The organism is Pandoraea sp. LA3 (assembly GCF_022696215.1).
GTDB lineage: Bacteria > Pseudomonadota > Gammaproteobacteria > Burkholderiales > Burkholderiaceae > Pandoraea > Pandoraea capi.
On the sequence record NZ_PTPY01000024.1, the window covers coordinates 115,344 to 160,727 of the forward strand.

The 45,384-nt window shown below is 64.1% G+C and carries 45 protein-coding genes (1 of these 45 cut by a window edge); 18 read left to right on the forward strand and 27 right to left on the reverse strand.

What is annotated here, in order from left to right; all coding sequences use genetic code 11:
• Both C5N93_RS05975 and ubiD read right to left on the reverse strand, forming a co-directional pair.
• Positions 1-77, reverse strand: the start of a protein-coding gene (locus tag C5N93_RS05975) for an NAD-dependent succinate-semialdehyde dehydrogenase (RefSeq protein WP_242558650.1). The gene continues 1,375 nt to the left of window position 1, outside the view; the window shows 77 of its 1,452 coding nt (coding positions 1-77); its start codon is at positions 75-77; its stop codon lies beyond the left edge, outside the window.
• A gap of 467 nt (positions 78-544) precedes the next feature.
• Positions 545-2,095, reverse strand: a complete 1,551-nt coding sequence (ubiD, locus tag C5N93_RS05980; RefSeq protein WP_242558617.1) for a 4-hydroxy-3-polyprenylbenzoate decarboxylase — start codon at positions 2,093-2,095, stop codon at positions 545-547.
• 568 nt (positions 2,096-2,663) lie between these two features.
• Here ubiD and C5N93_RS05985 point away from each other — a divergent pair.
• A complete protein-coding gene (locus tag C5N93_RS05985; RefSeq protein WP_242558618.1) occupies positions 2,664-3,722 on the forward strand; it encodes a lytic transglycosylase domain-containing protein in 1,059 nt (352 codons plus the stop codon).
• A gap of 204 nt (positions 3,723-3,926) precedes the next feature.
• On the opposite strand, the gene C5N93_RS05990 is transcribed toward C5N93_RS05985, so the two are convergent.
• The 4 genes from C5N93_RS05990 to ribBA form a co-directional block, all read right to left on the reverse strand.
• Positions 3,927-5,129, reverse strand: coding sequence for a pyridoxal phosphate-dependent aminotransferase (locus C5N93_RS05990; protein WP_242558619.1), 1,203 nt, complete (start codon positions 5,127-5,129; stop codon positions 3,927-3,929).
• Between the two features lie 41 nt (positions 5,130-5,170).
• Positions 5,171-5,623: a transcription antitermination factor NusB gene (nusB, locus tag C5N93_RS05995; RefSeq protein WP_069340618.1), complete on the reverse strand. Its 453-nt coding sequence runs from the start codon at positions 5,621-5,623 to the stop codon at positions 5,171-5,173.
• Positions 5,623-6,138: a 6,7-dimethyl-8-ribityllumazine synthase gene (gene ribH, locus C5N93_RS06000; RefSeq protein ID WP_069340619.1), complete on the reverse strand. Its 516-nt coding sequence runs from the start codon at positions 6,136-6,138 to the stop codon at positions 5,623-5,625. The genes nusB and ribH overlap by 1 nt, the downstream gene beginning before the upstream one ends.
• A 129-nt stretch (positions 6,139-6,267) precedes the next feature.
• Positions 6,268-7,389: a bifunctional 3,4-dihydroxy-2-butanone-4-phosphate synthase/GTP cyclohydrolase II gene (ribBA, locus tag C5N93_RS06005; RefSeq protein ID WP_069340620.1), complete on the reverse strand. Its 1,122-nt coding sequence runs from the start codon at positions 7,387-7,389 to the stop codon at positions 6,268-6,270.
• 145 nt (positions 7,390-7,534) lie between these two features.
• On the opposite strand from ribBA, the gene C5N93_RS06010 reads away from it, so the two are divergent.
• Together C5N93_RS06010 and C5N93_RS06015 are read left to right on the forward strand one after the other, a co-directional pair.
• Entirely contained in the window at positions 7,535-7,867 is a 333-nt protein-coding gene (locus tag C5N93_RS06010; protein ID WP_242558620.1) for a metalloregulator ArsR/SmtB family transcription factor, read from the forward strand.
• Positions 7,868-7,869: 2 nt separating this feature from the next.
• Positions 7,870-8,376, forward strand: coding sequence for an SRPBCC family protein (locus C5N93_RS06015; RefSeq protein WP_242558621.1), 507 nt, complete (start codon positions 7,870-7,872; stop codon positions 8,374-8,376).
• Positions 8,377-8,580: 204 nt separating this feature from the next.
• On the opposite strand, the gene C5N93_RS06020 is transcribed toward C5N93_RS06015, so the two are convergent.
• The 6 genes from C5N93_RS06020 to C5N93_RS06045 form a co-directional block, all read right to left on the reverse strand.
• On the reverse strand, positions 8,581-9,282 hold the full coding sequence (locus tag C5N93_RS06020; protein ID WP_069340623.1) for an ABC transporter ATP-binding protein: 702 nt from the start codon (positions 9,280-9,282) through the stop codon (positions 8,581-8,583).
• Entirely contained in the window at positions 9,282-10,049 is a 768-nt protein-coding gene (livG, locus tag C5N93_RS06025; protein ID WP_069340624.1) for a high-affinity branched-chain amino acid ABC transporter ATP-binding protein LivG, read from the reverse strand. The genes C5N93_RS06020 and livG overlap by 1 nt, the downstream gene beginning before the upstream one ends.
• Positions 10,046-11,320 (reverse strand): high-affinity branched-chain amino acid ABC transporter permease LivM, encoded by a 1,275-nt coding sequence (locus C5N93_RS06030; protein WP_242558622.1) that lies wholly within the window; start codon positions 11,318-11,320, stop codon positions 10,046-10,048. Before C5N93_RS06030 ends, livG begins: the two co-directional genes overlap by 4 nt.
• 8 nt (positions 11,321-11,328) lie before the next feature.
• Positions 11,329-12,252 (reverse strand): high-affinity branched-chain amino acid ABC transporter permease LivH, encoded by a 924-nt coding sequence (livH, locus tag C5N93_RS06035; RefSeq protein WP_042114893.1) that lies wholly within the window; start codon positions 12,250-12,252, stop codon positions 11,329-11,331.
• A 104-nt stretch (positions 12,253-12,356) separates the two neighbouring features.
• Positions 12,357-13,469 carry a branched-chain amino acid ABC transporter substrate-binding protein gene (locus tag C5N93_RS06040; RefSeq protein ID WP_242558623.1) on the reverse strand — a complete coding sequence of 371 codons (1,113 nt, stop codon included), beginning with the start codon at positions 13,467-13,469 and terminating at the stop codon, positions 12,357-12,359.
• A gap of 430 nt (positions 13,470-13,899) precedes the next feature.
• Complete coding sequence (locus tag C5N93_RS06045; protein ID WP_242558624.1) at positions 13,900-14,805, reverse strand: LysR substrate-binding domain-containing protein; 906 nt, start codon at positions 14,803-14,805, stop codon at positions 13,900-13,902.
• 139 nt (positions 14,806-14,944) lie between these two features.
• On the opposite strand from C5N93_RS06045, the gene C5N93_RS06050 reads away from it, so the two are divergent.
• The 3 genes from C5N93_RS06050 to C5N93_RS06060 are packed head-to-tail and all read left to right on the forward strand — an operon-like array spanning position 14,945 to position 16,751.
• Positions 14,945-15,154, forward strand: coding sequence for a tautomerase family protein (locus tag C5N93_RS06050; RefSeq protein WP_042114897.1), 210 nt, complete (start codon positions 14,945-14,947; stop codon positions 15,152-15,154).
• A complete protein-coding gene (locus C5N93_RS06055; RefSeq protein WP_150722618.1) occupies positions 15,154-15,993 on the forward strand; it encodes a fumarylacetoacetate hydrolase family protein in 840 nt (279 codons plus the stop codon). The genes C5N93_RS06050 and C5N93_RS06055 overlap by 1 nt, the downstream gene beginning before the upstream one ends.
• Entirely contained in the window at positions 15,990-16,751 is a 762-nt protein-coding gene (locus C5N93_RS06060) for a fumarylacetoacetate hydrolase family protein (protein ID WP_242558625.1), read from the forward strand. The genes C5N93_RS06055 and C5N93_RS06060 overlap by 4 nt, the downstream gene beginning before the upstream one ends.
• Positions 16,752-16,893: 142 nt before the next feature.
• Here the strand turns inward: C5N93_RS06060 and ribD are convergent, their stop codons facing one another.
• The 5 genes from ribD to hemL all read right to left on the reverse strand — a co-directional run bounded on the left by ribD (position 16,894) and on the right by hemL (position 21,482).
• Entirely contained in the window at positions 16,894-17,988 is a 1,095-nt protein-coding gene (gene ribD / locus C5N93_RS06065) for a bifunctional diaminohydroxyphosphoribosylaminopyrimidine deaminase/5-amino-6-(5-phosphoribosylamino)uracil reductase RibD (protein WP_242558626.1), read from the reverse strand.
• A gap of 14 nt (positions 17,989-18,002) precedes the next feature.
• Positions 18,003-18,551 (reverse strand): TPM domain-containing protein, encoded by a 549-nt coding sequence (locus C5N93_RS06070; protein WP_242558627.1) that lies wholly within the window; start codon positions 18,549-18,551, stop codon positions 18,003-18,005.
• Between the two features lie 5 nt (positions 18,552-18,556).
• Positions 18,557-19,453, reverse strand: coding sequence for a TPM domain-containing protein (locus tag C5N93_RS06075; protein WP_242558628.1), 897 nt, complete (start codon positions 19,451-19,453; stop codon positions 18,557-18,559).
• A 13-nt stretch (positions 19,454-19,466) separates the two neighbouring features.
• The gene (locus C5N93_RS06080) at positions 19,467-20,081 is read right to left on the reverse strand and encodes a LemA family protein (RefSeq protein WP_150722613.1); all 615 of its coding nucleotides are present in this window, start codon (positions 20,079-20,081) and stop codon (positions 19,467-19,469) included.
• A 96-nt stretch (positions 20,082-20,177) separates the two neighbouring features.
• Positions 20,178-21,482, reverse strand: coding sequence for a glutamate-1-semialdehyde 2,1-aminomutase (hemL, locus tag C5N93_RS06085; protein WP_150722612.1), 1,305 nt, complete (start codon positions 21,480-21,482; stop codon positions 20,178-20,180).
• Positions 21,483-21,632: 150 nt separating this feature from the next.
• Between hemL and rnk the strand changes: the two genes are divergently transcribed.
• The gene (gene rnk / locus C5N93_RS06090; RefSeq protein ID WP_069340634.1) at positions 21,633-22,058 is read left to right on the forward strand and encodes a nucleoside diphosphate kinase regulator; all 426 of its coding nucleotides are present in this window, start codon (positions 21,633-21,635) and stop codon (positions 22,056-22,058) included.
• Positions 22,059-22,217: 159 nt separating this feature from the next.
• On the opposite strand, the gene C5N93_RS06095 is transcribed toward rnk, so the two are convergent.
• Positions 22,218-22,820: a phosphatase PAP2 family protein gene (locus C5N93_RS06095; RefSeq protein WP_242558629.1), complete on the reverse strand. Its 603-nt coding sequence runs from the start codon at positions 22,818-22,820 to the stop codon at positions 22,218-22,220.
• Between the two features lie 594 nt (positions 22,821-23,414).
• Here C5N93_RS06095 and C5N93_RS06100 point away from each other — a divergent pair.
• Both C5N93_RS06100 and mgtA read left to right on the forward strand, forming a co-directional pair.
• Positions 23,415-23,618 carry a hypothetical protein gene (locus C5N93_RS06100; RefSeq protein ID WP_242558630.1) on the forward strand — a complete coding sequence of 68 codons (204 nt, stop codon included), beginning with the start codon at positions 23,415-23,417 and terminating at the stop codon, positions 23,616-23,618.
• A gap of 73 nt (positions 23,619-23,691) precedes the next feature.
• Positions 23,692-26,451, forward strand: coding sequence for a magnesium-translocating P-type ATPase (mgtA, locus tag C5N93_RS06105; protein WP_242558631.1), 2,760 nt, complete (start codon positions 23,692-23,694; stop codon positions 26,449-26,451).
• Between the two features lie 108 nt (positions 26,452-26,559).
• On the opposite strand, the gene C5N93_RS06110 is transcribed toward mgtA, so the two are convergent.
• From C5N93_RS06110 to edd, 5 genes are all read right to left on the reverse strand, one after another.
• On the reverse strand, positions 26,560-27,063 hold the full coding sequence (locus tag C5N93_RS06110) for a hypothetical protein (RefSeq protein ID WP_242558632.1): 504 nt from the start codon (positions 27,061-27,063) through the stop codon (positions 26,560-26,562).
• 149 nt (positions 27,064-27,212) lie between these two features.
• A complete protein-coding gene (locus C5N93_RS06115; protein WP_069340639.1) occupies positions 27,213-27,767 on the reverse strand; it encodes a hypothetical protein in 555 nt (184 codons plus the stop codon).
• Positions 27,768-27,840: 73 nt separating this feature from the next.
• The gene (gene dapA, locus C5N93_RS06120; RefSeq protein WP_242558633.1) at positions 27,841-28,722 is read right to left on the reverse strand and encodes a 4-hydroxy-tetrahydrodipicolinate synthase; all 882 of its coding nucleotides are present in this window, start codon (positions 28,720-28,722) and stop codon (positions 27,841-27,843) included.
• 96 nt (positions 28,723-28,818) lie between these two features.
• On the reverse strand, positions 28,819-29,307 hold the full coding sequence (locus C5N93_RS06125) for a hypothetical protein (protein ID WP_242558634.1): 489 nt from the start codon (positions 29,305-29,307) through the stop codon (positions 28,819-28,821).
• 236 nt (positions 29,308-29,543) lie between these two features.
• Positions 29,544-31,391, reverse strand: coding sequence for a phosphogluconate dehydratase (gene edd, locus C5N93_RS06130; RefSeq protein ID WP_242558635.1), 1,848 nt, complete (start codon positions 31,389-31,391; stop codon positions 29,544-29,546).
• A gap of 144 nt (positions 31,392-31,535) precedes the next feature.
• On the opposite strand from edd, the gene zwf reads away from it, so the two are divergent.
• The 7 genes from zwf (at position 31,536) to C5N93_RS06165 (ending at position 39,932) form a co-directional block, all read left to right on the forward strand.
• A complete protein-coding gene (zwf, locus tag C5N93_RS06135) occupies positions 31,536-33,023 on the forward strand; it encodes a glucose-6-phosphate dehydrogenase (protein WP_242558636.1) in 1,488 nt (495 codons plus the stop codon).
• 35 nt (positions 33,024-33,058) lie between these two features.
• Positions 33,059-33,736, forward strand: a complete 678-nt coding sequence (gene pgl, locus C5N93_RS06140) for a 6-phosphogluconolactonase (protein WP_242558637.1) — start codon at positions 33,059-33,061, stop codon at positions 33,734-33,736.
• Positions 33,714-35,585 carry a bifunctional transcriptional regulator/glucokinase gene (locus C5N93_RS06145; protein WP_242558638.1) on the forward strand — a complete coding sequence of 624 codons (1,872 nt, stop codon included), beginning with the start codon at positions 33,714-33,716 and terminating at the stop codon, positions 35,583-35,585. Before pgl ends, C5N93_RS06145 begins: the two co-directional genes overlap by 23 nt.
• Positions 35,586-35,747: 162 nt before the next feature.
• The gene (locus C5N93_RS06150; protein WP_242558639.1) at positions 35,748-36,347 is read left to right on the forward strand and encodes a MarR family winged helix-turn-helix transcriptional regulator; all 600 of its coding nucleotides are present in this window, start codon (positions 35,748-35,750) and stop codon (positions 36,345-36,347) included.
• A 46-nt stretch (positions 36,348-36,393) separates the two neighbouring features.
• Positions 36,394-36,603, forward strand: a complete 210-nt coding sequence (locus C5N93_RS06155) for a dodecin (protein ID WP_150722601.1) — start codon at positions 36,394-36,396, stop codon at positions 36,601-36,603.
• A 273-nt stretch (positions 36,604-36,876) separates the two neighbouring features.
• Positions 36,877-38,376 carry an AMP nucleosidase gene (locus tag C5N93_RS06160; protein WP_069340646.1) on the forward strand — a complete coding sequence of 500 codons (1,500 nt, stop codon included), beginning with the start codon at positions 36,877-36,879 and terminating at the stop codon, positions 38,374-38,376.
• Positions 38,377-38,555: 179 nt separating this feature from the next.
• Entirely contained in the window at positions 38,556-39,932 is a 1,377-nt protein-coding gene (locus C5N93_RS06165) for a gluconate:H+ symporter (RefSeq protein ID WP_083253593.1), read from the forward strand.
• Positions 39,933-40,043: 111 nt separating this feature from the next.
• Here C5N93_RS06165 and C5N93_RS06170 read toward each other — a convergent pair whose 3' ends face one another.
• The 3 genes from C5N93_RS06170 to C5N93_RS06180 form a co-directional block, all read right to left on the reverse strand.
• Positions 40,044-41,297: an Hsp70 family protein gene (locus C5N93_RS06170; protein ID WP_242558640.1), complete on the reverse strand. Its 1,254-nt coding sequence runs from the start codon at positions 41,295-41,297 to the stop codon at positions 40,044-40,046.
• A 78-nt stretch (positions 41,298-41,375) separates the two neighbouring features.
• A complete protein-coding gene (locus tag C5N93_RS06175; protein WP_242558641.1) occupies positions 41,376-42,761 on the reverse strand; it encodes an MFS transporter in 1,386 nt (461 codons plus the stop codon).
• A gap of 238 nt (positions 42,762-42,999) precedes the next feature.
• A complete protein-coding gene (locus tag C5N93_RS06180; RefSeq protein ID WP_242558642.1) occupies positions 43,000-44,241 on the reverse strand; it encodes a cytochrome P450 in 1,242 nt (413 codons plus the stop codon).
• Positions 44,242-44,334: 93 nt separating this feature from the next.
• Between C5N93_RS06180 and C5N93_RS06185 the strand changes: the two genes are divergently transcribed.
• Positions 44,335-44,631 carry a hypothetical protein gene (locus tag C5N93_RS06185; protein WP_242558643.1) on the forward strand — a complete coding sequence of 99 codons (297 nt, stop codon included), beginning with the start codon at positions 44,335-44,337 and terminating at the stop codon, positions 44,629-44,631.
• Between the two features lie 63 nt (positions 44,632-44,694).
• The gene (locus C5N93_RS06190) at positions 44,695-45,165 is read left to right on the forward strand and encodes a hypothetical protein (protein ID WP_242558644.1); all 471 of its coding nucleotides are present in this window, start codon (positions 44,695-44,697) and stop codon (positions 45,163-45,165) included.
• 29 nt (positions 45,166-45,194) lie between these two features.
• Here C5N93_RS06190 and C5N93_RS06195 read toward each other — a convergent pair.
• The coding region (locus C5N93_RS06195) for a transposase (protein ID WP_242558645.1) at positions 45,195-45,384 on the reverse strand (190 nt) is incomplete at its 5' end.

The following is a 45,384-nucleotide window of genomic DNA, read 5'->3' on the forward strand; positions in this document are numbered from 1 at the left end:
TGGGAGTCGGCGGGTGTCCAGTCGCCATCGATGTAGGCGTCGGACTTGAGCAGTTCGGGGTCTTTCAGGCGGGCCAGGGCAGGATGCGCTTTGGACGCAGCGCTGGATTGCCGGGAGGCGTGGGGCGGGCGGGATGATGACACGATCGGCTCCTTTCGATAGCCGTGCGGCGCGCTCTGGGGAGGCAGCGCCACGCGGAGGACGGAAATAGCAACGAAAGCGGTAATGAAAGCGGTAATGACAGCGGTAATGACAGCGGTAACGGACGCGGTAAAGGATGCGGTAAAGCGCGCAGGGATAGAAGCCGCGGGTAACGAGACGAATGACCCGAAGAATCACGAGACGAATGCGGGATTACGGCCTGCACGACTGACCTGTCCGTAGACTGCCAGCTTACTCCAGCCGTGCGAGGCGTTCGTGACGGCCGCTGCGAACCCCATCCATCAAGGGCTCGGGGGACTGCGTCAGCGGGCGGCACCCATGAAAACGCCGGCAACCCGACGGGCGCCGGCGTTCGGCATGGCAGAGGATCGCGATGCCTGTTTTACAGACCGAGATCCTTATATAGCGCTGCCATGCGTGCATCCACGTCGGCGGTCATTTCAATCGGACGCCCCCATTCGCGCGAAGTTTCCCCCGGCCACTTGTTGGTCGCGTCGATCCCCATCTTCGAGCCAAGCCCCGCCTTGGGCGAGGCGAAATCGAGATAGTCGATCGGGGTCTGGTCGACGAGGGTCGTATCGCGCGTCGGATCCACCCGCGTGGTGATGGCCCAGATCACTTCCTTCCAGTCGCGAATATCGACGTCTTCATCCACCACCACGATGAACTTCGTATACATGAACTGACGCAGGAAGCTCCACACGCCAAACATGACCCGCTTGGCGTGTCCCGGATACGCCTTCTTCATCTGCACGATGGCCATCCGGTAGCTGCAACCTTCGGGCGGCAGGTAGAAGTCGGTGATTTCCGAAAATTGCTTTTGCAGCAGCGGCACGAACACTTCGTTGAGCGCGACACCGAGCACGGCCGGCTCATCGGGCGGTTTGCCGGTATAGGTCGAGTGATAGACCGCGTTGCGGCGCATCGTGATGCGCTCGATCTTGAAGACCGGGAACCACTCCTGCTCGTTGTAATAGCCGGTGTGGTCGCCATAGGGGCCTTCGAGCGCGTGCTGATAACCGGCGGTGGCACCCCGCGACGGCGCCGGCGGCGCACCTTCGGGCACGACGGGCGGTTGTTCGGACGGGTAAATGAAACCTTCGAGCACGATCTCGGCGCGCGCGGGCACTCGCAGCGATTCGAGGCCCGGCGTGACGCACTTCGCTAGTTCGGTACGGCTGCCGCGCAGCAAGCCGGCAAATTGGTACTCCGACAGCGTGTCGGGCACGGGCGTGACCGCGCCGAGCATCGTCGCCGGATCGGCGCCGAGCGCCACGGCGATCGGGAACGGCTTGCCAGGGTTGGCCTGCGCAAACTCGCGGAAATCGAGTGCGCCGCCCCGATGGGCAAGCCAGCGCATGATGACTTCGTTGCGGCTGATCACCTGCTGGCGGTAAATCCCGAGGTTCTGACGCTTACGGTGCGGCCCCTTCGTGATGACCAGACCCCACGTGATGAGCGGTGCGGCATCGCCAGGCCAGCAGGTCTGGATCGGCAGGCGCGAGAGGTCGACTTCATCGCCCTCCCACACGATCTCCTGACACACCGGACTGCTCACTTCCTTGGGCGCCATGTCCCACACGGCCTTGGCCATGCCGAACAACTTGCCGGCGTCCTTCAGGCCGCGCGGCGGCTCGGGTTCCTTGAGTGTCGAGAGAAGGCGACCGATATCGCGCAGCGAACTCAGCGCGTTGTCCCCGTCGTCGACACCCATGCCGAGGGCGACACGTTCAGGGGTGCCAAACAAATTGGCGAGCACCGGCATGTCGTAACCGGTCGGCCGCTCGAACCAGAGGGCCGGCCCCCCTGCCTTGAGTACGCGATCGGCAAGCGCGGTCATCTCAAGCACCGGCGAGACCGGCACGTCTACGCGACGAAGCTGGCCGGATCGCTCCAGTTGCGCGGTGAAGTCACGAAGATCGAGATATTTCATGAAACAAACCGTTACCAAAAATTTTTACGAAATTCATACGACCAGAGTAAACGGTCGTTTGAAATCGATGAAAGTTGGGAGAACACCCTTGTAAACGCGGGGTGAGGCAGGGCATTTTACCGGCCAAGGTGTCCGAACGTCACGGCAAAACAGCTGTTACAAATTACTTTTAGTAATCATTTCGACTAATAATAGTATTGACGGTTTATATATCACTGCTACAATCCGCCCGTTGAATCCAGAAAGGCGGCTTCGATGACGGGTAGGCCGACCCGCTCAAGCTTAGCGACAACTACAACATCGACGTGGATTTTCAGTGGCTGGTTTTCTCACCGAGGTCGGGAAGCCAGTGTTTTAGGAAGCAGCGCGAGCGATAGCTCGTCAGCGCCGGAGACCTGAACAGGTCGGCGCGCTGCGGCGGTAGCGGCATCGTCCATGACAAACACGATGCACCGCCTCGTTCCATATGCCGTAAGTAAGCGCTTCACGGGATGCCTGGCGGGCATACCGGCTTACTTCCTTACGCCCGGGGCCACCCCGTGGTGACGGCGTAACCGGAGTACGTAGTATGAAGAAGTCTGGTTTATCACCCTGGCTACTGGCCGTGTTCGCTGCGCTTCGCGCACGCGGGGCGGCAACGGTAGCCGTGGCTCGCCGCGATTGGCGTCGCCTGGCATGGCACGGCGGTCGTGTTGGACTGTATACGTCCAGCGCGGTCGGTCTGGTTGCCGTGGTCGGCACGCTGGCGCTGTGGGCCCGACCGACGTGGCGCGCCGATCTGGCGTCGCGCGTGGGTCCGCTGCTCGAGGCAGCCACCGGTACGGCCAATGCGGCCGGCCAGGGCGCCAACGGCGGCACGCTCGCACAGGGCACCCCGTCCGACTCGACGATGATGGCGCAGGCTGCGCAACACGTCCCGTCGGCTGCGGTTCTCGCCGCTTATATTCCGAACCAGCGTGTGGCGGCCGATGCGCGTGCCACCAAGGTGCTCGACACGCGCGAGCAGATCGCCGTGGCCGACTATCTCGCACGCCGCTATCGCGTGGCGGGTGACGTGACGGGTAACCTCGTGCGCGCGGCTTACTCGACCGGCAAGGAAGTGGGTCTCGACCCGCTGCTGTTGCTCGCCGTCATGGCAATCGAGTCGGGCTTCAACCCGTACGCGGAAAGCACCGTCGGTGCGCAGGGCCTCATGCAGGTCATGTCGAAGGTGCATCAGGACAAGCTCGAATACTTCGGCGGTCCGGAAGCGGCGCTGCACCCGCTGGCCAACATCAAGGTCGGCGCGTTGATTCTGAAGGAATGCATCGCACGCGGCGGTTCGCTCGCTGGTGGTCTGCGTCTGTATGTCGGATCGACCAGCGCCGGTGACGGCGGCTACGGTGCCAAGGTGCTCGCCGAGCGTGATCGTCTGCGTGGCGTGTCCATGGGACGCAAGGTCTCGCCGAACGAGCCGCAGGCGCCGGTGATGGTCAGCGCGGCCAAGCCGGTGGTGAAGCCGGTCTCGACCGGTAGCAAGTCGGACGCCTCGACGGAATCGGTGCCCGCACCGGCAGCGTCGACGTCGAACGGCAAGGCGGCTTCGGCCACCAAGCCGCTCGAAGCGGACGACAGCACGGCGGCCTGATTGGCCTGAATGCCCCGATCGACCTGAAAGGGGCGACGACCTCGCGTGATGCCGCCACGGCCGGCGCATCCATCGGGCTGCGATGCTATCTATATAGAAGGGCGTCGCGACAGCCAACAAAAAAACCCATCGAAGCGATTCGATGGGTTTTTTGTTTGGGCGACGGTAAGACGGTAGGGCCGCGGGTATGTCGACAGCGCGGGTTCAGCCCGCCGCGAACACCTTGCCGATCCGGTCCATGGCCTCGTGCAGCTGTTCGAGCGACGTGGCGTACGACAGGCGGATGTACTGACGCGGCTCGGCAAAGCCGAAGTCGAGACCCGGCACGAGCACGACGTCTGCCTGTTGCAGCAGCGATTGTGTCAGGCGATCGCTGTCACCGGCATCGCGGTGAGCGACGCCCGTGCAGTCGGCGTACACGTAGAACGCGCCATCCGGCATGACCGGTACCTTGAACCCGAGCTGCGCCAGCGCCGGCACCACGTAGTCGCGACGCTGACGGAACGCTTCCTTGCGTTCCTCGTAGATCGCCAGGGTTTCCGGGAGAAAACACGCCGTTGCCGCATGTTGTGCCACGGCAGACGGACAGATGAACAGGTTCTGCGCGAGCTTCTCGAACGTCGGCACCATGGCCGGCGGCACCACCAGCCAGCCCAGACGCCAGCCCGTCATGTTGAAGTACTTCGAAAAGCTGCTCACGACCAGCACGTCGTCGCCGAAGCTCAGTGCCGTGGTGGGCTTCCCGTCGTAGGAGAGCCCCTGATAGATCTCGTCGACGAGCGTGAAGCCGCCGCGAGCGCGCACCGTCTGGACGATACGGGCCAACTCATCCGTCTCGATGGACGTGCCTGTCGGGTTCGATGGCGAGGCAAGCAGCACGCCCTTCGTCTTCGCGCCCCAGTGCGACTCGATTCGCTCAGCCGTCAGTTGAAACCGCTCCGCAGGTCCCGACGGAATCAGCACGGGCTTGCCGTCGAACGTCGAGACGAAGTGACGATTGCACGGATAGCAGGGATCCGGCATCAGGACTTCGTCGCCGACACCCACGAGCGCCGCACAGGCCAGCACGAGCGCGGCGGACGCACCGGCCGTCACGACGATGCGCGACGGATCGACATCCACACCGTAGAAACTACGGTAGTAGCCGGAGATCGCGTCACGCAGCGCAGGAATGCCCATCGCGCCGGTGTACTGCGTCCGGCCGTCGCGCATGGCCTTCGCGGCCGCTTCGATGACGGCTTCGGGCGCCGTAAAGTCCGGCTCGCCGATCCCCATGTGGATCACCCGATGCCCGGCCTTCTCGCGTAGCGCGGCCTGCTTGGCCAGCTCCATCACGTGGAAGGGGGCGATATCGTCGACGCGTTGCGCAAGTGTCAGCGCGGGAGCGAGATTGGGCGTGCGGTCCATGGGGGGGCGGGGGGAGGATTGTATCCGGACGGGGGCTGACGTCAGGCGCTCTTGCCGCGACCGCCGTTGCGGTTGGCGGCGACTTCCACCGGGCGCACTTCCGCAGCGAACTTGTCGAGCACGCCGTTCACGAAACGGTGGCCGTCCGGGCCGCCGAACGTCTTCACGACTTCGACCGCCTCGTTGATCACCACACGGTACGGCACGTCCTGAAGATGAATCAGTTCGTACGCACCGGCGATCAGCGCGGCGTGTTCGATGGGCGACAACTGGGCTGCCGGCCGGTCCAGATAGGGCTGGAGTTGCTGCGACAAGGCATCGGCCTCGCGAATGCTGCCGTACAGCACAGCTTCCAGGAGGACCTGATCCGCCTTGTCGTAGCCGGGGGTGGAGCGCAGGTGAGCATCGATCTCACTCGCGTGGCCGCGCGAAATCAGCCATTGATACACTCCTTGCAGCGCGAATTCGCGCGCGCGGCGCCGTGCACTCTTCATTACCGATCTTCCTCTTCTTCGTCTTCGTCTTCATCCGATCCCTCTTCGCCACTGAGCATGTCGATGGCTTCGAGCAGATTGGTCATTTCCACCGCCACACGGGCCGCATCGCGACCCTTTTCGGCGGCGCGCACTTCGGCTTGCTCGTCGTTTTCGGTCGTCAGCACCGCGTTGGCGATGGGGATGCCGAAATCGAGGCCGATGCGCGTGATGCCGGCGCCGCTTTCGTTCGACACCAGCTCAAAGTGATACGTCTCGCCGCGAATCACCGCGCCGAGTGCGATGAGTGCGTCGAACTGGCCGCATTCGGCCATCTTCTGCAGCGCCAACGGGATTTCCAGCGCGCCGGGCACCGTCACGAGCAATACGTCTTCGCCGTCGACGCCCAGGCGTTCGAGTTCGGCGACGGCCGCTTCACGCAGGGCAGCGCAAACCGCGTCGTTGAATCGCGCCTGCACGATACCGATGCGCAGACCTACACCGTCGAGTTCCGGCTGGTATTGTCCGATTTCCATAATGGGCTTCCTCAAAAAAGTACCGTCCAGGCGGTGCGGCCAACGTTGTACCGGCACACCCGAGACAGGCAATGCTCGGCAAGATGATGTCCCGCCTGCGTTGGGCGGAACATCGATAAAGGGTCTGGCTCAGGCCGCCGTGGCGCCGGGCATCGGTTGGAAACCGGTGACCTCGAGGCCATAACCTGCCATGTTGGGAATCTTGCGCGGGCTCGACAGCACACGCATTTTACCGACGCCCAGCTCGCGCAGGATCTGCGCGCCGACGCCATGCGTACGGAAGTCGACCGGGCGGCGCTTGGCGCGCGCGGCCTTCTCGGTTTCGTCGAGCGCCTCGAACTGATTGAACAGATGCTCCGGTGTTTCCACGCAGTTGAGCAGCACGACCACGCCCTTGTCGGCTTCGGCAATCGCCTGCATCGCGCCGGCGAGGGTCCACGAGTGAGTGGACACGCCGGTTTCGAGCAGATCCATGACCGACAGCGGCTCGTGCACACGCACCAGCGTCTCGTCATCGGGGGACGGCGTGCCGCGCACCAGCGCGAGGTGCGGATTGCCGCTCGGCTTGTCGCGATAGAGCGTTGCCTGGAACGGGCCCCAGGCCGTCTGCATTTCGCGCGACGCCACCGTCTCGATCATCGATTCGGTGCGGCTGCGATAGTGGATCAGGTCGACGATCGTGCCGATCTTGATGTTGTGTTGCTCGGCGAACTCCAGCAACTGCGGCAGGCGCGCCATCGTGCCGTCGTCGTTCATGATTTCGCAGATGACGGCAGCAGGCGTAAGGCCAGCCATGGCGGTCAGATCGCAGCCGGCTTCCGTGTGACCGGCGCGCACCAGCACACCGCCGGGCTGCGCCATGATCGGGAACACGTGACCCGGCTGAACGATGTCTTCCGGACGCGCGTCGCGCGAAATCGCGGTCTTGACGGTATGCGCACGATCGGCGGCAGAGATACCCGTCGTCACGCCTTCGGCGGCTTCGATCGACAGCGTGAAGGCCGTGCCGTATTGCGTGCCGTTGCGATACGTCATCAGCGGCAAATTGAGCTGCTTGCAGCGGGCTTGCGTGAGCGTAAGGCAGATCAGGCCACGCCCGTACTTCGCCATGAAGTTGATGGCTTCGGGCGTCGCAAATTCGGCTGCCATGACCAGGTCGCCTTCGTTTTCACGATCTTCCTCATCGACGAGGACTACCATGCGGCCGGCCTTCAGCTCGGCAATGATTTCTTCTGTAGTGGCCAACGGCATAGCGGCAACGCGGGGCTGAATTTGGAAAGGCTCTATTCTACGCCAAGCCGGTGCACGCCAGCGTTCGATCTGGGGCTTCGGCCAACGGAAAAGCATCAATACAAAGGCATTGACCTAAGTAATTGCGGCCACTATAGTAAGGCGCATGGCTAACCAATCCATCCCTCTCGATCGAATCTTTCAGGCGTTGTCCGATCCCACTCGACGTGCAGTCGTCGAGCGCCTGACATTGGGCCCGGCGTCCGTGAGCGAGCTGGCGCGTCCGTTTTCGATGGCGTTGCCGTCGTTCTCCCAGCATCTGAGCGTGCTGGAAGACAGCGGGCTGGTCGTCTCGCGAAAAGCCGGGCGTGTGCGCACGTATGCGCTGGAGACGCAGACCCTCGCGGGCGCGCAGGATTGGCTTCAGTTGCAGCGCGACAAGTGGACGCGCCGCCTCGATCAACTCGATGACTATCTATTGCAGATGAAGGAGACGTGAACATGAGCCTCGCAAAGCAAGCCACGCTTTTCTCGGTCGACCCGAAGCTGGATCTGGTGCTGGAGCGTTACGTCGACGTGCCGTGCGAGCGCGTCTGGGCGGCCTGGACGCAACCGGAGCATCTCAAGAAGTGGTTCACGCCCGCGCCGTGGCAGACGGTGGAGTGCGAGATCGATCTGCGTCCCGGGGGCCGTTTCCACACCGTGATGCGCTCGCCGGAAGGGCAGCAGTTCCCGAACGTCGGTTGCTATCTGGAAGTCATCGAGAACTCGCGGCTCGTGTGGACGAATGCGGTGCTCCCCGGCTTCCGTCCGGCGCCGGTGCCGGAGGCCGAGCATGGCGGTTTCCAGTTCACCGCGGCCGTGCTGATGGAAGCGCAAGGCAAGGGCACGCGCTACACGGCGATTGCAATTCACGGTAACGAGGCGACCCGCGCCCAGCACGAAGCGATGGGTTTCCACGACGGTTGGGGCAAGGCGCTGGATCAGTTGGTCGAATTGATGAAGTGACGATTGCCGGGACACCGCGCACCGCGTTGTCCGTCAATGAAAAAGGGGATGTGCCCGAAGGCGCATCCCCTTTTTTTGCATCGTCGGCACCGAGAAAGGCGGCCTTGCTGAACGCCGCGAATCCCGCATCGCCGCCATTGGCCGCACCCAGCGCAAATTGCCACCGAGTCGCCGTGTCGGCGAGATTCGTCCGATTGCTCCGACTTATGCGCCCAGATAGGCGCGCTTGATGTCGTCGTTCGCCAGCAGGTTGTCGGCCGAATCGGCGAGCACGACGCGACCGGTTTCGAGCACGTAACCGCGATCGGCCACATGCAGTGCCTTGTTCGCGTTCTGCTCGACCAGGAACACCGTCACGCCTTCTTCGCGGATCGCGCGAATGATGTCGAAGATCTGCGCGATGACGAGCGGCGCGAGGCCGAGCGTCGGCTCGTCGAGCAACAGCAGACGCGGACGGCTCATCAGCGCGCGCCCGATCGCCAGCATCTGCTGCTCACCGCCCGACATCGTGCCCGCACGCTGCTTGCCGCGTTGCGCGAGTCGCGGGAACAACTTGAAGACGTGTTCCATGCCGGCATCGATTTCATCGTTGGACGCAAAAAAGCCGCCCATCTTCAGATTCTCGATGACGGTCAGGCTCGGAAACACACGACGCCCTTCCGGCGAAATCGCCATCCCCATGCGCATGATTTCGTGCGTGGGACGGGCGGTGATGTCGTTGCCCTCGAACATGACACGGCCGCTCGACGCGCGAGGCGTGCCGCACACCGTCATCATCAGCGTGGTCTTGCCCGCGCCGTTGCTCCCGATGAGCGTGACGATCTCGCCCTTGTTCACTTCGATCGACACGCCGGAGAGCGCCTCGACGGCCCCGTAGTGGGTGTGGATCTGTTCCAGCTTCAGCATTATTCCTCCCCGAGGTAGGCCTTGATGACGCGCGGGTCGTTGCGCACCTCGTCGGGCTTGCCGGTCATGATCGGCTTGCCGTGTTCCATCACGAGAATGCGGTCGGAGACCCCCATCACCAGGCTCATGTCGTGCTCGATGAGCAGCACCGAAATGCCGAACTCGTGACGCAGCTTGTCGACCAGTTGCTGCAATTCGACTTTTTCCTGCGGGTTCAGACCGGCGGCCGGTTCGTCGAGCATGAGCAGGCGAGGCTCGGTGATCATGCAACGCGCGATCTCCAGGCGGCGCTGATGTCCATACGACAGCGTGCCGGCCTCGCGGTTGGCAACCGGCGTGAGGCCGAGGCGGTCGAGCCACATCTTGGCGCGCTCCAGCGCACTTCGCTCGGCGCGACGGAACGCCCCCGTCGAGAACAGCCCTTGCAGGAAACCGCTGTGCACCGTCATGTGCTGTGCGACCAGCAGGTTTTCCACGACCGTCAACTGACGGAACAGACGGATGTTCTGGAACGTACGCACCAGCCCGCGGCGCGCGACCATGTGGCTCGGCAGGCCGGTGATGTTGTCGCCGTCGAGCACGATCGAGCCGCCAGTCGGACGGTAGAAGCCGCCAACGCAGTTGAACACGGTCGTCTTGCCGGCGCCGTTCGGACCGATGATCGCGAAGACTTCGTTCTTGCGGACGTCGAACTCGACGCCATCGACGGCGAGCAGACCGCCAAAGCGCATCTGCAGGCCGGAGAGTTTCAACAGTTCTGCACTCATTGCGGCAACTCCACATGCGGGCGGGTGGCGGGCAGCAGACCTTGCGGACGCCACATCATCATCAGCACCATCACCAGACCGAAGATCAGCATGCGGTACTCGGCGAAGTCACGCGCGACTTCCGGCAGGATGGTGAGCAGGATGGCGGCGAGAATCACGCCGATCTGCGAGCCCATGCCGCCGAGCACGACCACCGCGAGAATCAGCGCCGACTCGATGAAGGTGAACGACTCAGGCGTGACCAGCCCCTGACGTGCGGCGAAGAACGCGCCGGCCAGTCCTGCGAACGAAGCGCCCAGCGTGAACGCCGAGAGCTTGATGCGCGTGGGGTTCAGACCCAATGAGCGGCAGGCGATTTCGTCTTCGCGCAGCGCTTCCCAGGCACGGCCGATCGGCATGCGGATCAGGCGGCTCGTGACGAACAGCGTGAAGCCGACCAGGGCGAACGCGAGCAGGTACAGGAAGATCACCATGTGCGAGCCGCTGTATTCGAGCCCGAACAGTTCATGGAACGTCTTCACGCCTTCCACGCTCGACGAGCGCGCCATCTCGAGACCGAACACGCTGGGCTTCGGAATGCCCGACACGCCGTCCGGACCGCCGGTGAGGCTGGTCAGGTTGTTGAGCAGCAGGCGAATGATTTCGCCGAAGCCCAACGTCACGATGGCCAGGTAGTCACCGCGCAGGCGCAGCACCGGGAAGCCCAGCAGGAAGCCGAAGGTTGCCGACATCAGCGCTGCGAGCGGCAGGCATTCCCAGAAGGTCAGACCGAAGTACTGGTTGAGCAGCGCGTACGTGTAACCGCCCACCGCGTAGAAGCCGACGTAGCCCAGATCGAGCAGGCCGGCAAAGCCCACGACGATGTTCAGGCCGAGGCCGAGCACGCAGTAGATGAGGGCGAGCGTCGCCACGTCCACCGCGCCGCGTGAGCCGACGAACGGCCACACGAGCCCGACGGCGAGCAGCACCCACATCGCGGTCAGTTGCTGGCGGCGTCCCATCGCGGGCACGGCCGGCAGCTTCACGGCACGCTTCGTGCGCACCAGAAACGGCTTGATCAACTGGAACACGAACACCACGGCCGTCGCGATCCAGACCGGACGCCAGTGTTGTTCGAGCACGACCTTGTAACCGTCGAGCTTCAGTTGCAGGCCCAGGATAGGGGCCGTGAGGATGATCGTCATGACTGCGGCGATGACCGCACCCTTGAGCGTCTCTCCTGCCGGTGCGCCGTTGGCGGCGCCGGACTTGAGGGTGAGTTGTTGTGTCATGGTCGACCTCAGACTTTCTCGACGTCGGGTTTGCCCAGCAGGCCGGTCGGGCGGAACAGCAGCACCAGCACCAGCAGGCAGAACGCCACGATGTCCTTGTACTCGGAGGGCATGTAGCCCGAGGCGAGCGTCTCCGCCAGCCCCAGCAGTACGCCGCCCAGCATGGCGCCGGGAACGCTGCCGATACCGCCCAGCACCGCCGCCGTGAAGGCCTTGATGCCGGCGATGAAGCCGATATACGGATTGAGCTTGCCGATGGTCAGGCCGATCAGCACGCCGCCCACGGCCGCGAGCATGGCGCCGAGCACGAACGTGAACGAGATCACGCGATTCGTATCGATGCCGAGCAGGTTGGCCATGCGCATGTCCTCGGCGCAGGCACGGCAGGCGCGGCCCATGCGCGAGTTCGCGATGAACAGCGTGAGCAGAATCATCAGTGCCACCGTCACCCCGACGATCAACATGCGGGCGTAGGGAATGGTCACGGTGAAGTCGCCCATCGGAATATCGATGGCGCCCGAGATCAGCATCGGCACGGAAACGTCACGCGCGCCCTGACCGATCTGCACGTAGTTCTGCAGGAAGATGGACATACCGATCGCGGAGATCAGCGGTCCGAGACGAGGTCCGCCGCGTAGCGGGCGATACGCCACCCGCTCGATCGCGAAGCCGTACAGGCCCGTGATCAGCACCGAAACCAGCAGCGCTGCGCCCAGCACGAGCGGCAAGGGGTAGCCCGCCGCCGTTCCGATTGCAGTCAGTGTGACAAGCCCGACATAGGCGCCGATCATGTAGATCTCGCCGTGGGCAAAGTTGATCATACCGATGATGCCGTAGACCATTGTGTAGCCGATGGCAATCAACGCGTAGATCGCGCCCAGCGTCAGGCCATTGACCAGTTGCTGGGCAAGCTGTGGGAAAAATTCGTTCATGCGGGAAGCCTCGCGACTAGCGGGGGCCGAGCGCGAATGCGAGCCGCCCGCCGGGGTCGGCGGGCGGCTGGGGGTGATTCGCTGGCCAGTAAAGCGTCAGGGAATCAGTTGGCGGCGGTCTTGGTAGCGTCCTTGTGCCAGGTGAAGACCACGAACTTGAACGACTTCAGATCGCCAGCTGCGTCATACGCAACCTTGCCGATCGGCGTGTCGAACGTGTTGGCGTGGAGGTACTTGGCAACCTTTTCCGAGTCCGTGCTCTTGGCGCCGGCGATGCTGTCGGCGATCAGCTTCACGCCGGTGTATGCCGGCATCTGGAACGGGCCGTTCGGGTCACGCTTGGCATCGGCGAAAGCCTTCACCAGCTTGGCGTTGGCCGGATCGGCAGCGAAGTCGGCCGGCAGCGTCACGAGCATGCCTTCCGAGGCCGCACCGGCGATGGCCGTCACGTCCTTGTTGCCCACGCCTTCCGGTCCCATGAAGGTGGCCTTCACGCCTTGTTCACGTGCCTGACGCAGCAGCAGACCCATTTCCGGGTGATAGCCGCCGAAGTACACGAAGTCCACGCCTTGTGCCTTGAGCTTCGTGATCACAGCCGAGTAGTCCGAGTCACCGGCATTGATGCCTTCGAACAGCACGACCGGCACCTTGGCGGCGTCCAGATCCTTCTTCACCGAGGTGGCGATACCCTGACCGTACGACTGCTTGTCGTGCAGCACGGCAACCTTCTTCGGCTTGACCTTGCTGATGATGTACTGAGCGGCTGCCGGACCTTGCTGGTCGTCGCGGCCGATCGTACGGAAGATGAAGTGGCGCTTCTTGCCTTCGGTCAGTTGCGGGGCCGTGGCCGACGGCGTAATCATCACCACGCCTTCGTTTTCGTAGATGTCCGATGCCGGGATGGTCGAGCCCGAGCACACGTGACCGATCACATACTTGATCTTCTGGCTGACGATCTTGTTGGCGACGGCGACGGCCTGCTTCGGTTCGCATGCGTCATCCATGAACACAGCTTCGAGCTTGTTGCCGTTCGCACCGCCAGCGGCGTTGATCTGTTCGATGGCCGTCATGGCACCGGCCTTGACCATATCGCCGTACTGGGCAACCGAACCGCTGAACGGGCCGGCGATGGCGATCTTGACGGTCTCGGCGTTGGCGGCCGTTCCGAGGAGGGCGAGAGCAGCGGCAACGAACAGGGATTTGTGACGGAACTGCATTGTGGACATCTCCTTGATTTGTATTTTTTGACTACCCGGCGTTGCGGTAGTCTTAATCGACTGCTGAACCTGGTCGGTATTGGATCATTCTGGCCATGGGTGGCGCGAACGATGCGCCATAGTAGCGTAATAAGCGCATCAATAGAAACAGGTATCCTGAGTCATCCCGAAACCCTTATGGATAAAGGCTTTCAAAAGGGTCATAAGAAAAAAATAAGAGTCGTCACAGCAATACTCCGTAGTACTACGCAGATTGAAAGTGCGGTCCGTGTGAAGGCAATCGACAAATCGGGGCCACGTTGAATGACGACAATGGATTACGCATCAGGACATTTTGGATACAATCTGCGCCGCATTGAAATCCAATGTCTGAATGTTTGCATCCATGCGCCGATATCCACGCAGATATATTGCGTAAGAGACCACTTCCCTACATCGACAGGGCATGACGCTGGTTGCGCGCCTGGCGCATGAGCGCGAGAAACGCGGCGAGGATTGGCGAATCGTCGTCGCGCCGGTACATGCAGTTCAGTTCGATCGAGCGTAGCCGTTGTGACTTCAACGGGCGATACACCACGCCGGGCAAACGCAGGTTGGCCGCGGATTCCGTGGTGACGCACACGCCGAAACGACTCGCCACGAGCGCAATCGACGTCACCACATCCTCCACTTCCTGCTCTACGCGCAGCGTCACGCCCTCCGCACGAAAGGCCGCCGTGACCTCCTCCGCGAGGCCGGGCACCGGCGCGTTCGGGTACAGAATCATCCGTTCGTTATCGAGATCGGCGAGCGTGAGCGACGCCCGTTTGCATAGCGGATGTCCCTCGTAAAGCGCGACCAGAAACGGTTCGCGATGAATCCAGTCGACGACGATATCCGGCTCGTCGGGAATCAGGCGATTGAAGCCGATGGCGATACGCCGTTCGCGCAACGCGGCGATCTGCTCGGTCTTGGAGAGGTTATGCAGGCCGATCTTCACTTCGGGGCGCTCGGTGTGAAAGCTCGCCAGCAGTCGCGGAATCACGTTGAGAATGCCTGAACTGAAGATGCCGACGTCGAGCCGTCCGATGTAACCCTCGCCCGCCAGACGCGTCTGCTCCTCCGCCCGGCGCGTGAGCGACAGGATGTTGGGCACTTCGGCGAGCAGCGTCTGCCCGGCGGCGGTCAGCGTGGCTCCCTTGGGCGTGCGCATGAACAGGGCCGTGCCCAACTGCGCTTCGAGCGCGTGAATGTGACGGGTGAGCGGCGGCTGCGCCATGTTCAGCCGCTCGGCCGCGCGGCCGAAATGGCCTTCCTGCGCCACGGCCAGGAAGTACCGCATTTGCCTGATGTCCATGAGATGTCCTCCATCTTGATACCGAAATGGTATCGGATTCTCGGAAATCGGTATTGGACGGTATCTCGTCGCGCGCGCATCATGGCCACACGGAGACCCTTGTTCAGGTCTCGTTTGGGCATTTTCAGGGGACACCAACATGCCGATCGTACATATCAATCTGGTGGAAGGTCGTGACGACGCCGCCGTGAAGGCCTGTGTGAAGGCCGTGGCACGCACGGTGCACGAGACCCTCGGCGCGCCGCTCGAATCGATTCGCGTCTATGCGACGCAGGTGCCGGCCGCGCACTGGGCCGTGGGTGAGCGCACCAAGGACGAGCCGGCCGCGCCGGCCAAGGCAGGCGCGTGATGAGCGCCGCAACGTCCAACGCGCCGCGTGATCCCGCCACGCAGGCACGTCTTCAGCAGGCGGCCGACGCGCTGCTCGAAGCCGAGCGCTCGCACCGCTTCATCGCCCCGCTGCGCGACACGTTCGCGCCCTTGAGCATCGACGACGCCTACGCGATCCAGCGCATCAACACCGAGCGCCGGCTGGCCGCAGGCCGCCGCATCGTCGGCTGCAAGATCGGCCTGACGTCGGTCGCCGTGCAGAAGCAGCTCGGCGTCGACCAGCCGGATTTCGGCATGTTGTTCGACGACATGGGCTATGGCGACGGAGAACCGATTCCCGCCTCGATCCTCACGCAACCGAAAATCGAAGCCGAGATCGCCTTCGTCATCGGCCGTGATCTGAATGTCGAGAACCCGGGCCAGCTCGATGTCCTCAACGCCATCGAGTACGCCCTGCCGGCGCTGGAAATCGTCGGTAGCCGTGTTGCCGACTGGAATATCCGCATTACCGACACGATTGCCGATAACGCATCGTCGTCGGCTTACGTGATCGGCAACACGCCGAAAAAGCTGTCCGAATTCGACGTCCGCATGTGCGGCATGGTAATGGAGCGCCGAGGCGAGCCGGTGTCCGTGGGGGCGGGCGCGGCTTGCCTCGGCAGCCCGATCAACGCCGTGGTGTGGCTTGCACGCACGATGGCGGCCGTGGGCACGCCGCTGCGGGCGGGCGATCTGGTGCTGTCCGGCGCGCTCGGCCCCATGGCCGTGGTCACGCCGGGCGACATCTTCGAGACCCGCATCAATGGCCTGGGCTCGGTCCGCGCCGTCTTTGAACCTGCCAGCGAGGCTGCACGATGAGCCACATCCACGATTACGCCAAGCTGCTCGACGATGCAGCGCATTTCGCCTACGAAGTCGAACAGTTCGACACTGACAACCGCCTCTCGCTCGACGACGCCTACGCTATTCAGGCCGCTTCGCTGGCCCGCCGTGCCGAGCGCGGCGAGACGCGCGTCGGCGTGAAGATGGGCTTCACCAGCCGCGCCAAGATGATCCAGATGGGACTCTCGGACGTGATCTGGGGGCGTCTGACATCGGGCATGCAAGTCGAAGAGGGCACGGCCATCGACTTCAAGCGCTATGTGCATCCGCGTGTCGAGCCGGAAATCGCGTTCATCCTGAAGAAGCCGCTCGAAGGCAACGTCACGGGGCCGCAGGCGCTCGCGGCAGTGGAAGCGATTGCGCCGGCCATCGAGATCATCGATTCGCGCTACAAGGACTTCAAGTTCACGTTGCCGGAGGTGATTGCGGATAACGCGTCGTCGAGCGGTTTCGTGATCGGTGCGTGGCACGACCCGCATGTCGACTTCTCGAATCTGGGACTGGCGATGACGATCGACGGCCGTACCGTGCAAGTCGGCTCCACCGCTGCGCTGCTCGGTCATCCGCTGCGTTCGCTGGTGGCCGCGGCACGGTTGTCGGCGGCGGCCGGTGAGCCGTTGCAGGCGGGCTGGATCGTGATGGCGGGCGGTGCGACGCCGGCCGAGTACATCAAGCCGGGCCAGTACGTGTCGGTCGAGATGGAGTCGCTCGGGCGCGTGGGTTTCCACGTCTGATCGCGCGATCGGGGAGCGGCGTTCGCTACCCCGGCAAGACAAAACGGGGTGTGCCGGTCATCGCGACGCGGCACACCCCGTTTTCATTGGATGGTGCAGACGATGACGAAACCGTGAGGTCCCGCGTCGCCGCGCACCAACGTCAGCGTTTCACGCGGGCCATCACGCGAAGGTCGCTCTCGATCATACGAACGTCGGTGAATTCGAGGGCGAGCTTGTCGTCGAGCGACGTGAGCGCCGGCAGATTGAACATGCCCTGTGCATCGCCGACGATGCACGGTGCGATGTACGTAAGCAGTTCGTCCACACAGCCTTCGCGCAGCATCGAGCCATTGAGTTTGTAGCCGGCTTCGACGTGAATCTCGTTGAACTGACGTTCCCCCAGCGTGCGCAACAGCGCGGACAATTCGACCTTGCCGTTCGCGTTCGGCAGATCGAGCACGCTCACGCCAAGATCGCGCAGACGCGACACGCGATCCGGATCGCCGTTCGCGCAGACCACGAGCGCGTTGCCGTCGGCGAGCACCTTGGCCGTCGGGGAGATGTCCAGACGCGAGTCGACGACGATGCGCAGCGGCTGACGCGTGGTTTCCACTTCGCGCACCGTGAGCGACGGGTCGTCTTCGCGCACGGTGCCGATGCCGGTGAGGATGGCGCAGGCGCGTGCGCGCCATGCATGGCCATCGGCGCGCGCGGCCGGACCGGTCAGCCACTGGCTCACGCCGTTGTTCAGCGCGGTCTTGCCATCGAGACTGGCGGCGACCTTCATGCGCACCCACGGCGTGCCGCGCGTCATGCGGGCAATGAAGCCGATGTTCATCTCGCGCGCCTCCTGCTCCAGCAAGCCGCAGCGCACTTCGATACCGGCTTCGCGCAGCATGCCGAGGCCGCGTCCGGCGACGAGCGGATTCGGATCTTCCATCGCAGCGATCACGCGTTTCACGCCCGCTTCGATGAGGCCTTTGGCGCACGGCGGCGTGCGGCCATAGTGACTGCACGGTTCGAGCGTGACGTAGGCGGTCGCGCCGCGCACCGATTCACCGCGCGAGCGTGCGTCTTTCATGGCCTGCACTTCGGCGTGGTCCTGTCCGGCGGGCTGCGTGAACCCTTCGCCGATGACGCGGCCGTCCTGCACGATCACACAGCCGACGCGCGGGTTCGGCGTCGTAGTAAACATCGCGCGCTCGGCCAGTGCCAGCGCGCGGCGCATGTAAGCAAAATCCTGATCGGAAAACATGAGACGTCGGATCGTCAGAGCATCAGCGGCCGGTCGGTCAAGGCATTGTCCGGTGCTGCGCCGGCTCGCGCCGGCAGGGATTCGCGCGCAATGCCGCGCAGGGTGTTCAGCGCGTCGAGCACGCTCTGGACATAACGTTCGTCACGGAAACCGGCGCTCATCTGCGCGACCACGGCGTCCCACCGGTGACTGCTCACCAGTGCATTGACGCCCTTGTCGGCAACCAGCTCGATGTCGTGATCGGCGATGTTGATGTACAGCAGTATGCCTGTGCGCGCGTCGGTGTGTGCAACCCCCAACTGATGGAACAGCGCAACGGCGCGTTGACGGCAGGTTTGCCCGTGCCAAACGGCCGCGAGCGGCATCGCGGCTTCGATCACCAGACGGATCTCGCAGCGGTGTTCACGCTCGGAGTCGCGGATCGACGCTTCGAGCGTATCGAGGGCGTCGTCGGGAAACAGCCAGCGGGCGTGCGCGCGCCACGTTCCGGCGTGACGCAGCCAGCGCGAGACATCGTGAGGCTTCTGTGACATCGCGATTTCCTTCTCGTGTGCTGTCGTCATTACCGTCACCAGTTCCCCGAGGAGCCGCCGCCGTCGAAACCGCCTCCGCCTCCGCCGCCAAAACCACCCCCACCGCCGCCACCACCGAAGCCGCCGCCGTCGTTACGTCCCCAGCCACCGCCGAGTCCGCCGCCGAGCCCGCCCGCAATACCGCCGCCGAAACCACCGGGACCGATGCGCCCGCGTTGGCCGGTCAGCACGCGCGAGCGCGGATCGTTGGGATTGGCGCCGGGCAGTCCGGGGCCCTGAAAGCGTCGGCGGCCCTCCATGATCACCACCATGGCGATGATGAAGACGATGAAAAGCAGCGGCAGGAAATCGGAAAGATCGGAATGCGGCGCGCGTGTCGACGGCAGGTTGGGCGCGGGCAGCGCCTCGTTGTTCATCGCCGCCTGCACGGCGGCCACGCCGGCGGCCAGTCCGCCGAAGAAGTCGCCGCTACGGAAGTAGGGCGCCATCACGTCGCGCAGAATGCGGCCCGAGATCGCGTCGGTGAGCGAACCTTGCACGCCGCGTCCGACTTCGATACGCATCTTGCGCAAGTCGTTCGGATTGTCCTTCGCGATGAGCATGATCACGCCGTCATCGACGCCCTTGCGACCGGCCTTCCACGCATCGGCCACCCGAATGCTGTACTGATCGATGGTCTCGGGCGCGGTGCTCGGCAGCATCAGAATGAAGATCTGGCTGCCGCGCTGCTGCTCGTACTGCGCGAGCTGGGTTTCGAGCGCGTTGCGCTGCTCGGGCGTGAGCGTGTTGGTCAGGTCGGTCACGCGGGCCGTGAGGGCGGGCACCGCGACCAGCGCTTCGGCGCTGGCCGGCAGCGCCAGCCAGCACAGGGCGGCCAGCGTCAGCGCCCACAACGTCCACAACAAACGCTTCGGCAGAGTCGTAGCCGCCATCATGGCCGGATCCTCAGAACTTGACTGCCGGCGCCGTGGAAATGGCCTTCTCGTTATCCACGGTGAAGTTCGGCTTGGTGGCGTAACCGAACACCTTGGCGGTCAGGTTGTTCGGGAACTGACGCACGTACACGTTGTAGTCCTGCACCGACTGAATGTAGCGATTTCGCGCCACCGTGATGCGGTTTTCCGTGCCTTCGAGCTGCGATTGCAGGTCGCGGAAAAGACCGTCGGCCTTCAGGTTCGGGTAGTTCTCCGAGACGGCCATCAGACGCGAGAGTGCACCGGACAATTCCCCTTGCGCTTGCTGAAAGCGCTTGAAGGCTTCCGGATCGTTCAGCGTCTCGGGCGTGACCGTGATGCTCGTCGCCTTGGCGCGGGCATTGATCACCTCGGTGAGCGTTGCCTGCTCGTGCGACGCATAGCCCTTCACGGTATTGACCAGATTCGGCACCAGATCGGCGCGGCGCTGGTACTGGTTGACGACCTCGCTCCAGGACGCCTTGACCGCTTCGTCCTTGACCTGAATCTCGTTGTATCCGCAAGCGGAGAGCAACGACGCGAGCAGCCCCAGCGTGAGCCAGCGCAGGAACGATTGACGGAGCTTGATCGGCAGCAGCATTTGCATGATGTTTCCCCTTGTTATGGCCGGACGGACATCCGGCGGACTACGCAATACGTGGAAAGCGCCACAGTGCAAATGGTAGTGAGCGCCTCACGGCACTCACACGAGCGTCCCAAACGCGTCGCGCGCGGCGTCGATGGTCGCATCGATGATCGCGTCGTCGTGCGTGGCGGAGACGAAGCCGGCTTCGAACGCGCTCGGTGCGAGGTAGACACCGCGATCGAGCATGGCGTGGAAAAACTTGTTGAAGCGCGCCACGTCCGACGTCGTGACTTCGGCGAAGCTCTGCGGCACGCTGGCGCGGAAGTACAGACCGAACATGCCGCCGACGCTGTCGCCCGAGAACGGCACACCGGCCGCTTGTGCGGCATCGACGAGCCCGCTCACCAGTTTCGACGTGCGCTTGGCCAGGTCTTCATAGAAGCCCGGCGCCTGAATCAGCTTGAGCGTGGCAAGACCGGCGGCCACGGCGAGCGGGTTGCCCGAGAGCGTGCCCGCCTGATAGACGCCACCTAGCGGCGCCAGATGCGACATGATGTCGCGGCGTCCGCCGAAGGCCGCCGCAGGCATGCCGCCGCCGATGACCTTGCCCAGGCACGTGAGGTCGGCGGTGATGCCGTAAAGCGCCTGCGCGCCGCCCAGACCGACGCGGAAGCCGCACATCACTTCGTCGAAAATCAGCACGGCGCCATGCGCGGTGCACAGTTCGCGCAGCGTCTGGAGGAAATGACGCGAGCCGCGCACGAGGTTCATGTTGCCCGCGACCGGCTCGACGATCACGGCCGCAATTTCGCTGCCCTGACCGGCGAACAGTTCACGAAGCTGGTCGACGTTGTTGTACTCGAGCACGAGCGTGTCGCGCGTGACTTCCGGCGGCACACCGGCGGACGAGGGGGCGTTGCGCGTCGAATCCGCGAACGTCAGCAGGCCGGAACCGGCTTTGACCAGCAGGCTGTCGGCGTGCCCGTGATAGCAGCCTTCGAACTTGACGATCTTGTTGCGGCCCGTGAAGCCGCGTGCCAGACGCAGCGCGCTCATCGTCGCTTCGGTGCCCGAGGACACCAGACGCACTTGCTCGATGGACGGCACGAGGCGGCAGATTTCTTCGGCCATCACCACTTCGGCCTGCGTCGGCGCACCGAAGCTGAAGCCTTGCGACATGGCGGTCTGGACGGCGGCAACGACCTCCGGATGCAGGTGACCGACGATCATCGGGCCCCAGGAGCCGATGTAGTCGATGTAGCGCACGCCTTCGGCATCCCACATGTAGGGGCCTTGTGCGCGGGCGATGAAGCGCGGCGTGCCGCCGACCGAGCGGAAGGCGCGCACGGGCGAGTTCACGCCACCGGGGATGGTTTGCTGAGCGCGCTCGAACAGCGCGGCATTCGTAGTGTTTTCGGACATGAGTTCTGCTTTGCGGCGCGAGGGCCTATTCACCTTAATGCGTCGATTCTAGCGGATGGCGCCCCGGTCCGGGACTTCTCCCCGCGCGGGGCTTCTGTTAGATTGAAGGCACCTTTACTCAACGCCCAAGGAAATTCAAGGCCCGTCGACATGTCCACCGTCAACTCGCAACGTCCTTCGATCACTGTCTCGTCTCTCGACCTCGATCGTCTTTATTCGGTCATCGAGAATGCGCCGCGCACGGCATTGCCGTATGTGGAGGCACTCGAAACAGAGCTCGCCCGTGCGAGCGTCGTCGAACCGGAGCAAATGCCGGCCGACGTCGCCACGATGAATTCGGTGGTGCGCTATCGTGATCTCGCCACGCAGCAGGAGCATCGCGTAACGCTCGTGTATCCGCAGCATCTCGCGGCCACGGAAAACGGTATTTCGGTGCTGGCGCCGGTTGGCAGCGCGCTGCTGGGGCTGCGTATCGGCCAGTCGATTCACTGGCAAGTGCCGGGCGGTCACCTGATCGAGCTGGAACTGCTCGGCCTCGATTACCAGCCGGAAGCCGCTGGCGAATACCACCGCTGATTCACATCTCCGAAGCACCATTGGGAGATTCGGATCTCCCGAGTCTCCCAAGCATCTCTCTCGCTGTCGCGTCTTTCCCGCAGTCCCGCAAGTTCCTCAAGCCTTTCCAGCTTCTTCAGTTCCCGCAGTCCCGCCGTACTTGCGTCTCGAATGTCGTGTTCAGCGACGCAGCCAGCCGCGTGCGATCGGCCATGCCATCAGTCGACGGTAGACGCTTTCGAGAATGGCCGAGACGATGCGGCTCGTCTCGCGCGCACTCGCCGTGCGCATGATGAGGGCGACGACGATCGATACGGCCAGCGCACCGAACATATCGACCGGCCAATGCACGCCGAGATAGACGCGCGCCCAGCACACCGGCAGCGCACAAATCAGAAGGAGCTTGCCAAGCAGACGCGGCGTGCGTGCGACCGCGCCCATCAGCACGAAGGCCGACGTGAACATGATCGCGCCGTGATTGCTCGGGAATGCACTCGTCGGCGCATGCGGCAGCAGGTTCGTACCGAGGCCGACGACGAACGGACGCGGCTCGAACCACGCAAGACCGATCACACCATTGACGAGCAGTACGAGGCCCACGCCCAGCAGCCCATGCACCGCGCCTTCGCGATCCCGTCCGCCGGCCAGCCACAGCGTGGCGAGCCCGATCGGCAGCAGCAGGATCAGATACTTGGCGAGGAAGACGGCGAGCGCCAGTTCGCCTTCGCTGACGTTGGGGGAGGCGTTGATGGCCAGGAAGAGGGCGCGGTTGAGCGAATCCATGAAGTCCGGGGGGATCGAGTGCGTGCCGGGCGTTCGGGCGGCTGCCGGGGGGACGAATGACCGTCGCCGCAGCGGGCCGTCGGCCGCTGGCGGGCGGTTTGTGACGATTGGATGACAGATTCTGGCCGAGCCGCCGTCCGGAGGAAAGGGCTTTTGTCATCATTTTGTAACACGTTGAATTGTCACTTTTCTTTCGACGCACTCGGGGGTAAAATCGCGCCGTCATAGCTCTCAGGAGGTCCTTCCGTGGACAGTAGTTCTAGTGGTAGTTGCCGGTCGACCGAAGTCGACACCACCACCGCGAGTTAGTCCCCGGGATCTTCCCAGCCGCTAACTCGCATTGTCGGGTTGGCGCGCACCTCGGATGTTCCTTTCGATGGTCTGCCCCCTTTAGCCGCAGCGTTTGTGCGACGAGGGGTTTCGTTGGGCCGTATCGATAGCGTCCGTCTTTCGTAGCACGCTCCCTTATTGGTTTTACGTCTGCCGCTCGGGCTGTCCCGTCGTGCGCGTGCGTTCGTGTGTTTCCCTGAACCGGGGACAGACGCGAACGATACGCCTGTGACGGACCGCTGCCGTGTGGCCGGGAGATTCATCGTGTTCCGTTACTCCATGACCCTTCGCTCGGGCAATCCGCAAGCGCTCATGCTGCCGTCCCAGTGCCTGCATCACTATCACGTCGATCCGCACCCGGACGCCGTCGAGGCCCATGACACAACCGCGCGCACCGGGGCGTTCACACGTGCCGGGCAGTGGCTGCGGTCGTTCGTTCGCCGCGGCGGGCAAGCCAGACGCGACTGAGTTCGCGCTTCGTCGTTTTTCACGGGGCGCCGCGTTTGTCGGGCGCCCCATCCGTATTTTCAGGATGTATCCGATGCAACAAGCTCTCACGCTCAGCGAGCGACTGATTGCGGTGCTTGGCGCGCGCCTCGGCCTGCGCTTCTTCCGTCGCCGCGACATGCTCGAAACCCTCGACGCGCCCGCGCACGGGCACGAGGCACCGCCAGGTCTGCTCGACGCCGCGCGCGACACCGGGCCGGACCTGCTCGCGCGCCTGCGCACGACACGCGAGGGGCTGTCCGACGACGAAGCCGCCACGGTGCGCACGCACGTCGGCCCGAACGAAGTCGCGCATGAAAAGCCGCTGCCCTGGTGGCGTCATCTGTTCAACTGCTATCGCAACCCGTTCAACCTGCTGCTCACTGCACTGGCCGCTGTGTCTTATGCGACCGACGACACCGAGGGAACGATCATCATCGCGTCGATGGTGATCATTTCCACGGTGTTGCGATTTGTGCAGGAAGCGCGCTCGAACAAGGCGGCGGAAAAGCTCAAGGCCATGGTGAGTACCACGGCCACGGTGCTGCGCCGCGAAGCGCCGGGCGACGGCGTGACCGACACCGACAAGGTGCGACATATAGGCCGTATTGGCCGCATGGGCCGGGAGGTCGCGCTCGCCGAACTGGTGCCGGGCGACATCGTGCTGCTCGCCGCGGGCGACATGATCCCGGCAGACGTGCGCATTCTGGCCGCCAAAGACCTGTTCGTGTCGCAATCGGCGCTCACCGGCGAAGCCCTGCCCGTGGAGAAGTTCGTGCACGCCGCGCAGACCGGCGGCAGCAACCCGCTCGCGTACGACAACCTCGCTTTCATGGGGACGAACGTCGTGAGCGGCTCGGCCACCGCCGTCGTGGTGGCGACCGGCGCCCGCACGTTCTTCGGCTCGCTCGCGCAACGCGTGACGGCACAGCAGCCGACCGTCACCTCGTTCCAGCAAGGCGTGAACCGCGTGTCGTGGGTGCTCATCCGCTTCATGCTGGTCATGACCCCGATCGTGCTGCTCATCAACGGCTTCACGAAGCACGACTGGCTTGAAGCGTCGCTTTTCGCGCTGTCGGTGGCCGTCGGCCTCACGCCTGAAATGCTGCCGATGATCGTGACGGCCACGCTCGCCAAGGGCGCGGTGGTGCTCTCGCGCAAGAAGGTGATCGTCAAGCGGCTCGACGCGATCCAGAACTTCGGCGCGATGGACGTGCTCTGCACCGACAAGACCGGCACGCTCACGCAGGACAAGATCTGTCTGGAGCGTCACACCGACGTGTGGGGCAATGTCTCGGAGGACGTGCTCGAATACGCCTACCTCAACAGCTTCTATCAGACCGGCCTGAAGAACCTGCTCGACGTGGCGGTGCTCGATCATGCCGAGTTGCATCAACGGCTGGACGTGGTCAACCGCTACCGCAAGATCGACGAAATCCCGTTCGACTTTCAGCGTCGCCGCATGTCGGTGGTCGTGAGTGAAATCAGCGAGAGCGGCGATCACCACGAACTGATCTGCAAGGGCGCGGTGGAAGAGGTGATGTCGGTGTGCAGCCGCGTGCAGCATGGCGCGAACATCGAACCGCTCACGCCCGACGTGCTGGCGCGTCTGCGTCGCGTGACGGCGGACCTGAACGCCGAGGGGCTGCGTGTGGTGGCCGTGGCGTCGCGTCATCTGCCGCCGGTGCGCGACAGCTACGGCATCGCGGATGAGAGCGACCTCGTGCTCGTGGGCTACATCGCCTTCCTCGATCCGCCCAAGGAGTCGACAGCCCCGGCCCTCAAGGCGCTGGCCGCCTCGGGTGTTGGCGTCAAGGTGCTCACCGGCGACAACGATCTCGTGACCGCAAAGGTCTGCCGCGAAGTCGGATTGACGGTGACCGGCTGCGTGCTGGGCGATGACATCGAATCGATGAGCGACGCCGAACTCGCGCAGACGGTCGAGCGCGCCAACGTCTTCGCCAAGCTCACGCCTGCGCACAAGGAGCGGCTGGTGCGCATGTTGCGCACAAACGGTCATGTGGTCGGCTTCATGGGCGACGGCATCAACGACGCGCCCGCGTTGCGCGCGGCCGATATCGGTATTTCGGTCGACACGGCGGTGGATATCGCCAAGGAAGCCGCCGATCTGATCCTGCTCGAAAAGAGCCTGATGGTGCTGGAGCAGGGCGTGATCGAAGGGCGTCGCACGTTTGCCAACATGCTCAAGTACATCAAGATGACGGCCAGCTCGAACTTCGGCAACGTGTTCTCGGTGCTGATCGCGAGCGCTTTCCTGCCGTTCCTGCCGATGTTGCCGTTGCAGTTGCTCACGCAGAACCTGCTCTACGACCTGTCGCAGACGACGATTCCGTTCGACAACGTCGACAGCGAACAACTCACGCAGCCGCAGCGCTGGAATCCGGCGGATCTGTCGCGCTTCATGGTGTTCTTCGGCCCGATCAGCTCGATCTTCGACGTGCTGACGTTCGTCGCGATGTGGCACCTGTTCGGCGCGAACAGCGCGGCGCATCAGACGCTGTTCCAGTCCGGCTGGTTCGTCGAAGGGCTGCTCTCGCAGACGCTCATCGTGCACCTGATCCGCACGCGCCGTCTGCCGTTCATCCAGAGCCGTGCGGCGTGGCCGTTGCTGCTGATGACGGGCGCGGTGATGCTGATCGGCATCATGCTGCCGATGTCGCCGTTCGCCGAGACGTTCCGGATGCAGGCACTGCCGCTCGCCTACTTCCCGATGCTCGCCGCGATCCTGCTGGCGTACGCGGTGCTCACGCAGTTGATGAAGGGCATGTTCGCGCGCCGCTTCGGATGGCAGTGAGGAACCTGCTGTCGTAATCAACGGCAACGAAGCAAGACAGAAAAGCCAGCGGTGAATCCTTCTCCGCTGGCTTTTTTCATTGTGCCTGTGCCGGCGTCAGCCAGTGCCTCAATCGTCCACCCAGCGTCCGGACGGACGGTCGAAGTGCTGCGAACGAGGCGCGAAGACGTCGCGCGCGTCGTCGAGTTCCAGCGTGACGTCAAGGGCGCCGTCGTTGTCGCGCTTGGCGCTGTCGAGCGGATCGTTGCAGCACAGCCAGAGCGATACGTCCTTCGGCATGCCGTCTACGCGAAACGATTTGTGATTGCCGACGAGAAACGGTTCGCCGCTCTCGCCGAAGCGTCCGACCAACTGCCCCATGAGGGCGTCGCCGCCGTGGTACGGATATTCCTCGTCGCCGGAGACCTTGTGAAGATACGTCGCGCCGGAGTTCGGGGTCCGGCCGTTGGCGTCGCGGCGTCCGAACTTGCGGTCGTCGGTGCGCGTGCACCATTCGCCTTCGGCCCGCAGGATCACTTTCGGGGCGCCTTGTGCACCGACCTTGTATCCCGTGTCCTGCCAGCCGTCCTTGGCGTAAACCTTCAGGCGCTTGTTGATGCGATCTGTCGTCATGACACGCTCCATGGTTGACGGGGGGCCAAAGATGGATCGCCGCTCGGTATCCAGCCGATGCCAGACGCCGGATGTCGTTACGCGGCTTGCGTCGCACCGGGGAACGTCAGGGGAAGTCGGGCATTCCGGCGGCGCTACGTAGATTACGGTCAGTTCGAGTGTAGCCGCACTGTCGTGCGAGTCGAAGGATATGGACGGAGGTCGGCCTCCAAACGGTCGGGATGATCGTGAGGGTCCGAGCGTCGCCGGGGCGAGACGGCGATGCCGAGTTCGGCGTACAACTCGTCGAGCGCTTCGCGCGTGCCGACGAGCAGCGCCGTCGTTTGTCCGGTGATGTCGGTGATCACACTCACCAGTGTGTGTCCCTGGCACGTCTCGCGTGCTGCCACGAATTGCGTCGAGGTCAGCGCCGCGAGGGTGGCGAAGCGCTCGGCCTGCACCAGACCGTTGATCTGGAAGACCGGTTGCGCGGCCCCCGTGGCGCGATGCGCGAAGCGCACGTTCACGCCGTCGCTGCGCACGCCGAGCGCGGCAAACAGCTTGTCGCGCCCCTGCGGCCCGAGTGCACAGGGATCGCCATGTACCCATCGCGAGATCGTATTGCCCGTAATGCCGGTGGCATACGCCAGCCGTGCCAGCGTGGTGCCCGAGAGCTTGATCAGCAGACGGGCGACGGTGCGGTGACGCTGTTCGATGTCATCCATGACGAGTGTCCTGTCGTGAGAGCGGAGGAAGTCGTGTGGCGAGGGCGCAGGCGCGTGCACTCGACGTGGCGAATCAGAAGGCCATCGTCACTTCGAGTTGCGCGTCGATATCCTTGCGCAGCGCAGGGGAGCAGGGCATGAGCGGGCGGCGCACCGTCTCCGTACACAGGCCGAGCGAGGTGAGCGCCGCTTTGATCGCGACCGGATTCGGCTCGGAGAACAGACGCCGGATCAATGGTTTCATGCCGTTGAACAACTTGGTCGCGTGATCCATGTCGCCTTCGCGCACGTAGCGGATCAGCTTCAGATAAAGATCGGGACGGATATGGGCCGCAGCGGAGATGCACCCGACCGCACCCGCTTGCAGCGCGGGCAGGATCTGCATGTCGTCGCCGCACAGCACGCGCATGGTCACTTGCGACGGCAGGTGCGTGAGCGGATGCGCGTCGCATTCCTTGATCGCGGCGAAGGCTTCATGCGAGGCCAGTTCGCGAATCGTCTCCACGCCGAGCGTCACGCCCGTGCGTAGCGGCACGTTGTAGAGCACCAGCGGTTTGCGCGTTCCAGCGGCGAGCGTTCGGTAATGCCACAGAATGCCTTCCTGCGACGGACGCAGGTAATACGGCGGCGGCACCAGATAACCGGCGAGCGGCAGGTCGTCGAGATGGCGGATCTGACGCGCGGCGTTCGACGTATCGGAGGCCCCCACCCCCGCGAGCACCGGCGCATGGCCGTGAGCGAGGTGGCAGGCCGTCTCGGCGAGCCAGCGACGCTCGTCGTCATTGAGCAGGGTGCCTTCCCCGGTGGTGCCGGCCACGACCAGACCGTTCACGCCGGCAGCGAGGTAATAGTCGACCAGACGCGCGAAGGCGTTGTGATCGATCTGGGCGCCATTGGCGCCGGTCATTGGCGTGACGAGGGGAACCCACACGCCTTGGAAGATGGCTGTGTTCATAACCGGAAGATGCGGTATTTGACGAATGGCGCCGGCGCACTGCCCGACGCCGCTCGTTCTGACGATTCGGACGATTCGATGATCGGGTCTATGGCATCAGGCCGACGGACGCAGGCGCAGCGCCCCGAATTCCGCTTCGGGCAGCGACTGCATGACGACGTCCATCGCACGGGAGGCTTCGACGCGCGGCAGGGCAATCGACACGACGGCAGCCGTGTCGCGGCGGATCGGACGAATCGTCTCGACGCGCCAGGGCAGCGGCAGGCTCATCGCCAGCGTGACCGCGAGCGAGGAGACGGCGGCACGGCTGAGCGTGATGTCGAGTGTGGCGTCGAGGCGCGCACGCGGGTTGTATCGATTGCGTTGCCGCGCAGCAGAGAAGGCGTCGGTGGACGGTGCGGCGGCGGTGCTGGCCGGCGTAGAAGCGGCGATGGGGCTGGCCGTGGTGACCGAGGCGCGTGCAGCAGCGGGCGACGTCTGCGTTGCGCCGTAAGCGCGGAGCGTGTCGGCGGACGGGACCGAAGCGGGGGAAGCGGTATTCGCACCGGGAGGTTCGAGGCTGGCGCGTTGAGCGATAGCAGGCATGGCAACGTGTCGTTTAACGACTGAAGTGACAACGAGGCCAGTCTAGGGACGCCGGGGTAAAAAAGGCGTCAAGATTTCGACGCCTGTCTTTACGGTCCCGTCTCTATTCCCTTTATTGCTTTATCTCCCTCAACTCCCTCAACTCCCTCAACTCCCTCAACTCCCTCAACTCCCTCAACTCCCTCAACTCCCTCAACTCCCTCAACTCCCTCAACTCCCTCAACGCCGTCGCGCGATCACGCCTGCTTCGGATAGTCGGCGTCGTTGAACAGCACGCACGCGCCGTGCGGTGCCGCGCCGACGTTGTTGCGGAACAGACCGAACAGGTTACGCCACGGATCGAACGGCCGCTGCGGCACGGCCTCCGGCGTGCGGGCGGCGAGCGTGGCGTCGTCGACTTCGCAGTGCAGCGTGTTCGTCGCGCAGTCAATGGAGATGATGTCGCCATCCTGCACGCGGGCGAGCATGCCGCCCTGTTCGGCCTCGGGCGAGAGGTGAATCGCAGCAGGTACCTTGCCGGACGCCCCCGACATCCGCCCATCCGTGACGAGTGCCACATGATGCCCTTCGTCCTGCAACAGGCCGAGCATCGGCATGAGCTTGTGCAACTCGGGCATGCCGTTCGCGCGCGGCCCCTGAAAGCGAACCACGACGATGACGTCGCGCGTCAGTTCGCCTGCCTTGAACGCGGCCTGCGCCGACTCCTGATCGGAGAATACGCGTGCCGGGGCGCGCACCTTCTGATGCTCGGGTTTGACGGCGGAGGATTTGATGACCGCGCGTCCGAGATTGCCCGCGAGCATGCGCAGGCCGCCTTCCGGTGCGAACGGTCGCGACGCGGGGCGCACGATGTTTTCGTCGAGGCTTTCCGTCGGCGCTTCCTGCCAGGACAGCACGTCGTCGCGCAGGAAAGCCTCCTGCGTGTAGGCGCGCAGCCCGTGCCCCATGACGGTCGTCACATCGTTGTGCAGGAAACCGGCATCGAGCAGCTCGCGAATCAGGAAGCTCAGGCCGCCCGCTGCGTGGAACTGGTTCACATCCGCCTTGCCGCTCGGATAGACGTGGGCAAGCAACGGCGTGACGTCCGACAGTTCGGCGAAGTCCTGCCAGTCGAGCAGAATGCCGCCCGCATGCGCCATCGCCACGAGGTGCAGCGTGTGGTTCGTCGACCCGCCGGTGGCGAGCAACCCGACCACGCCGTTGATGAACGCGCGCTCATCCAGAATCTGCGACGTGTTGATGCCCGACTTCGCCAGGGCGATCGCGCGGGCGGTCGCAGCTTGCGTCAGCGCATGCCGTAGCGGCGTGTGCGGATTGACGAACGACGAGCCGGGCAGATGCAGGCCCATGAACTCCATGAGCATCTGATTACTGTTGGCCGTGCCGTAGAAGGTGCAGGTGCCTTCGGTGTGATACGCGGCGAGTTCCGAATCGAGCAGCGCGGCGCGCGTTACGCGTCCTGCCGCGTATTCCTGCCGGATGCGCGACTTCTCGTCGTTCGGCAAGCCCGACGGCATCGGCCCGGCGGGGCTGAACACGGCGGGCAGATGGCCGAACGCCTGCGCGGCGATCACCAGACCCGGCACGATCTTGTCACACACGCCGAGGAACATAGCGGCATCGAACATCTGGTGCGAGAGCGCGACGACCGACGCCATGGCGATCACGTCGCGCGAGAACAGCGACAGTTCCATGCCTGCATAGCCTTGCGTCACGCCGTCGCACATGGCCGGTACGCCGCCGGCCACCTGCGCGCTTGCGCCATGCGCGCGTGCGGCGGATTTGATGACATCGGGGAATTCGACGAAGGGCGCGTGCGCCGAGAGCATGTCGTTGTACGCGGTGACGATGCCGATGTTGGGCGTGCGTTCGGAGCGGATCTTGAGGCGGTCGTCGGCGGGTGCGGCGGCCAGCGCGTGGGCCAGATTGGCGCAACCGATCTTTTCTCGGCCGGGCTGACCTTCGGTGGCGCGCGCCACGCCGTCGAGATACGCCTGACGCGACGCCCGGCTACGCTCGATCAGGCGCTCGGTCACGCGTTTTACCACCGGATGCAGGGACACATTGTGCGAAGACTGGGTCATGGTGATTCCGGGACGGGGGACGGGGGACGGGGAACGGGACTATTCGATGTAGTCAAACCACGAGATTTTGTTGATTTGCAGTGTAGTTAAACTACAATGCAGTGTCAAAGTTGCGCTCTCCCAGTGACACGTGGACGTCTTGTCATGAACACGCCTTCACCCTATACCTTTGTGTTGTTCGGCGCTACCGGCGATTTGTCGCTGCGCAAAGTGCTGCCGTCGTTGTTCCGCGCCTTTCGTACCGGGCAGCTTGGGCCTGAGCAAGCGGGCGGCGCCGGTCTCGATACCGGTCGAATTCTCGCCATCGCGCGCAAGCCGATGGACGCGGCGGAATATCACGCGTGGTGCGAAGAACACGTACGCAAACACATCAAGCCGGATGTCTGGGACGAAGACGCGTGGCGGCGCTTTCTCGCCACCATCGACTACATGCCGCTCGATCTCGGCCGCGAAGCCGAATTCGGCGTGCTCGCCGACCGGCTGTCGAAGCGTCCCGGCGTGCGCATCTTCTATCTCGCGACGGGCCCGTCGCTGTTCATCCCCATCTGCGAAGGACTGCGCAGCGCCAAGCTCAACGAGAACAGCCGCATCGTGCTCGAAAAGCCGTTGGGGCACGATCTGGCCTCGTCGGAGGCGATCAACGACGCCGTCGGCGCGATCTTCCGCGAGGATCAGATCTACCGGATCGACCACTACCTCGGCAAAGAGGCGGTGCAGAACCTGCTGGCGCTGCGCTTCGGCAACGCGATCTTCGAGCCGCTGTGGCGGCGCGAGCTGATCGACAGCATTCAGATCACGATTGCCGAGGAGATCGGTGTCGAAGGGCGCGGCGAGTTCTACGAACAGACCGGCGCGCTGCGCGACATGGTGCAGAACCACTTGCTGCAACTGCTCGCCATCGTGGCCATGGAGCCGCCGCTATCGATGGATGCCGACGCCGTGCGCGATGAAAAGATGCGGGTGTTGCGTTCGCTGCGTCATCTGGACGACGAGAGCGTGGCGCGCAACGTCGTGCGCGGGCAGTACGGCGGTGGCGCGATCGGCAAGTCGGCGGTGCCGGCCTATGTCGACGAGCCGGGCGTGCCGTCCGACAGTCAGACGGAGACGTTCGTGGCGCTCAAGGCCGACATCGACAACTGGCGCTGGGCAGGCGTGCCGTTCTTCCTGCGCACTGGCAAGCGGCTCGGCGAGCGTGTAGCGGAGATCGTCGTGAACTATCGCGCGACGCCGTATCCGCTGCTTGGCGATGTGACCGCGCAGCCCGGTGTGAACCGTCTCGTGATTCGCCTGCAACCGAACGAATCGATCCGCCTCTACTGTCTGGCGAAGCAGCCGGGCGAGGGCATGAACCTGCAATCGGTGCACCTCGATCTGGCATTCGACCAGTTCTTCAAGGGACACCGGATGGATGCCTACGAGCGCTTGCTGCTCGATGTCATCAACGGCCGTCTCGCGCTCTTCGTGCGACGCGACGAGCAGGAGCAGGCGTGGCGCTGGGTGGCGCCGATTCAGGCGTACTGGTCGCGTCAGCACAAGGGACCGAAGCGATACGCCGCGGGTACCTGGGGGCCGCCCGCCGCGAGCGCGCTGCTCACGCAGTACGGCACGAGTTGGGTGGAAGAAGACAACTGATAACGTCCACCCCCAGGCAACGGAGGCAGACACGCATGATCCATTGGCGCACCTTTCCGACGCGCGATGCCCAGGCGCACGCCCTCGCGAACGCCGTCGTCGCGGGCATCGACGAAGCGCTGACGATTCGTCCGCGCGCGTTGCTCGCCGTGTCCGGCGGCACGAGCCCCCGGGCGTTTCTCTCGCAGCTTGCGCGCTTGCCGGTCGCGTGGCGCAACGTCGACATCACACTGGTCGACGATCGCTGGTTACCACCTGACCACGCCGACAGCAACGCGCGTCTGCTCTCCGAGACGTTACTGCCCGGCGCGACGGGCGCGCGCTGGCTGCCGCTCGTCGATACCGCGACGGCCGCCGCCTTGCAGGTGCGCACGCTCAACGACACGTGGACGCACGGCGTGCCGCAGGTCTGCGTGCTCGGCATGGGCGAGGACGGGCATACGGCATCGCTGTTTGCCGATGCCCCTCAATGGCACGACGCCATCACCACCCACGACAAGTTCGTTCTCGTGCAGCCGCAGCGCGCGCCGTATCAACGCGTGTCGTGGTCGCTCGCCGCGCTCGCCGCCTGCGATCGCCTAATCCTGCAAATTCAGGGGTACGCCAAGCGCGCCGTGCTCGAAGCCGCGCAGGCAGACGAACAGGACAACGCCATCTCCCGGCTGATCCACCGCGAAGGAGTCAAGATCGATGTCTTCTGGAGTGAGGAATAATCCGCCGCATCTGAGCGGCCCGCGCCTGCTGGCCGATATCGGCGGCACCAACGCCCGGTTCGCGCTGGAGATTGCGCCGGGCGATCTCGTCGAGATCCGCGATTACGCCTGCGACGACTACGCCGGCGTGCCGGAAGTCATCCGCGCCTATCTCGACGACGCCGATCACGCCGAACCGGTACAACACGCCGCCATCGCCATCGCCAATCCGATCGAAGGCGATGAGATCCGCATGACCAATCGCGACTGGCACTTCTCCATCGAAACAACGCGCCGCGCGCTGCGCTTCGAGACGTTGCTGGTCGTCAACGATTTCACGGCGCTGGCGATGGCGCTGCCCTACCTGACGGATGCGCAGAAGCATCCGGTCGGCGGTGGCGAACCGCGTCCGAACGGTGTGCTGGGGCTGCTGGGGCCGGGCACCGGTGTCGGCGTGTCGGGCCTGATTCCGGCCGGCGACCGGTGGATCGCGCTCGGCAGCGAAGGCGGTCACACCACGTTCGCGCCGGCGGACGAGCGCGAGATCGATGTCCTGCGCTATGCATGGAAGCACTTTCCGCATGTCTCGTTCGAGCGTCTCGTCGCTGGCCCCGGTATGGCACTCGTCTATCAGGCGCTGGCCGAGCGTGCGGGGCAACGTGTCGACTCGCTGGAGACGCCGGCCATCGTCAAACTCGCGCAGTCGGGCGACCAACTGGCGCGCGAGACCGTCGACTGTTTCTGCGCGATGCTCGGCACGCTCGCGGGCAACGTCGCGGTGTCGCTCGGCGCGGTCGGTGGCGTGTACCTCGGCGGAGGCGTGATTCCGAAGCTCGGCAAGTTGTTCGAGGATTCGCCGTTCCGTCAGCGTTTCGAAGCCAAGGGACGTTTCGAAGCCTATCTGAAGAAGATTCCGACGTACGTCATCACGGCCGATCATCCAGCGTTTCTCGGCACGTCCGCGATCCTTGCCGAGCAACTTGGCACACACGCGGCTGGTGCGGGCGCGCTGATCGACCGCCTGCACCGTCTGCGCGATCGTCTGAGTCCGGCGGAGCAGCGCGTGGCCGAACTGACGCTCAAACAGCCGCGTGCATTGCTCGCCGAGCCGGTTGCAGAGATCGCGCGTCTGGCGCGCGTGAGTCAGCCCACGGTCATTCGCTTCTGTCGCAAGCTGGGCTGTCAGGGACTCTCGGACTTCAAGCTCAAGCTCGCGAGCGCGCTGACGGGCACGTTGCCGGTGCGTCACGGGCAGGTGCACGTGGGCGACACGGCGGCAGAGTTCAGCGCCAAGGTGCTCGACAATACCGTGTCGTCGATTCTGCAAATGCGTGAGCATCTCGATGCCCGCACCGTGGAAGCGGCCGTGACGCTGCTCGACGGCGCGCGCCGTATCGAGTTCTACGGGCTGGGCAACTCGGGCGTGATCGCGCAGGACGCCCACTACAAGTTCTTCCGCTTTGGCAAACCGACCATTGCCTATGGGGACCCCTATCTGTTGCAAGCGTCGGCGGGGTTGCTCGGTGAGGGAGACGTGGTCGTGGCGATCTCGGCTTCGGGGCGCTCGGCGGATCTGAACCGCGCCGTCGATATCGCGCTCACGCGCGGTGCGAAGGTCATCGCGCTGACCGCTCGCAATTCACCGCTCGCGCGCAAGGCGACGCTGGTGTTGCCGAACGATCACGTCGAGACGATGGGGGCACACGTCACCATGATCGCGCGCATTCTGCATCTCGCCGCGATCGACGTGCTGGCCGTGGGCGTTGCCATTCGACGGGCGGGGCCGGGGGCGGAAACCGCCGGCGAGGGCGCGCTCGACTGGCTCGGTCACGGCAGCGGTCAGGATTCGGGAACGCCCGCCGCAGCGTGATGCCTTGCCGTGTGCATCGGCGGATCGTATCCGATCTCGCCGAATACCGTATTTAGGGACGGATCGCCGCGTTGGTCATGTTGGGAAAAACGGCGGCGACGCTGCGGACGCCGAATCTTCGCCGCCTTGATATCCCTAAACATGTTCAGCATAATGCGGCATATGAAAGTGACCGATTCCGCCCAACGTTTCGGCTTTCTCGTGGCAGACATCCAACGTCTGTTCGGGCGCCGCTTCGAGCAGTTTGCACAGCGCACGCTGCCGATGACACGTGCCCAATGTCGTTTGCTGGCCTATCTCTCCGTCAATCGCGGCGTGAGTCAGACAGTGCTCGCCGACATCCTCGAAACCCCGCCGCAGACGCTTGCCCGTACGCTGGAACGTATGGAGGAGGCGGGCTGGGTGCGTCGCCGTGCGGATGCGCGCGATCCGCGTATCGAACGTCTGTTCGTCACGCGTGCGGCCGTTGCACAGCTACAGATCGCCCGCAAGCTCTCCGACGACGTCCGCGACGAGGCGCTCCATGGCCTGACCGCCTTCGAAGCCGTGCAGCTCACGCAGTTGCTGCAAAAAGTGCGGCGCAATCTCAACAACGTCGTGCCCACGCCGCTCGACACGGTCGTGCCCGCGATGCTGCGTCGTGAACCGGCGGATGCCGTGGGTGCGGCAAGCATGAACGACGGTGCCCCCCCGACGCGGCTCGACGCTGCCGAATCGACCGACGACGGTTTGTCGGAATTCACCGACTTGCGGCCACAGTAGTCCGCGCCTAGCATGGGAAGTCTCCTTACCTAACCCGGAGACTGACATGACGAATCACGTGTACAAGCAGATCGAGCTTACCGGCTCGTCGACGAAATCCATCGAAGACGCGGTCAGCGGCGCCATCGAGCGCGCCAGCAAGACCCTGCGAAATCTGAACTGGTTCGAGATCACTGAAACGCGTGGCCATATCGAGAACGGCAAGGTCGCGCACTGGCAAGTCACGTTGAAGGTCGGGATGCGTCTGGAAGACTGAGCGTCCGTTGTCCCGGCCGGGAATTCGTGTGACATCCCGGCCGGGATGCCCGTGTGAAATCCTGTTCGGGATCGCCCCGGGCACTGCGTGATTTCCCGGCCTTCGGTCCTCCGACGTCCTTCTGCAATGTCCCCCGTCGTTCCTGCACTTTCCTGCGTTTTCGTCGCCCCGGAAAATGGGAATCGACGGACTTCAATAGCCCGCAGATGTCGTACAGTCGTGTCACAATAGGCGCATACTCCAGATCATGAAAAAGACAGAAGAGGTTTGCGCATGTCCGAACAAGAACCGGTCCATGCCACCCGATCGATCGCAGATCCGGTGGAAGCCGTCGCCTACCTGAAGACGATTTACGACGCCAACACGGCGTATCTTCGCGCCGCCTTCGAGCGCTTCTCCAAGCAGAAAGATCAGGCGCGTCGCGTGAGCGCGCATTACCCGTTCATCCGCATCACCACGGAAGACATCACCCAGCTCGACAAGCGCCTCTCCTATGGTTTCGTGTCGGGCCCGGGCAGCTATCAGACAACCGTCACCCGCCCCGATCTATTCGAGAACTACTACATCGAGCAGCTTCGGCGTCTTGCCCATAACCATGGCGTGGCGTTCGAAGTCGGTGTCTCCGACGAGCCGATTCCGGTGCACTTCGCCTATCAGGACGGCGTGTATCTCGAGGGCGATCTCGATCAGACGCACCTGCGCGCCATGCGCACGGTGTTCGACGTGCCCGATCTGGCGAAGATGGACGACAGCATCGTCAACGGCACGCGCGATCCGCTGCCCGGCGAGATTTTGCCGCTGGCGTTGTTCACGGCGCCGCGCGTCGATTACTCGCTGCATCGCCTGCGTCATTACACGGCCACCTCGCCCGAGAATTTCCAGAATTACGTGCTCTTCACCAACTACCAGTTCTATATCGACGAGTTCGTCGAACTGGGGCGCGAGTTGATGAGCGCCACTGACGATCCCGCGCTGCGCGAGTACCGCAGTCAGTACACGGCGTTCGTCGAGCCGGGCAACGTCACGCACTGGAATCAGAACCTCGACGCGCGAGCCGAGGAGGGCATGTCGCCGCCGCGTCTGCCGCAGATGCCGGCGTATCACCTGGTGCGTCCCGACAATACGGGCATCACGATGGTGAACATCGGCGTCGGGCCGTCGAACGCGAAGACCATCACCGATCACATCGCCGTGCTGCGCCCGCATGCGTGGGTGATGCTGGGACACTGCGCGGGGCTGCGCAATTCTCAGCGTCTGGGAGACTACTGCCTCGCGCATGGGTATGTGCGCGAGGACCACGTGCTCGACGACGACCTGCCGCTGTGGGTGCCCGTGCCGCCGCTGGCCGAGGTGCAGGTCGCGCTGGAGCGCGCGGTGGCCGACGTCACGCAACTGGACGACTTCGAACTCAAGCGTGTGATGCGCACGGGCACGGTGGTGACCGTCGATAACCGCAACTGGGAATTGCGCGATCACCGCGAGCCGGTACAGCGCATGAGCCAGAGCCGCGCGATTGCGCTCGATATGGAGAGCGCGACGATTGCCGCCAACGGGTTCCGTTTCCGTGTGCCGTACGGCACGTTGCTGTGCGTGAGCGACAAGCCGCTGCATGGCGAGCTGAAGTTGCCGGGCATGGCCGACCGGTTCTATCGCGAGCGCGTCGATCAGCATCTGAAGATCGGCGTCAAGGCGATGGAGCTGCTGCGCGACAACGGTCTGGACCGGCTGCACAGTCGCAAGCTGCGCAGTTTCAACGAAGTCGCGTTCCAGTAACGCGACCCGGCGGCCGCGATGTTTCGTCGACTGAAACTCGCCGCCGCGCCCCGCCTGCCCCGTATCACGGGGCGTTGCGGCCCGTGCGTGCACGCGGCCGACTCCGGTAGCACAATCCCCTCACACACCGGCTGCGCGCTGCGCACCGGTGTTTTCGTTTCTCGTCATCAAGGATCATCGTGGAGATAGTCAACCACGTCGTGCCTTGGGCAGCGCACGACACTCGCCTTCTGCTGTCCTGTCTCGTCGGCCTCGTGGCCATCATCGTTTTCATTAGCGCGCTGAAGCTCTCGCCGTTCCTGTCGATTCTCATCGGCACGTTCATCGCAGGGCTAGGCGCAGGCTTGCCGCTCGAAGCGGTGGCGAGTTCGTTCAGCAAAGGGGCGGGGAGCCTGCTCGGCGACGCCGGCATGATCATCGCGCTCGGGGCCATGCTAGGCGCGTTGATGGCCGACACCGGGGCGGCAGACCGGATCGTGACCGTGTTGCTCAAGTTCGCCAAAGGGTCGGCGTTGCCGTGGATGATGGCGCTCGTCGCGATGATCATCGGCCTGCCGCTCTTCTTCGAAGTGGGCCTCGTCATGATGGTGCCGATCATCTTCGTGATGGCGCGTCGTGCGAATACGCCGATTCTGCGTGTCGCGATCCCTGCGCTGGCGGGCATGACGACACTGCATGCGCTGGTGCCGCCGCACCCGGGACCGCTGATCGCCGTGTCGGCGCTGCATGCCGATCTGGGCATGACGATGGGCCTCGGTCTGCTGATCGCCATCCCGGCGGTGATTCTCGCCGGGCCGTTGTATGGCATGTGGCTCGCACCGCGTCTGCACGTGGAGGCGCCGCAGCAACTCGGCGATCTGTTCACCAAGCGCGACGACGACGTCGCCCCGCCGCCGTTCGCAGCGGCGCTGCTGGTGATTCTGATGCCGGTGGTGCTCATGCTGGGCCGCACGCTCGCCAAGGTGGCGCTCACGCCGGAAACCCCGGTGTTTGACGCGCTCAACTTCCTGGGCGAGCCGATCATCGCGCTGGCGCTCACGGTCGTCGTCGCGATCGTGGTGCTGGGATGGGGGCGTGGTTTGCCGCGCGCCCGCGTGGGCGAGACACTGCGCCGCGCGTTGCCGCCGATTGCCGGGCTGCTGCTCACCATCGGTGCAGGTGGCGGTCTGAAGCAGGCGCTGGTGACGGCAGGCATTGCCACGACCATCGGCAAGGTGGCCGTCGGCACGCACATGCCGCTGATTCTGCTGGCATGGCTGATCGCCGTGGCGCTGCGTCAGGCGACCGGTTCGGCGACGGTGGCTACCACGACCACGGCGGGCATCGTCGCGCCGTTGGTGATGCATCTGCCGCCGGTGCAGGGCTCGCTCATCGCCTTGGCGATCGGCGCGGGTTCGGTGTTCTTCTGCCACGTCAACGACGCGGGCTTCTGGATGGTGCGCGAGTACTTCGGCCTGAAGCTCAAGGAGACGCTGTGGGTCTGGTCCGTCTTGCAGACGATCGTGTCCGTCGTCGGTCTGGTGATGACGCTGTTGCTCTGGCAATTGCTGGTGTAACTTGCCTTGCCTGACGGCATGAAAAAAGCGCGCTGACCTTCCGGTCGCGCGCTTTTTTGTTGGTGGCAGTGACGGTCTGGTGGATCGTCTGCCCGATGCGCCGCAGTGTGCTCAGGAAAACACGCGTTTGGCGTGAATGCCGAGGCCCAGCGCCACGCTGGCGAGGCGGTCGCCGAAGACCGGCGTGGCCTTCGGGAAGGCGGCGCACATCGCGCCGGACAGGCAACGCAGGCCGGTCGAGCCGCCGGTGAAGTACAACGCATCCACGTCTTCAGGACGCAGCCCGGCGAGCGATGCCGTATGCACGGCGCCGGCCGTGATGCTCGCGATCTCGTCGCTGACCGCGTCGACCAGCGCCGTTTCCGAGAACGCGACACTCAGTTCACGCTCGATCACCGAAAGATCGATGCGGGTTTCGCCACCGGCGGACACGTCGATCTTGGCGTCTTCCGCGTGGCCCACGAGCGCGTGTCCAAGGCGTTGTTCGACGGTACGCATGAGGCGACGATGGTGCGCCGGATCTGCATAGAGATGGGCCGTGAGCGCCAACTCGCCGACACGCTTGGGCGTGTAGACGGTGTTGATCAGGTGCCACGTGGCCAAATCGAAGTAGATGCGGTTCGGCACTTCCTTGCCATCCGGGCCAAGTGCTTTGTAGCCGAGTTCGCGCAGGATCGTCGCCAGTTCGATACGGCGGTCGAAATCCGTTCCCGCGATGTGCACGCCGTGGTGCGCGAGCACGTCGTCCTTGCGATCCAGATGACGGGCACGCTCCGGGCCGACACGCACCAGCGAGAAGTCCGACGTACCGCCGCCGATGTCGATCACGAGCACTTGCTGCTCTTGCGTGAGACGCGACTCGTAATCGAAGGCGGCCGCGATCGGCTCGAACTGGAACTGAACGTCCTTGAAGCCCACGTCGCGCGCGCTTTGCTCAAGCGAGCGTTGTGCGGCGGCATCGGCCTTGGGGTCATCGTCGACGAAGAACACCGGGCGTCCCATGACCACATGACGCAGTTCGCCGCCGTCGGCCTTGAGGGCGTGCGTGCGCAGATGACGCAGGAACGTGGCGATTATGTCGATGTAGCGCATCGCCGAACCGTTACCGAGGTCGGTGGTGCTTTCGATCAGGGAGGAGCCGAGCAGGCTTTTGAGCGAGCGCATGAGGCGCCCGTCGTAACCATCGATATAGTCGGAGACGGCTTGACGGCCGAACGACGCCCGGCCGCCTTCGTCGGCGTTGAAGAACACGGCCGTGGGCAGTGTGCCGTAGCCGGCTTCCAGTTCGACCAGACGCATGGCGCCGCCGCTTTGCACGGCGACGGCAGAATTCGAAGTGCCGAAATCGATGGCGCAGAAACTCATGGCATTTGCGGCCCGCGCGGGCGAGCCGTAAAAGGTCGGCAGTGTAGCACGGCCGGACGGTCGGCCGGATGAATGCGCTCAGACCGACGATTTCGCATCGGGCTGGGCCGAGGGCAGCGTGCGCAGGCTGCTGACGACGGCGGCGACGGCCGCGAAGGCTGCGGCCACATACAGCGAGGCCCGTGTGCCGTAGCCCTGCGGCGCCACGCTAAACACCAGTGCGACGAGTGCAGCGCCCGTCGTCTGTCCGGTCAGACGTGCAGTGCCGAGCATGCCGCTCGCGCCACCGGTGCGATGTTTCGGCGCGGACATGAGCATCGCGTAGTTGTTCGGCGACTGGAACAGACCGAAGCCGAAGCCGCACAACGCCATACGCCAGACGATATCGAGCGAGGTCGGTTGTGCAGGCAGCAAGCCGAGCGCGAGCAGCCCCAGCGCGAACGCGGCAAGCCCGATCGCGCCGAGCAGGCCCGGTTTGTAGTGTTCGAGCAGACGTCCGGCCAAGGGAGCGACGACCACGATGGTGAGCGGCCACGCCGTCATCAGCAGGCCGGTCTGCACGTGATCGAAGCCGAGCGTGTCCTGAAGGAAGAACGGCAGCGAGACGAAGGCGAGCATCTGCGCGCAGAACGAGGCCATCGACGTACAGATCGAGAGCCCGAAAATCGGAATGCGCAGCAGATCGACGGGCAGCAACGGCACGGGTTGGCTGCGCTGGCGTCGCACGAACACCGTGCCGATGACCACGGCGGCTACGAGTTCGACCGCCACGAGCCAGCGTTCCTGTCCGTGACCGAAGGAATCGATCCCGGAGATGAGCAGCCCGAACGTCAGTGCGCTCAGCAGGGCGCCCGTCCAGTCGAACGGATGCGAGGCGCGCGCGCTGTCGGGCAGCGAACGCACGGCGATGACGAACGCGACGATGCCCAGCGGGACATTGATCGCGAAAAGCCACGGCCAGTGGGCGATGGACAGGACACCGGCGGCGATCGTTGGCCCGGCGGCGGACGAGAACGCCACGATCAGCGAGTTGAGCGCGACGCCGCGTCCGAGCCAGCGTGACGGATAGATGGCCTTCACGAGCGCGGTGTTCACGCTCATGATCCCGGCGGCGCCGAAGCCTTGTGCCACGCGCGCCAGCGTCAGGGTGACGAGCGAATCCGACAGTGCGCAGGCCAGCGAGGCGACGGTGAACAGCGCGAGGCCCACGGTGTACACGCGCCGGTAGCTCACGATTTCGCCCAGCGCGGCGAGCGGCAGCAGGGAGATGGTGATCGCGAGTTGGTACGCGTTGACGATCCAGATCGACGTGGCGGGACTGGCGTTCAGGTCACGTGCGATGGTCGGCAGCGCAACGTTGGCGATGGCGCTGTCGAGGACCGAAAGCGAGATCGCGAGCATGACGGTCGCAACGGCCCAGAGCCGTGCGGGCATCGGCATGCCGTCGGTAAGTGTGTCGGACATGAGTGCGGCGCAGGAGACGGTCGCGCATTCGTCGCGCGTCGGAATGGCGCGATGACGATGGGCGAGGGGGAAAGCGCCATCCTGCCCGAATTCCCGGAAGCGCGATTCGGCCGTCTGCAAAGCCTTGTGTTTACAAGGTTTCCGAATTTGAAGATTTGTTTTATCTAATGGAATTTAAGTTTCATCAAATAAAACACATGAAATTTGAGCTGGCGATGCCGTTCCGACGTGTCAGCCGCTACGCGGAAAACCTCGCGATACGCGCATTCGCCAGCGAATGGTAAGCCGAACCATCGGCGACGGTGGCCAGATCGACCCCGCTCTCCAGAATCGCCTGCACGCCGACAGCCGCGATCGTGCTGGCGGGGGAGCGTCCCGGGCACCCGTGGGCACCGAGTCCAAAGGTCCAGGCGACGTCGTCGGACGCCGGGCCTGACGGCGCGGATGCCAGCACGACGAGAATGACGTCTCCCATGGAGAGCTTGTGCCCGCTGATGACTGCGGACGCATGCAGGAACCGGCGCGTGTTCTGCACGGGCGGATCGAAACGGATGACGTCGCCCACGATCTGGATAGCGTGGGTCAGGTCGGGGGAGCCGGGACTGGCCGAGCTGCCTGTCGACGCATCGGCTGCTGCGCCCGTCGTGCCCGTCGGCGCAGTGCGGGCAAGCCGTCGAATGCTATTGGCGACGAGTCCGGCGCAGGCGTCGTGCGTCTGCGTGAACAGACCGACAAGGTTCGCGTTCAACACGCCGAAGTCGATGCCGTCATCGCGCGCGGCGCTGCGGGCGGTGTCGCGCAGCCATGAACCGGGCGCAGCGTCGTTGTCGAGCCAACGCGTGGCGCGTTGGCGAAGTGCCGTGGCGGCATGGTGACCGAGCGCCAGCACGTTGGCGTTCGGCGAGGGTTTGCCGGATTCGGCCATCGCGGCAACCAGTCGATGGACGTCGTCGTAAACCTCGGTCCACTGCGCGGCGGGGACACCGAGCCACGCGGCGAGTCCGTAGACCGGCTGCCGGAAGACGAAGTCGTCGAGACGCGCGGCGGGCGCTTCTCCCTGAGCAAGGTAGGCATCGGCACAGGCGGCCTGTGCGGCGTCGTGCAGTCGGGCGAGCGCGTCCCGGTCGGTGCGTAGCGCAGTGAGCCGCGTGGCCAGCCACGGCTTCATCGCGCCATGGGCGGCGCCGTCGTTCATGCGCACGAGCGCACCGAACCAGTCTCCGGCGGGACCGTCTGCCAACGCCGGCGGGATCACCTTACCGGCGGGACGCACCCCGCAAGCCGGATGCCGCAGCACTTCAGCGAGCGCTTCGGGACCAGCCGCCACCCACATCCCGAGCGATGCGTCGAAACCGAACGGACGTCGCGCGGCCAGCGTCGCGTAGTAAGGATACGGGTCGGGATGGACGACGGCGTCGATGGGGTGGGCGGGAAGACCGGTTGAGAATTCGATGGACAGATTTGAGAGCGATGGCGACATGACGCGACTCCGGCGTAAGCAGCGATGGCAACGACATAAGACAATTTTCATGCCAAAACGGTGCGCCACGATTCACGGTGGCATGAAGTATCGGTGCACTCGCACTCGTCAAATGCCTGGGCTGGTGAGCGCACCGTTACCAATGGTGCGACGTATGAGGACAACCATCTGGCCTACGACGCGCTGGGTCGACTGCGCGATGTGGCCGATGGTCGCGTGCATATCAGCATCGATTACGATGCGGTCGGCAACCGTACACACGTCACGTCTCATGTGATCAATGCCATGGATCAGAGCCAGGACGAAGATCGCTGGTTCAAGTACGACGCGATGAATCGTCAGACGGTGGTGGACGGTATCAATGCCAATGGGGATATTGGCGTCGGCTAGGGCCACCGCATCAGCTACGACAAAAACGGTAACCGGATCAGCGACACGTACTACGGCACGCGCGTGCAGTCGGATCGCGTGTTCGATCACACGGAATGGACGTCGGTGTGGGGCGTGGTGGGTACCGATGAGGCCGGCAATCCGGAGTATGGATACATTGCACAGCCGTCCGCCGCCTATCGCACGCAGTACACGGCGGTGAACGGTCTGACGACGGAAGCGTACGACTACGACAGCAACAATCGTTTGTCGCACGTGTCGCGCGACGGTGTGTTGCTGGATACGCGTTACTACGACGGTGCGAACCGAGTGGTGCAGACGGGACCGGCGGGTGCGCTACCGCAGGAGTACGTCAACGCGCTGAACGGTGCCGCGGGCGGAAATGGCAGCGAGACGCGCCAGAGCACGTATGACCAGAACGGTCGTCTGCTGCATCAGAAGGTGACGAAGTCGGACGGTGCGGCGAAATACGAGGTCAACTACTCGCAGTTTGACGGGGCGGGCAACGTGTTGAGTTATTCGATGACGAATTGACCTGACGGATTTTTTCGTACCACCGGTGTCTAGAGATTCACGGCCCCAGTGGTTGAACTACATTCGCTATCCCGACGAAATTCGGCCGGGGTTTGGTACTGCAAACTCGAATGCGGGCGCACTTCGTTGTAGTGAGTGCGCCAGTCTTCGATCACGATCTTCGCTTCAATTCGGTTGCGAAACCACTCCATCGCCAAACATTCATCACGGAATTTTCCG

Bases quoted from the DNA above. Each gene is read 5' to 3' on its own strand.
- C5N93_RS06045 (WP_242558624.1), bottom strand. From the start codon at position 14,805: ATGGACATCAGGCAAATGCGGTACTTCCTGGCCGTGGCGCAGGAAGGC.
- C5N93_RS06110 (WP_242558632.1), bottom strand. From the start codon at position 27,063: ATGACGACAGATCGCATCAACAAGCGCCTGAAGGTTTACGCCAAGGAC.
- livH (WP_042114893.1), bottom strand. From the start codon at position 12,252: ATGAACGAATTTTTCCCACAGCTTGCCCAGCAACTGGTCAATGGCCTG.
- ribBA (WP_069340620.1), bottom strand. From the start codon at position 7,389: ATGCCGTTGGCCACTACAGAAGAAATCATTGCCGAGCTGAAGGCCGGC.
- ribD (WP_242558626.1), bottom strand. From the start codon at position 17,988: ATGTTTTCCGATCAGGATTTTGCTTACATGCGCCGCGCGCTGGCACTG.
- C5N93_RS06180 (WP_242558642.1), bottom strand. From the start codon at position 44,241: ATGTCGCCATCGCTCTCAAATCTGTCCATCGAATTCTCAACCGGTCTT.
- C5N93_RS06030 (WP_242558622.1), bottom strand. From the start codon at position 11,320: ATGACACAACAACTCACCCTCAAGTCCGGCGCCGCCAACGGCGCACCG.
- livG (WP_069340624.1), bottom strand. From the start codon at position 10,049: ATGAGTGCAGAACTGTTGAAACTCTCCGGCCTGCAGATGCGCTTTGGC.
- edd (WP_242558635.1), bottom strand. From the start codon at position 31,391: ATGACCCAGTCTTCGCACAATGTGTCCCTGCATCCGGTGGTAAAACGC.
- C5N93_RS06015 (WP_242558621.1), top strand. From the start codon at position 7,870: ATGAGCCTCGCAAAGCAAGCCACGCTTTTCTCGGTCGACCCGAAGCTG.
- ribH (WP_069340619.1), bottom strand. From the start codon at position 6,138: ATGGAAATCGGACAATACCAGCCGGAACTCGACGGTGTAGGTCTGCGC.
- hemL (WP_150722612.1), bottom strand. From the start codon at position 21,482: ATGTCCGAAAACACTACGAATGCCGCGCTGTTCGAGCGCGCTCAGCAA.
- C5N93_RS06075 (WP_242558628.1), bottom strand. From the start codon at position 19,453: ATGGCGGCTACGACTCTGCCGAAGCGTTTGTTGTGGACGTTGTGGGCG.
- C5N93_RS06145 (WP_242558638.1), top strand. From the start codon at position 33,714: ATGTCTTCTGGAGTGAGGAATAATCCGCCGCATCTGAGCGGCCCGCGC.
- C5N93_RS06155 (WP_150722601.1), top strand. From the start codon at position 36,394: ATGACGAATCACGTGTACAAGCAGATCGAGCTTACCGGCTCGTCGACG.
- mgtA (WP_242558631.1), top strand. From the start codon at position 23,692: ATGCAACAAGCTCTCACGCTCAGCGAGCGACTGATTGCGGTGCTTGGC.
- zwf (WP_242558636.1), top strand. From the start codon at position 31,536: ATGAACACGCCTTCACCCTATACCTTTGTGTTGTTCGGCGCTACCGGC.
- dapA (WP_242558633.1), bottom strand. From the start codon at position 28,722: ATGAACACAGCCATCTTCCAAGGCGTGTGGGTTCCCCTCGTCACGCCA.
- C5N93_RS06115 (WP_069340639.1), bottom strand. From the start codon at position 27,767: ATGGATGACATCGAACAGCGTCACCGCACCGTCGCCCGTCTGCTGATC.
- C5N93_RS06150 (WP_242558639.1), top strand. From the start codon at position 35,748: ATGAAAGTGACCGATTCCGCCCAACGTTTCGGCTTTCTCGTGGCAGAC.
- C5N93_RS05990 (WP_242558619.1), bottom strand. From the start codon at position 5,129: ATGGACCGCACGCCCAATCTCGCTCCCGCGCTGACACTTGCGCAACGC.
- ubiD (WP_242558617.1), bottom strand. From the start codon at position 2,095: ATGAAATATCTCGATCTTCGTGACTTCACCGCGCAACTGGAGCGATCC.
- C5N93_RS06170 (WP_242558640.1), bottom strand. From the start codon at position 41,297: ATGAGTTTCTGCGCCATCGATTTCGGCACTTCGAATTCTGCCGTCGCC.
- pgl (WP_242558637.1), top strand. From the start codon at position 33,059: ATGATCCATTGGCGCACCTTTCCGACGCGCGATGCCCAGGCGCACGCC.
- C5N93_RS06060 (WP_242558625.1), top strand. From the start codon at position 15,990: ATGAGCCACATCCACGATTACGCCAAGCTGCTCGACGATGCAGCGCAT.
- C5N93_RS06080 (WP_150722613.1), bottom strand. From the start codon at position 20,081: ATGCAAATGCTGCTGCCGATCAAGCTCCGTCAATCGTTCCTGCGCTGG.
- C5N93_RS05985 (WP_242558618.1), top strand. From the start codon at position 2,664: ATGAAGAAGTCTGGTTTATCACCCTGGCTACTGGCCGTGTTCGCTGCG.
- C5N93_RS06095 (WP_242558629.1), bottom strand. From the start codon at position 22,820: ATGGATTCGCTCAACCGCGCCCTCTTCCTGGCCATCAACGCCTCCCCC.
- C5N93_RS06050 (WP_042114897.1), top strand. From the start codon at position 14,945: ATGCCGATCGTACATATCAATCTGGTGGAAGGTCGTGACGACGCCGCC.
- C5N93_RS06125 (WP_242558634.1), bottom strand. From the start codon at position 29,307: ATGCCTGCTATCGCTCAACGCGCCAGCCTCGAACCTCCCGGTGCGAAT.
- nusB (WP_069340618.1), bottom strand. From the start codon at position 5,623: ATGAAGAGTGCACGGCGCCGCGCGCGCGAATTCGCGCTGCAAGGAGTG.
- rnk (WP_069340634.1), top strand. From the start codon at position 21,633: ATGTCCACCGTCAACTCGCAACGTCCTTCGATCACTGTCTCGTCTCTC.
- C5N93_RS06040 (WP_242558623.1), bottom strand. From the start codon at position 13,469: ATGCAGTTCCGTCACAAATCCCTGTTCGTTGCCGCTGCTCTCGCCCTC.
- C5N93_RS06055 (WP_150722618.1), top strand. From the start codon at position 15,154: ATGAGCGCCGCAACGTCCAACGCGCCGCGTGATCCCGCCACGCAGGCA.
- C5N93_RS06070 (WP_242558627.1), bottom strand. From the start codon at position 18,551: ATGACGACAGCACACGAGAAGGAAATCGCGATGTCACAGAAGCCTCAC.
- C5N93_RS06010 (WP_242558620.1), top strand. From the start codon at position 7,535: ATGGCTAACCAATCCATCCCTCTCGATCGAATCTTTCAGGCGTTGTCC.
- C5N93_RS06020 (WP_069340623.1), bottom strand. From the start codon at position 9,282: ATGCTGAAGCTGGAACAGATCCACACCCACTACGGGGCCGTCGAGGCG.
- C5N93_RS06160 (WP_069340646.1), top strand. From the start codon at position 36,877: ATGTCCGAACAAGAACCGGTCCATGCCACCCGATCGATCGCAGATCCG.
- C5N93_RS06175 (WP_242558641.1), bottom strand. From the start codon at position 42,761: ATGTCCGACACACTTACCGACGGCATGCCGATGCCCGCACGGCTCTGG.